General features: G+C 66.7%; 37 protein-coding genes and 1 pseudogene (1 of these 38 running past the window's edge). 8 read left to right on the top strand and 30 right to left on the bottom strand.

Annotated features, from left to right (window positions below; all coding sequences use genetic code 11):
- The 15 genes from BM436_RS25295 to BM436_RS25225 all read right to left on the bottom strand — a co-directional run.
- On the bottom strand, nucleotides 1-371 hold the 5' portion of the coding sequence (locus tag BM436_RS25295) for an arsenate reductase ArsC (protein WP_093558309.1). The gene continues 130 nt to the left of window position 1, outside the view; only the first 371 of its 501 coding nucleotides appear in the window; its start codon is at nucleotides 369-371; the stop codon falls past the left edge of the window.
- 13 nt (nucleotides 372-384) lie between these two features.
- Complete coding sequence (locus tag BM436_RS25290; protein ID WP_093558308.1) at nucleotides 385-864, bottom strand: arsenate reductase ArsC; 480 nt, start codon at nucleotides 862-864, stop codon at nucleotides 385-387.
- A gap of 27 nt (nucleotides 865-891) precedes the next feature.
- Complete coding sequence (locus tag BM436_RS25285; protein ID WP_093558307.1) at nucleotides 892-1,233, bottom strand: ArsR/SmtB family transcription factor; 342 nt, start codon at nucleotides 1,231-1,233, stop codon at nucleotides 892-894.
- 126 nt (nucleotides 1,234-1,359) lie between these two features.
- Complete coding sequence (locus tag BM436_RS25280; RefSeq protein WP_093558306.1) at nucleotides 1,360-3,552, bottom strand: 3-keto-alpha-glucoside-1,2-lyase-like domain-containing protein; 2,193 nt, start codon at nucleotides 3,550-3,552, stop codon at nucleotides 1,360-1,362.
- 196 nt (nucleotides 3,553-3,748) lie between these two features.
- Nucleotides 3,749-5,680, bottom strand: a complete 1,932-nt coding sequence (locus tag BM436_RS25275; protein ID WP_093558305.1) for a putative bifunctional diguanylate cyclase/phosphodiesterase — start codon at nucleotides 5,678-5,680, stop codon at nucleotides 3,749-3,751.
- 105 nt (nucleotides 5,681-5,785) lie between these two features.
- Nucleotides 5,786-7,312, bottom strand: a complete 1,527-nt coding sequence (locus BM436_RS25270; RefSeq protein ID WP_093558304.1) for a tryptophan halogenase family protein — start codon at nucleotides 7,310-7,312, stop codon at nucleotides 5,786-5,788.
- A gap of 13 nt (nucleotides 7,313-7,325) precedes the next feature.
- On the bottom strand, nucleotides 7,326-8,981 hold the full coding sequence (locus BM436_RS25265) for an alpha-L-fucosidase (protein WP_093558303.1): 1,656 nt from the start codon (nucleotides 8,979-8,981) through the stop codon (nucleotides 7,326-7,328).
- A complete protein-coding gene (locus BM436_RS25260; RefSeq protein ID WP_177307503.1) occupies nucleotides 8,978-10,468 on the bottom strand; it encodes a tryptophan halogenase family protein in 1,491 nt (496 codons plus the stop codon). Before BM436_RS25260 ends, BM436_RS25265 begins: the two co-directional genes overlap by 4 nt.
- Before the next feature lie 118 nt (nucleotides 10,469-10,586).
- Nucleotides 10,587-11,471 (bottom strand): aldose epimerase family protein, encoded by an 885-nt coding sequence (locus BM436_RS25255; RefSeq protein WP_143133306.1) that lies wholly within the window; start codon nucleotides 11,469-11,471, stop codon nucleotides 10,587-10,589.
- A 198-nt stretch (nucleotides 11,472-11,669) separates the two neighbouring features.
- Nucleotides 11,670-13,298 (bottom strand): alpha-L-fucosidase, encoded by a 1,629-nt coding sequence (locus BM436_RS25250; protein ID WP_229490696.1) that lies wholly within the window; start codon nucleotides 13,296-13,298, stop codon nucleotides 11,670-11,672.
- Between the two features lie 60 nt (nucleotides 13,299-13,358).
- Nucleotides 13,359-14,552, bottom strand: a complete 1,194-nt coding sequence (locus tag BM436_RS25245; protein WP_093558299.1) for a XylR family transcriptional regulator — start codon at nucleotides 14,550-14,552, stop codon at nucleotides 13,359-13,361.
- A gap of 140 nt (nucleotides 14,553-14,692) precedes the next feature.
- The gene (locus BM436_RS25240) at nucleotides 14,693-14,971 is read right to left on the bottom strand and encodes a hypothetical protein (protein ID WP_143133305.1); all 279 of its coding nucleotides are present in this window, start codon (nucleotides 14,969-14,971) and stop codon (nucleotides 14,693-14,695) included.
- A 356-nt stretch (nucleotides 14,972-15,327) separates the two neighbouring features.
- Entirely contained in the window at nucleotides 15,328-16,542 is a 1,215-nt protein-coding gene (locus BM436_RS25235; protein ID WP_093558297.1) for a helix-turn-helix domain-containing protein, read from the bottom strand.
- Nucleotides 16,543-16,756: 214 nt separating this feature from the next.
- Complete coding sequence (locus BM436_RS25230; RefSeq protein WP_177307501.1) at nucleotides 16,757-17,872, bottom strand: acyltransferase family protein; 1,116 nt, start codon at nucleotides 17,870-17,872, stop codon at nucleotides 16,757-16,759.
- A 631-nt stretch (nucleotides 17,873-18,503) separates the two neighbouring features.
- Nucleotides 18,504-20,693 (bottom strand): LamG-like jellyroll fold domain-containing protein, encoded by a 2,190-nt coding sequence (locus BM436_RS25225; protein ID WP_093558295.1) that lies wholly within the window; start codon nucleotides 20,691-20,693, stop codon nucleotides 18,504-18,506.
- Nucleotides 20,694-20,922: 229 nt separating this feature from the next.
- On the opposite strand from BM436_RS25225, the gene BM436_RS25220 reads away from it, so the two are divergent.
- Nucleotides 20,923-21,837, top strand: coding sequence for a GntR family transcriptional regulator (locus BM436_RS25220; protein WP_093558294.1), 915 nt, complete (start codon nucleotides 20,923-20,925; stop codon nucleotides 21,835-21,837).
- A 20-nt stretch (nucleotides 21,838-21,857) separates the two neighbouring features.
- Here the strand turns inward: BM436_RS25220 and BM436_RS25215 are convergent, their stop codons facing one another.
- From BM436_RS25215 to BM436_RS25185, 7 genes are all read right to left on the bottom strand, one after another.
- Nucleotides 21,858-23,777: a glycoside hydrolase family 97 protein gene (locus BM436_RS25215; RefSeq protein WP_218164926.1), complete on the bottom strand. Its 1,920-nt coding sequence runs from the start codon at nucleotides 23,775-23,777 to the stop codon at nucleotides 21,858-21,860.
- An 11-nt stretch (nucleotides 23,778-23,788) separates the two neighbouring features.
- Nucleotides 23,789-24,442: an NF038129 family PEP-CTERM protein gene (locus BM436_RS25210; protein WP_093558292.1), complete on the bottom strand. Its 654-nt coding sequence runs from the start codon at nucleotides 24,440-24,442 to the stop codon at nucleotides 23,789-23,791.
- Nucleotides 24,443-24,454: 12 nt separating this feature from the next.
- Entirely contained in the window at nucleotides 24,455-29,392 is a 4,938-nt protein-coding gene (locus BM436_RS25205) for an OmpL47-type beta-barrel domain-containing protein (RefSeq protein ID WP_177307499.1), read from the bottom strand.
- Nucleotides 29,393-29,576: 184 nt separating this feature from the next.
- The gene (locus BM436_RS25200) at nucleotides 29,577-31,127 is read right to left on the bottom strand and encodes an alpha-N-arabinofuranosidase (RefSeq protein WP_093558290.1); all 1,551 of its coding nucleotides are present in this window, start codon (nucleotides 31,125-31,127) and stop codon (nucleotides 29,577-29,579) included.
- A gap of 75 nt (nucleotides 31,128-31,202) precedes the next feature.
- Nucleotides 31,203-32,699, bottom strand: coding sequence for an alpha-N-arabinofuranosidase (locus BM436_RS25195; RefSeq protein ID WP_093558289.1), 1,497 nt, complete (start codon nucleotides 32,697-32,699; stop codon nucleotides 31,203-31,205).
- A 125-nt stretch (nucleotides 32,700-32,824) separates the two neighbouring features.
- Nucleotides 32,825-35,785, bottom strand: a complete 2,961-nt coding sequence (locus BM436_RS25190) for a TonB-dependent receptor (RefSeq protein WP_093558288.1) — start codon at nucleotides 35,783-35,785, stop codon at nucleotides 32,825-32,827.
- A 412-nt stretch (nucleotides 35,786-36,197) separates the two neighbouring features.
- Nucleotides 36,198-37,241 carry a LacI family DNA-binding transcriptional regulator gene (locus BM436_RS25185; RefSeq protein ID WP_093558287.1) on the bottom strand — a complete coding sequence of 348 codons (1,044 nt, stop codon included), beginning with the start codon at nucleotides 37,239-37,241 and terminating at the stop codon, nucleotides 36,198-36,200.
- 298 nt (nucleotides 37,242-37,539) lie between these two features.
- Between BM436_RS25185 and BM436_RS25180 the strand changes: the two genes are divergently transcribed.
- The gene (locus tag BM436_RS25180) at nucleotides 37,540-38,682 is read left to right on the top strand and encodes a LacI family DNA-binding transcriptional regulator (RefSeq protein ID WP_093558286.1); all 1,143 of its coding nucleotides are present in this window, start codon (nucleotides 37,540-37,542) and stop codon (nucleotides 38,680-38,682) included.
- On the opposite strand, the pseudogene BM436_RS38035 reads toward BM436_RS25180, so the two are convergent.
- Nucleotides 38,670-39,761 (bottom strand): annotated as a pseudogene (locus tag BM436_RS38035) (oligosaccharide MFS transporter); the annotation flags it as partial. The gene BM436_RS25180 and the pseudogene BM436_RS38035 overlap by 13 nt on opposite strands.
- An 87-nt stretch (nucleotides 39,762-39,848) precedes the next feature.
- Nucleotides 39,849-41,486, bottom strand: coding sequence for a glycoside hydrolase family 43 protein (locus BM436_RS25170; protein ID WP_093558284.1), 1,638 nt, complete (start codon nucleotides 41,484-41,486; stop codon nucleotides 39,849-39,851).
- A gap of 184 nt (nucleotides 41,487-41,670) precedes the next feature.
- Between BM436_RS25170 and BM436_RS25165 the strand changes: the two genes are divergently transcribed.
- The 3 genes from BM436_RS25165 (at nucleotide 41,671) to BM436_RS25155 (ending at nucleotide 48,043) form a co-directional block, all read left to right on the top strand.
- The gene (locus BM436_RS25165) at nucleotides 41,671-44,586 is read left to right on the top strand and encodes a TIM-barrel domain-containing protein (RefSeq protein WP_093558283.1); all 2,916 of its coding nucleotides are present in this window, start codon (nucleotides 41,671-41,673) and stop codon (nucleotides 44,584-44,586) included.
- A 141-nt stretch (nucleotides 44,587-44,727) separates the two neighbouring features.
- Entirely contained in the window at nucleotides 44,728-45,459 is a 732-nt protein-coding gene (locus tag BM436_RS25160; protein WP_093558358.1) for a FadR/GntR family transcriptional regulator, read from the top strand.
- A gap of 139 nt (nucleotides 45,460-45,598) precedes the next feature.
- The gene (locus BM436_RS25155; protein ID WP_093558282.1) at nucleotides 45,599-48,043 is read left to right on the top strand and encodes a glycoside hydrolase family 95 protein; all 2,445 of its coding nucleotides are present in this window, start codon (nucleotides 45,599-45,601) and stop codon (nucleotides 48,041-48,043) included.
- A 21-nt stretch (nucleotides 48,044-48,064) separates the two neighbouring features.
- Here BM436_RS25155 and BM436_RS25150 read toward each other — a convergent pair whose 3' ends face one another.
- From BM436_RS25150 to BM436_RS25125, 6 genes are read right to left on the bottom strand one after another with little or no spacing between them, the layout of a single operon-like run.
- Complete coding sequence (locus BM436_RS25150) at nucleotides 48,065-48,832, bottom strand: maleate cis-trans isomerase family protein (RefSeq protein WP_307666156.1); 768 nt, start codon at nucleotides 48,830-48,832, stop codon at nucleotides 48,065-48,067.
- A gap of 13 nt (nucleotides 48,833-48,845) precedes the next feature.
- Nucleotides 48,846-49,754 (bottom strand): fumarylacetoacetate hydrolase family protein, encoded by a 909-nt coding sequence (locus tag BM436_RS25145; RefSeq protein WP_093558281.1) that lies wholly within the window; start codon nucleotides 49,752-49,754, stop codon nucleotides 48,846-48,848.
- Between the two features lie 36 nt (nucleotides 49,755-49,790).
- Complete coding sequence (locus tag BM436_RS25140) at nucleotides 49,791-50,894, bottom strand: cupin domain-containing protein (protein ID WP_093558280.1); 1,104 nt, start codon at nucleotides 50,892-50,894, stop codon at nucleotides 49,791-49,793.
- A gap of 13 nt (nucleotides 50,895-50,907) precedes the next feature.
- Nucleotides 50,908-51,939 carry a carbon-nitrogen hydrolase family protein gene (locus BM436_RS25135; protein WP_093558279.1) on the bottom strand — a complete coding sequence of 344 codons (1,032 nt, stop codon included), beginning with the start codon at nucleotides 51,937-51,939 and terminating at the stop codon, nucleotides 50,908-50,910.
- Nucleotides 51,932-53,539, bottom strand: coding sequence for an indolepyruvate oxidoreductase subunit beta family protein (locus BM436_RS25130; protein WP_093558278.1), 1,608 nt, complete (start codon nucleotides 53,537-53,539; stop codon nucleotides 51,932-51,934). Before BM436_RS25130 ends, BM436_RS25135 begins: the two co-directional genes overlap by 8 nt.
- A complete protein-coding gene (locus tag BM436_RS25125; RefSeq protein WP_093558277.1) occupies nucleotides 53,532-55,823 on the bottom strand; it encodes a thiamine pyrophosphate-dependent enzyme in 2,292 nt (763 codons plus the stop codon). The genes BM436_RS25130 and BM436_RS25125 overlap by 8 nt, the downstream gene beginning before the upstream one ends.
- Before the next feature lie 145 nt (nucleotides 55,824-55,968).
- Here BM436_RS25125 and BM436_RS25120 point away from each other — a divergent pair, with 145 nt between their 5' ends.
- The 3 genes from BM436_RS25120 (at nucleotide 55,969) to BM436_RS37235 (ending at nucleotide 57,584) form a co-directional block, all read left to right on the top strand.
- Nucleotides 55,969-56,871, top strand: a complete 903-nt coding sequence (locus BM436_RS25120) for a LysR family transcriptional regulator (protein WP_093558276.1) — start codon at nucleotides 55,969-55,971, stop codon at nucleotides 56,869-56,871.
- A gap of 137 nt (nucleotides 56,872-57,008) precedes the next feature.
- Nucleotides 57,009-57,404 carry a transposase gene (locus tag BM436_RS25115; RefSeq protein ID WP_093558275.1) on the top strand — a complete coding sequence of 132 codons (396 nt, stop codon included), beginning with the start codon at nucleotides 57,009-57,011 and terminating at the stop codon, nucleotides 57,402-57,404.
- 30 nt (nucleotides 57,405-57,434) lie between these two features.
- Nucleotides 57,435-57,584, top strand: coding sequence for a hypothetical protein (locus BM436_RS37235; protein ID WP_177307497.1), 150 nt, complete (start codon nucleotides 57,435-57,437; stop codon nucleotides 57,582-57,584).
- Nucleotides 57,585-57,671 lie beyond the last annotated feature (87 nt).

Genomic DNA, 57,671 nt, shown 5'->3' with positions numbered 1-57,671 from the left:
CGGATCTCGTCGGCGCCGCCGGTGACGGCGGCCGGGTCTCGGAAACCCCAGTGCGCGGTGACCGGCTGGCCGGGCCAGAACGGGCAGACTTCACCGGCGGCCTTGTCGCACACGGTGATGACGAAATCCATCTCCGGCGCGTCGGCGGCGGCGAACTCGTCCCACGATTTGCTGCGCAGATCGGGTTGGGTGTGGCCGATCGCCTGGATCTGCTCCAGCGCGTACGGGTTGACGGCGCCGGCCGGGTGGCTGCCGGCGCTGTAGGCGCGGAAGCGCCCGGTGCCGTCGCCGTTCAGCAGGGCTTCGGCCATGATGCTGCGCGCCGAATTGCCGGTGCACAGGAACAGTACGTTGTAGGCTTTGTCGCTCATGGTGGGCTCCAGGTCAGGCTTGCAGGGTGCCGATGCGGTCCAGCTCGGCCTTCAGGCGCGCGCGGTCGTCCTTCAGCCCGGCCAGCGGCAGGGCGAAGAAGGCCTCGATGCGGGCGCGCAGCGTGCGGTAGGCGTGCACGAAGGCGGCGTCGATCTCCTCCTCGGTACCGGTCACGTGGGCCGGATCCTCCACGCCCCAGTGCGCGCGCAGCACCGGCCCCAGATAGGCCGGGCACTGTTCGCCGGCGGCGTTGCCGCACACGCTGATCACGATGTCCGGGGTGACCGGCAGATTGTCCCAGGACTTGCTGTGGTAACCCTCGGTGGAAATGCCCTCGCGTTCCAGCAGGGCCAGCGAGCGCGGATGCACATAGCCGGCCGGCTTGCTGCCGGCGCTGAGGGCGCGCCAGCCTTCCGGCGCCAGGTGGTTGAAGGTGGCTTCGCCCAGGATGGAGCGGCAGGAGTTTCCGGTGCAGAGGATCAGTACGTTCACGTCAGGTTCCCTTGGTGATGGTTGGTTTCAGGCGCGGCGGCCCGCCGGGGCGGGATCGCAGGCGACCGCCGGCACGGCGCACGGGGCGCCGCCGCAGCAGTTGTCGGTCAAGAAGGCGAGCAGGCCGTTCATGGTCTCGAAATGGGCGCTGTAGATGACGAAGCGGCCATCCTGCCGGGCCGTGATCAGGCCTGCATGAGTGAGCTCCCTCAGGTGGAACGACAACGACGAAGGCGCGACATCGAGGTGTTCCGCGATCTTGCTGGCCGCCAGCCCGGCCGGGCCGGTCCGCACCAGCAAGCGGAACGTGGCCAGCCGCGATTCCTGCGCCAGCGCCGACAGCGCGGCTATGACTTGTTTGGTTTCCATGTGCGAGGCGGTGAATGGTTGAATGCCGCGACAATACGACATTTCGAAGAATATCAAACCATCTTGACAGCTTGATGACATGGGCGTTGTGTAGCTGCCGCGCTACCTGGCGACCGACGGCGCCTGCTACTTCGGCAGCCTCGCCGACGCGCTGCCGCTGGCGCGGTAGATCGGCTCCTGGCCCGGCAGCGCGACCGAGGCCGCGGGCTCCGGCCCGTCGACCCGGTTGACCGTCACGTTGTCGAAGTACGGCATGCCGAGCTTTTGCCGGTCCGCGCCGGCCATCACGCCCGCCATGCCCTTGCCGTACAAGCCGTCCGTGGCGGTGAGCACCGGCTTGCCGTCCACGAAGCCGGTGATCGCGGCGCCCTTGAAGCGGAGCTTCAAGTTGTGCCAGCGCCGCGCGCCCACCCCCGCCACCCGCGCCGCCGCCAGCACTTTCTCGCCGCCTTCGCTGGCGTCGTTCTGCGCCTTGATCAGCGCCTGCTGCTCGGCGTCGCCCACCAGCGCCTTCTTGTCCGCCTTGCCGCGCACCACCACCAGCTCGGCCCGGCCGCCGTCGCTCAATTGCAGGTAGTAGCCCTTGGGGATGAATCCGTATCCGGTCCCGACATGGTTGACGCGGCCCATCACGCCGGCCTCCTCGCCGGGGTTCAGGTAGACATCGGCGCCGACCTCGTAGTCCGACCACTGCTCGTCGCCGATGATGGTGTAGGGCTTCCAGTCCGGCGCCCAGGAATGCGTGGGCACCGGCACCGCCTGCCGCATGCAGACGCCCTTCCCGCCCGGACAGGACGCCAGCTCGAACGCGCCCGCGATGTCGGCGAAATAGCGCGGCAGGTGGCCCCATTCCCTTGGCCGCGCGTACTGCTCGAAGGTCTCCCGGTAAGGGAATGGGAAGGCCTTCAACGGGGGCGCCTCGGCGAACGCGCCTTTTTGCTGGCCCCGGGTCGTGGTCAGCGAATAGATGGAATTCGGGTCCAGCGTCAGCGCGACCACGCCGTTTCGCGGGGCGACGTCGGCGAGGCGGACGAACTGCTCGCGCTCGTTGCTGCGCCAAACCGCCACGTCCCCGCTGGACAAGCCGCCGCCCACCTCCAGGCGCACCGGCTGCGGCGTCTTGGCCTCCCTGGTTTCGATGATGACGCTGTAGTCCTTGCCGGGAGACTTGAGCGTGACGAAGGTGCCGCCGCCGGCCAGCTCGCCGCTACCGCCGTTCAGGTAGGTCCAGCCGGCCTCGGTGAACTGGCCGTAGTGGGCATAGGCCCACACGTGCGGATTCAGGCTGTAGTGGCCGCTCCATGGCCAGTTGGCGCGGATCGCGGCCTCCTTGTCGCCGGCATAGGGTTCCGTGGTGTACACGCCCGCGATGCCGTACCAGTTGACGATCTTGGTGATGCCGTTGTGGACGTAGTTCTCGTTGAAGGCGCGCACCACGCCTATCGCCCCGTCGTAACCGGCGATGTACACATGCCCCTCGGTGTTCCACAGCGGCTTGCCCATTGCGGCGGCCGCCTCCCTCACCTCCGGCGGGACCCTGGATTTGTCGAGCACGTTGACGTGCGCGCTGATGATGTCGATGGCATCGCGCAGCGCCTTGTCCCCCGGCATGTCCTTGACGAAATCATACTTCGATTGATCCGGCCAGTTGTCGAAGCTGTGGATCTTCACCTTGCCGTAGCCATGCGCGTCGAGCCGGGCGCGCAGCGCCTTCACGAAGTCGTAGCTGACGCCCTTCTCGTTGCGGCTGCCGATGGCGTCGAACTCCAGGCCGTACACCTCGCGCAGCCCCTTGAGCCAGCTCACGTAGTAATCCGCCGCGTCCGTCGAGAAGAACTCCCCCTTGCCGCCGCCTTGGGGGAAGCCGTTGCCCTGGTCGCCGATCCAGCCCGGTCCGCTCCAGGCCGTGCCGTCCAGCGTCAGCGCGGGATTGCGCTTCTTCGCCTCCCGCATCACCCACCACATGTAGCCGCGCGTGTAGTCGAGGTCGTCCCGGGTGTGCATATGGCTGGGCATCGAGCCCTGGGTGGCGTTGCCGTCGCCGGGAATCTCCACCAGCAAGGCGCTGACCGAGGCGCCGAACTTCGGCTTGTACATCAGGTCCAGGATCTGGCTGCGCTGGGGTTCCGGGTAGTCCTTCAGCAGGACGGAGGTGGCGCCGCCGCCGTCCACGACGCCGATGCCGTCGAAGCGTTTGCCGCCGGCGTCCCCTTTCAATTCAATGCGTTGCACGCTGGATGGTGCGTCGGCGGCGGCGGACGGGCCGGCCAGGGCCGCGAAGGCCGCCAGAATCAGCGGCCCACAGATACGGTCGCGCATGGTGAAGTCCCTTGGAGTTTTTATAATGGACGGCGTGGGCGCGGGCGCCGATGAGGCACTAATATATGAGCTCACGCCACGAGGGCTGAGTGTGTCACGCGGGTTTTGCCTAAACAATTGACAAAATTCACTGGAGATATATCCAATTAATATACCGGGAGGGGCACTCCCCTTCGTCCCCCGTCGGCGTCCCGCGCTAGGCCTTGGCCCGCCGCCACCCGGCGTCCCAGGCGAGAAACTCGTCGGCCGGCATCGGCCGGCTGATGAGGAAGCCCTGCGCGACGTCGCATCCGGCCGCCGCCAGTTGCTCCCACACGTCCTGGCTCTCCACCCCCTCGGCGACGATTTTCAAGTCCAGGTTGTGGCCCAGCTCGATCGTGGAGTTCACGATCACGGCGGAGTTGTCCTTGGCCGTCATCGGCGTGACGAAGGAGCGGTCGATCTTCAGGGCGTCGACCGGCAGCGCCCGCAGGTAGCTGAGGCTGGAGTAGCCGGTGCCGTAGTCGTCGATGAACAACTGGACATCCAGGTTCTTCAGGTTGAACAGCGTGGCCAGCGCGATGTCGGGGTCCGCCATCAAGGTGCCCTCGGTCAGCTCGAACTGGATCAACTCGGGTCCCACGCCCCAGGTCGAGAACATGCCGCGGACGCGGTCCACCAGTCCCTGGTCGTACAGGTCGTGGGCCGACAGGTTGACCGCCAGCGCGCGCTCCAGGCCCGCCTCGTGCCAGGCGTGGCACTGGCTGAACGCGGCCTCCAGCATCCAGTTGGTCAGCGGCGTGATGGTGCCCGCCTGCTCGGCCAGCTGGATGAACTCGGTCGTGGAGATCATGCCGTGCCGCGGATGTATCCACCGCACCAGGGCCTCCGCGCCGCACACCGAGCCGGATGGGATGTCCACCTTGGGCTGGCAATACAGGCGCAGCTCGTTGTCCTTGATGGCCCGGTTCAAATCCCCCAGCAGCGCCAGGCGCCGGGTGCTCTCCTGCTCCTGGCCCGCGGTGTAGATCGCGTAGCCGCTGCGCCCGGGCCTGACCTGGTCCATCGCCGCGCTGGCGCGCCGGATCAGCACGTCCGCGTCGGCCGCGTGGCCGGGGAACAGGGCGATGCCGATGCCCACCTGCGCGTACAGCGTCAGGCCCGCGACCTCGACCGGACCGTCCAGCGCCTCCAGCAGTTGCTGCGCCACCTGGCGCGCATACTCGGCGTCGCCGCTGGGCAACAGCAAGGCGAACGCCGCCTCGCCCACCCGCGCCAGCGTCGCGCCGTCGGGCACGTCGCCCGGCAGGCGCAGCGCGAGCGAGCGCATCAGCTCATCGCCCGCGCGGTAGCCCAGCATCTTGTTGATCTCGTGGAAGTGGCCGACGTTCAGGTGCAGCAGGGCCAGCGAGCGGTGCTGCCGCCTGGCCTCGTGCATCGCGGCGTCCAGGATGTCCACCAGCAGCGTGCGGTTGGCCAGGCCGGTCAGCGTGTCCCGGTACGCCAGGCGCGCGATGGTCCGCTGCGCCTCGCCGTGCAGCGCGCGCGTGCGCAGGGTGGCGATGCCGAACGCCAGGTCGTCGGCCAGCTCGCCGAGCAGGGCGACTTCCTCCTGGTCGAAGGCGTCGGGCTCGGCCGCCAGGATCAGCAGCGCGCCCAGCACTTCCCCGTCCAGGCGCAAGGGAAAGGCGGTGGCGGCCCGCACGCCGCGCTGAACCATGTCCTCCAGCACCTCGGAGAACACGGCGCCCGCGTACTCGGCGTCGGTGATGTGCTTGTCGACCACGGCCTGGCCGCCGCGGATCGCGGCGCCGGCCAGGGAGCCGCCCCATTCGGTGTCGGCCCAGGTGAAGTGGAACGAGTCGAGGTAGTCGACGTCGATGCCGACGCCGGCGCGCCAGCGCACGCTCTTGGCCTCGTCGTGCACCGCATACGCGACGCACGCCATGAGGTAGCCGCCGGGCTCCACGATCACCCGGCACATCTCGTCGAGCAGTTGCTGCTCGTTCGACGCGCGCAGCAGAGTCCGGTTGCCGGCGTTCAGGGTCCGGTGGGCGCGGTTGACGCGCTCGAGTTCGCTCATCACGTGCTCGATCCGCAACTCGAGCGGCATGGCGCTCGCGGCCGTATCATCTGCAGGGTTCGCCATCGGCCCACCTCCAGCGATTGAATCAACCAATTATCCGGGGGCGGGCGCGCCAACGCAAGCGGCACGCGCCGAAACGGCGCGCCAAGGCCGCTGCGCTTCCGGGTGTCAGGCCGCCAAGCCCTCGGCGGGCGGCGCGCCCGTCAGGTGCGCGAGGTACTGGCCGTGCCCCGGCATCGCGTCGACGGTCCGCGCGATGGACTCGCGCACCTTGTGGAAGTGCGCGTGCAATTTGCGCTGGTCCATCAGGTCGATGAGCGGATCGTCGGCCTTGGGCACCACGCCCAGCCCGGCCAGGATAGAGACGTGCGAGGCCACCGAGAAGCCCTCCGGATCGTGGATGACGACGCGGCCCGTTTCACGGAACAGTTCGATCTGGTGCCGCAGCGTGTCTGGAATCGGCATGTCGGCGCAGTAGCGCCAGAACTCGGAATCGTCCCGCCTGGTGACCTTGTAGTGCAGGATGATGAAGTCGCGCACGAACTCGAAGCGCTGCGCCACCAGCCGGTTGAACTCGTCGGCCAACTCGGGGCGGCAATAGCGGTCGGGAAAATAGTCCAGCAGCCAGCCCACCGCGTTCTCAATGATGTTGATGCTGGTCGACTCCAGCGGCTCCAGAAAACCGCTCGACAAGCCGATGGCGACGCAGTTCTTGATCCAGGACTTGCGGCGGCGGCCAGTGGTGAAGCGCAGCTTGCGCGGCTCGTCGAGCGCGCGGCCGTCGAGGCCGGCGAGCAGCACGCGCGACGCCGCCTCGTCCGTGGTGAAGCCGTCGCAGTAGACATGGCCGTTGCCGGTGCGGTGTTGCAGCGGAATGCGCCAGGTCCAGCCGGCGCTCCTGGCGGTCGACAAGGTGTAGGGCGCCGGCTCGCCGGCTTTTTCGCAGGGCACGGCCAGCGCGCTGTTACACGGCAGCATGGCGCTCCAGTCGTCGTAGCCGGCCTGGTAGACCCCTTCGATCAGCAGGCCGCGGAAGCCGGAGCAATCGATGAACAGGTCGCCCTCCACCCTGCGCCCGTCGCGCAGTTTGACGGCCGTGATGAAGCCGGAATCGGGATGCTGCTCGACCCCGGTGATCATGCCTTCGATGCGCGCCACGCCGCGCCGCATCGCGTAGTCGCGCAGATAGGCGGCGTACAGTCCGGCGTCGAAATGGAAGGCGTAGGAATAGGCGTTGGACGCCGCCGGCTGGTCGCCGTGGGGCGGCGCGAAGCGGTGCTTGCGCGCCATCGCCGTCGCCATCGACCACTCCTCGTACGAGGGCATGTCCTTGAACTCGCGCGACAGCCGCAGCCAATACTGGTACGGCGAACGGTGCTCGATGGGCGGGCCGAAATCCCCGAAGCCGTGGAAGAAGCGGTTGCCGACGTGGCCCCAGTCCTTGAATTCGATGCCGAGCTTGAAGGTGGCCTGCGTTTTCCTGACGAAATCGGCGCCGTCCAGGCCGAGCGCGAGGTTGAAGTAGCGGATGGTGGGCAGCGTCGCCTCGCCCACGCCGACGGTGCCGATCTCCGGCGACTCGACCAGCACGATTTCGCGGGACTTGCCCAGCTTGAGCGCCAGCGGCGCCGCCGTCATCCAGCCGGCGGTGCCGCCGCCGACGATGACGATTTTCCGGATGGCCGAATCGGTCATGTCGTTCCCCCGCTTAAATGATCTTTAGCGCGTTGGCGTAGGCCAGCGCGGGCTTGTCGGCCGGCAGCGTCACCCGCAAGCCCTGCGCCGTCTGGCGGAACGCCAGCTTGCGGCCGGAACCCAGCAGCTCGACCCGCGCGACGCGTTTGGCCAGGTGCGGGCCGCCGCTGCGCATGGACTCGATCACCACCTCGCCGTTTTCCGGCCAGCCCATGAGGAAGGCGTAGACGGCCTTCCCCTTGGCGGTGAAGCGGATGTCGGCGGCGGTGAACGGCTTGGTCTTGCCCTCGTTGAAGCCCGCGCCGGACATCGCCGGCGCTTCCCGCATCGCCGGTCCCTCGCCGAACACGGCCCACGGGCGGGTGTCGTAAATACCCTCGCTGTTGCGCGCCATCCAGTGGCCGACCTCCTCGACGATCGCGTGTTCCTTCTCGTCGATGGTGCCGTCGCCGCGCACCGGCACGCTCAGCAGCAGGTTGCCGTTCTTGCTGACCACGTCGATCAGGATGTGCACCACCGTCCGCGCGCTCTTGTAGGCGTTGTTGTCATACACGCGCCGGTCGTAGTGCCAGCTGCCGATGCAGGTGCAGGTCTGCCACGGCAGCGGCTCGATCTGGTTGAGTTGCCCGCGTTCGACGTCCAGCACCAGGGCGCGGCGCTGCTGGGCGTTGAGGATCTTGCCGTTGACGACCGCCCCCAGCTTGCCCTTGGTGGCGATGCTGCGGTTGTACATGTGCGCCGCCAGGCGCAGGCCCACGTCGCTGAACGGCCACAGGGGCAGCACGGTGTCGTCGTAATACACCAGGTCCGGGTCGTGGGTGTCGATCAGCTCGCGCGTGCGCTTGTAGAACTTGTCGCAATAGGCCTGGTCGGGAATGGCGGCGCCGCCGCCCCAGTGCCACTGCTCGTGGTTCACGCCGCCGTCGCCGTCGGCCTTGCTCAAGGGGTGCCGTTGCGCGTACAGGCCCTGCGGATCGAGCCCGTCCCACCACAGGCCCTTGCCGTCGGCCCTGGTCAGGTTGCCATCGTAGGGCACGCCGGCCAGCGGGCCGTTCTTGTCCGCGCCCTGCGCCGTCTCGTACCAGGTCCAGGCGTGCGCCGCGTGCACGCTCACGCCGAAGCGCAGGCCGTTGGCGCGCGCGGCGCGGCTCCAGCCGGCGATCAAGTCCTTGCGCGGGCCCACCCTGGTGGAGTTCCACTCCGGCTGGTGGCGGCTGGCGTACAGGTCGAAATTGTCGTGGTGGTTGGCCAGCGCCACGAAGTACCGGGCCCCGGCCTTCTTGTAAAAAGCCACCAGCGCGTCCGGATCCCAGCGCTCCGCCTTCCACTGGTGGATCACGTCCTTGAAGCCGAACCTGGACGGGTGGCCGTACTTGCGCAGATGGTTGCGATAGGCGTCGCCGCCCTCCTCGTACATGGCGCGCCCGTACCAGTCGCCGGACTCGGGCTCGCATTGCGGGCCCCAGTGCGCCCAGATGCCGAATTTGGCGTCGCGGAACCAGTCCGGCGTCCGGTACTGCTCCAGCGAACTCCATTCCGGCGAAAACGGGCCGGCCGCGATCGGGCCCGGGCCCGCTTGCGCGATCGCGTCGGCGGCGCGCGCGACGCCGGACAACGCCACGGCCGGAATGGCCGCGCCCATTTGTTTCAACAATTGTCGTCGTTTCATCGTGTTCCTTGCTGTGTCATATCACGCAGGTAGGCGTCATGGGTGGGCATCGCCGCCACGACGGCGGCCAGGCTGTCGCGGCGGCGTTGCAGCGCCCGCAGCGCCGCGTCGGGGGCCAGGTCGCGCAGCGAGGGATCGGCGCGCTCGGGCCAGTGCCCCATGCCCGCGTGGATCGCCAGCCAGCTTGTGGCGTCGAAGCCCTCCTCGTCGTACTGGTACAGCGTGCCGGACTGGCGCCAGGCGTGGATCTTGAAGGCCAGCGTTTCGGGCAGCTCCATCGTCATCATCGCGCGCCACAGCTTGCCGTCGCGGCGCGCCGTGAGACAGTAGTGCAGGATGATGAAGTCGCGCACGCGCGCGAACTGGCGCACCATGCCGGCGTTGTAGGCCGCCACCTGGGACTCGCCGGGCGCCACGCCGGGCAGCAACAGGTCGATCATGCGGCCCAGGCCGCTCTGGACCAGGAAGATGCTGGTCGACTCCAGCGGCTCCAGGAAGCCCGACGACAGACCCAGCGAGACCACGTTGCGCACCCAGACGCGCCGCCGGTGCCCGGTGGCGAAGCGCAGCAGGCGCGGCTCGCCCAGCGCAGGGCCGTCCAGCTGTCGCAGCAATTGTTCGCGCGCGCAGTCCTCGTCGATGTAGCGGCTGGCGAAAACGTGGCCATGGCCGGTGCGGTTGCGCAGCGGAATACGCCACGCCCAGCCCGCCTCCAGCGCGGTGGCGCGCGTGTACGGCGCCAGCTCGGTTCCCACGCGCTCGGCGGGGCAGGCCCACGCCCGGTCCGCCGGCAGCCAGTGGCTGAAATCGACAAAGGGCTCGCCCAGCGCACGCCCCAGCAGCAGGGACGCGAAGCCGGAGCAGTCGATGTACAGGTCGCCCTCCACCACGCGGCCGTCGGCCAGCTTGAGCTGGTCCACGCCGCCGTCGGCGCGGCGCGTGACGTCCACGATGCGCCCCTCGGTGCGCCGCGCGCCCCGTCGCAGGGCCAGCTTGCGCAGGAACGGGGCGTACAGCGTGGCGTCGAAGTGGTAGGCGTAGTCGAACAGCTTGCCGTGCTCCGACGGCGCCTGGAAGCGCCCCTGGCCGGCCATCACGCTGGGCAGGCATTGCTCGTGCAGGGCGCCCAGGCCGGCGTCGTTGACCCGGCGGTGCTGGCCCCACAGGGCGTGGGGGCCGGTCAGGTCGCCGAAGTCGCCGAAGGTGTGGAAATAGCGTTCGCCCTGGGCGCGCCAGTCGCGGAACTCGATGCCCAGCTTGTAGGTGCCGTTGGTGGCGCGCAGGAACTCGGCCTCGTCAACGCCGAGGAGCTTGTGGAAGGCGCGGATGGACGGAAAGCTCGCCTCGCCCACGCCGACAATGCCGATCTCCTCCGATTCGACCAGCTCGACCGAGCCGCCGGGCAGCGCGGTGGCCAGCGCCGCGGCCGTCATCCAGCCGGCGGTGCCGCCTCCGACGACGACGATGCGTTTATATGCCGTGTTCATGGCGATCTCCTTCATGGCATTGCATTGTGCAAGCCAGGTGGTCCGGCGGCAATTATAAAAACCGCCAGGAGACGGAACAAAATCAGTCAGGCGCCCGGTGGCGAGCCAGCCGCGCCGGCTAATCCTGCAGCGAGATCCGGTAGACGGTGGTTTGGCGATACACCTCCCCCGGATTCAGCATGACCCGCGGCCATGCCACGCTTTGCAGGCTGGGGCGGGCGTTCGGTTCGAGCCCGAATCCATCCCGGTGCCGGTGCGGCCTGGCCGGCGCGCCCGCGTCGCGATCGCCGCTGAAGAATTGCAGCGCGGCCTCGGTGGAGTACAGCTGCAGGCGCCGTCCGGAGCCCGGATCGAACACACAGGCCACTTCGCGCAGCGCGCATTGCCCGCCGGTGTAGTGGCTGCGGACGAAGAAGCAGTGATCGAAGCCGCCCGCCAGGCGGATCTGGCTGTCCAGCCAGCGCAGCCGCGGACCGATGGGGGCCGGCTGGCGGAAGTCGAACGGCGTGCGTCCGACCGCCGCCACGCCGACCGGCGCGCCGTCGGCGTCCACCTCCACGTAGTAGTCGGCCTCGATCCGCAGCATGTGGTCGTCGACGCCGGCGATGCCGCCGTTCAGGTTGAAGCAAGGGTAGGCGTTCGCCTGCAGGGGAACGGGCGAGGCGGCCACGACCTGGTAGTTGATGATCAGGCTGCCATCGTCGTCGAGATGGTAATTGACCAGCATGTCGGCGTCGCCGCGCGCCGCCAGCAGCGACACGCCGCCCTCGGCCAGATGGCCCCGCCAGCGCACCGGCGCGGCCGCCGCGCCGGCATGGGCATCGATGCCGGCGTCGGCGAGCAGCACGTTGGCCATGCGGCCATAGCGGTCGGGCGCGCGCCACGAACGCAGGGACGCGTCGCGTTCGCTGATCGCCACCGTCATGCCGCTGGCGTTCTCGAGCACAAACAAGCGGTGTTCGTCCGGCTCCGCCGCAGTGTCGGGAATTGGATTAGTCATCATGGGGAAAACGGGGGGTCTCTGTTCCTCTGGAGTGGCCATCGCCACGCGGGGCTTCCCATGGTCGGGAAGCACCGTACCATTCTGCAACCCTCGGCGGGGTGGTTCAATTGCTAAAATCACCAACCCCGGGAACGATTCTTCCGAAGCCGCGCGGCCCCGGGCGGGCGCCGCCCCCCCAACGCGGCGGCGCCCGGGGGTTCAGGTGATCTTCAGCGCGTTGGCGTAGGCCAGCGCGGGCTTGTCGGCCGGCAGCGTCACTTGCAATCCCTGCGCGGTCTGGCGGAACGCCAGCTTGCGGCCGGAGCCCAGCAACTCCACCCGCGCGACGCGTTTGGCCAGGTGCGGGCCGCCGCTGCGCATGGACTCGATCACCACCTTGCCCGTTTCCGGCCAGCCCATGACGAAGGCGTAGACGGCCTCCCCCTTGGTGGTGAAGCGGATGTCGGCGGCGCTGAACGGCTTGGTCTTGCCCTCGTTGAAGCCCGCGCCGGACATCGCCGGCGCTTCCTTCATCACCGGCCCCTCGCCGAACACGGCCCAAGGGCGGGTGTCGTAAATCCCCTCGCTGTTGCGCGCCATCCAGTGGCCGATCTCCTCGACGATCGCCTGCTCCTTCTCGTCAATGGTGCCGTCGCCGCGCACCGGCACGCTCAGCAGCAGGTTGCCGTTCTTGCTGACCACGTCGATCAGGATGTGCACCACCGTCCGCGCGCTCTTGTAGGCGTTGTGGTCATACACGCGCCGGTCGTAGTGCCAGCTGCCGATGCAGGTGCAGGTCTGCCACGGCAGCGGCTCGATCTGGTTGAGTTGCCCGCGTTCGACGTCCAGCACCAGGGCGCGGCGCTGCTGGGCGTTGAGGATCTTGCCGTTGACGACCGCCTCGAGTTTGCCCTTGGTGGCGATGCTGCGGTTGTACATGTGCGCCGCCAGGCGCAGGCCGACGTCGCTGAACGGCCACAGCGGCAGCACGGTGTCGTCGTAATACACGATGTCCGGGTCGTAGGAATCGATCAGGTCGCGCGTGCGCGCATAGAAGTTGTCGCAATACGCCTGGTTGGGAATGGCGGCGCCGCCGCCCCAGTGCCACTGCTCGTGGTGCACGCCGCCGTCGCCGTCGGCCTTGCTCAGCGGGTGTCGTTGCGCATACAGCGCCTGCGGGTCGCGCCCCTCCCACCACTGGCCCTTGCCGTCGGCCCTGGTCAGGTTGCCATCGTAGGGAACGCCGGCGTGTGGACCGTTCTTGTCGGCGCGCTGCGCCGTCTCGAACCAGGTCCAGGCGTGCGCGGCGTGCACGCTGACGCCGAAGCGCAAGCCGTTGGCGCGCGCGGCGCGGCTCCAGCCGGCGATCAAATCCTTGCGCGGCCCCATGCTGGTGGCATTCCAGTCCGGCTGGTGGCGGCTGTTGTACAGGTCGAAGTTGTCGTGGTGGTTGGCCAGCGCCATGAAGTATTTGGCGCCGGCCCGCTTGTACAGCGCCATCAGGGCGTCCGGATTCCATTGCTCCGCCTTCCACTGGTGGATCACGTCCTTGAAGCCGAACTTGGACGGGTGGCCGTACTTTTGCACGTGGTGGCGGTAGGCGTCGCTGCCCTCCTCGTACATGAGGCGCCCGTACCAGTCGCCGAACTCCGGTTCGCACTGCGGGCCCCAGTGCGCCCAGATGCCGAATTTGGCGTCGCGGAACCAGTCCGGCGTCTGGTAGGCGGACAGCGAATTCCAGTCCGGCGTGAACGGGCCGCTGGCGATCGGCCCGGCGACCGGCCGCGTCATCGCCTCGGCCGCGCGGGCCATCCTGGACAGGGCCAGGGCCGGAATGGCCGCGCCCATGTGTTTCAGTAATCGTCTCCGCTTCATTGTCCTTTTATTCCTTCTTCAATATTCACGCCGTCACGCCGCCAGTCCCGCCTCGCCGCGCGCGCGGTCGCGGTAGACGCGCGGCGTGCAGCCCAGTTCGCGTTTGAACACGAAATGCATGTACTGGATGGAAGTGAAGCCGCAGCCCAGCGCCACGTCGGCGATACTGCTTTCACCGCTTTCCAGGCGGGCCTTGGCGGCGTCGAGCTTGAAGCGCAGGATCACGTCGTGCACGCTGCATTCGAGCTCCTGGCGGAAGCAGGCTTCCAGCGAGGAACGCGACACGCCCACGTACTCGGCCACCTGGTGGGTCTTGATGCCTTGGCAGGCGTACTGGCGGATGAAATGGTGGGCCCGCATCACATGCGGATGCCTGGTCGCCTCGTGCTTGCTGGACGCGAACACGTTGATGCCGGCCGGCGGCACCATGATGCGGGTGTTCGCCAGGCGCACGCCGTGCAACATCTGGTCCAGCAGATGGGCCGCCGTGCGCCCCATCTCCTGCGCGCCCTGCATCACGGAACTGAGCGGGATGCGGGTCAGCATGCGCACCATCGGGTCGTTGTCGATGCCGATCAGCGCCACCTGTTCCGGCACCGCGATGCCGCCGATGGCGCAGGCCTGCAGCAACTGGCGCGCGCGCGCGTCCGTGACGGCGATGATGCCGATCGGCTTGGGCAAGCTGCGCAACCAGGCGATCTGGCCCTCGACCGCCTCGTCCCACGAGGACGCGCTGGTTTCACAGCCGCGGAAGATCTCGGCGTCCATCCGGTCGTCCAGCATCAGGGCGCGGAAGGCGTTTTCGCGCTCCAGCGCCCAGCGGTTCTCGCTGGACCTGGGCAGGCTGAACATGGCGAAGCGCTGCAGGCCGACATCGATCAGGTGGTCGCGCGCCAGCTTGATGAGTTTGAAATTGTCGGTCGCCACGTAAGGCAGGCCGCGCGGATACGCGCCGTCGTCCGAATAGGAGCCGCCCACCGCCACCACCGGAACGGCGCAGCGCGACAGGGCCTTGGCCACGGCCGGGTCGTCGAAATCGGCGATGATGCCGTCGCCCTGCCAGCGCTCGATGCCGTCCAGGCGCAGACGGAAGTCCTCCTCCAGGAACAGGTCCCAGGCCGCGCGCGTGCTGCCCAGATAGCCGGCGATGCCGGAAATGACCTCGCGGTCGAAACTCTTGTTGCCGTTGAACAGCAGGGCAATCCGATGCGGTTTGGTCGTTTTCATGTCGACCTCAGATCGCCGGCACGGTGTTCAACACCGGCGGCACGCGATGGGTTTGGTAACGCTTCATGGTCCAGTCTCCGTTTTATATTTTTATGGTTGGGCGAGGGGCGCGCCCCGCCGCTGGCGCGGCGGCCAGCTTGTCACGCCAGGGTCTTGTCCTGCAATGCCATCCAGCGTTCCTGCTGCGCGTTCCAGCGGTAGGCGCCGCGCACGTCGGTGCGCATATAAACGACGCCGCGCTCCGATTTACTGGGAATCACACCGGTGACAAAACCGCCGCCGCCAAACGCGACGGTGTCCCATTTATAGTTTTCCGCCTGGGCCGCGGGCGCCATCAATAACGCGGCGGACAGCAGCGCGCGAATCGGTTTCAAAATCATCATCCCCTCCAGATTGCTTTTTTTAAGATTTTCGGGCAATAACCGGCCCGCTCCGGACGCGTCAAGGCAGCGCAAGCCAAAAGCCGCAAGGACACCACGCTGGAGCGCGGCGTCACACTTGAAATGAATTCGGTCGATTAATCGCAACTCCAGGAATGGAGCGCGTGGGGCGGGGGGCGGACTTGAAAAAGCGCGCACGTGCCGCGTGGACGGGGACACGCCGGCGGATACGGTCTGGCATCGGATGGCACTCCTTGTATAGTGAACCGGGATCGATAGCGGAAGCTACCCACGACTGAAGCATATGGCCTCAGTGGCGCGCGACGGTATCGCCTATACAGGAATTCCTGTCAAACCACAGAATTTGCAAGAATTTTTACCGGAAGTGTAAGAGCCTAGCCCAGCGCGCCCACAGAGGGGCCAGGCGGCTCCGGCGGGGGGGCCTCGGCGGGCTGGTCCTGCTGGGTGGAGATGGAGCGGAAGGACTTCGGCGTGCAGCCGTATTCTTCCTTGAACAGCTTGTTGAAATAGGGAGCACTGGCATAGCCGACCGAATAGGCGATTTCCGCCATCGTCGCTGTGCCTTTCTCGGCCAATAACCTGGCGGCCTCCGTCAGCCGCAATTTATTCAGGTAGCTGCTGAAAGTCATCCCGAGTTCCGCTTTCAGCACTTCATTGACTTTGTGACGGTTCGCCCCCGTCCCGGCCACCACTGCATCCAGGTCCAGATTGGCGTTTGTGTAATTCGTGGCGATAAACCGCAGGACCAAAGCCTTTTCCTTGTCCTTATAGGGCTCCAGGGTTAATTGACGGTACGCCACCAATGGCAAGTCTTTCTTCAGCTTGGATTCCAGGCTGGCGGCCAACGCGCGGGTATGGGCGCGGAAAAACCAGAGGGCGAACGCGCCACAGCTCGCCAATAGAATGGCAAGCAAAGCCGCGATATAGCGATAATCCCGGCCATGCAAAATCACGTCGCTGATTTCCACGTAAGAATCGACGTTGCGGGGCGTCGCCGAGCCGGTGCCGAACACGATTTTCGCCACCTTGTTTAATATATAGCCCTGCTGCGACAAGTCGAGCCGCATCGAGGAAAGCCACCACTCGGGGATAAACATCCGGGTAATATCCAGCGAGACCGGCACGCCATGCCTGTTACAGGAAAAGTACGTGCCGGGCGAAGGATAGGTTTCGAGTTTTCCAGGCTTGGAGATCTTGTCGTCAAACGTGGAGATGACCATGGTCATCGACCCGGAGGGCGCGCATTTGGCGAGGAAAGTGATGGTGGTGTATTTCGACCAGTCCAGGTGGGTCTGCCGTCCATTCTGATCGTCCAGCATCAGTTCGGTGGCAACGTAGGGATACCGCGCGGCGTCCGTCAGCTTGAAGTCGAATCGTATCCGGTCCCGGCCGGGATCGCTGAGGATGGTGGAACTGCCCCCCGTCGCGACATCCGTGTAAGTGCGGTAGTGCCAGCGGGCGCCATCTTTATCGGCCGGCAATAGAAAAAAGGTCAGAAAACTCTGATGGATGAAAAAAGACGCCAGCAGCAGGTCTGCAAGCACCAGGAAAATGAGCGCGACCAGCGCCTTCTTATAGAAATGTTGCATGTTGGTACATTATGATGAACGGTCTCCGCGCACCACCGCTTGGGGTCGCGCCATATGCATCATAACAGTTCAACCCGCCCCAGGCGACCGCCGGGAACCCGCTGTACGCTCCTGCCGGTCGGCCCGCGAGGGATCTCATGATTGTCCATTGCAAAAAAAAGGGGCGGCCGGAGCCGCCCCGAAAAGACTACCACAAAGGTGGCAGGGACGACCGTTACGAGGCGCTTTGAGGACTGAACCGCGTTGGCTCGGCCTCGCGCGCCAGGCAGACACGGGCCAGCCACGCGCGCAGAGGCCGGTCATACCATCTGGACAACGCCAGGGCGAACAGCGTCACGCCGCAATACATGCCGACGCCCGCCGCCGCCAACACCGGCCTGGACGGATGCGTGGACCAGTTCCAGTGGGCGAAAATATAAATAAAGGGGTAATGCACAATGTAGACGGGATAGGACAGCTCGCCCGCCAGGCGGGCCAGCCACCCCCGCCCGTCCTCGCCCTGGTCCGCTCCCGCGCCCGCCATCAGGATGCACGGGAACACCACGATCACGCACACCGCCTCGTACAGCCAGTTGTACGCCCTGAACACCGGCGCGGCAAAGACGGCGACCAGCGCCAGCGACAGCACGGCGTAGGGATGCGGCAGCGCGATCCGCAATTTCATCCGGTACACCAGCAATCCCAGCAGGAATGGACAGGCGAGGCGGACCGGCGCGACCCAGTAGTGGTCCCAGCCCCAGCCATAACCCAGATTGCCGAATCGCTTTGCCGTCCACAACAAGGCCAGCGCGCTGGCGCAGCACAGGACGATATGCGGCTTGCGCCCCAGCCGGGAAGCGAACAGCGCATACAGCACGTTGGCGATGTATTCCTGGAGCAGCGTCCACGACGGACCGTTGACCGGGTGCGTTTCGCCGAAATAATTGGGCAGCGTCGGCGCCGGCAACAGCAACAGACTCAGGCAGAACGTCAGCAGCAGCATGCCCGGCGACAGCGCGGGGCCGATGCGCTGGGCGTTGCCGGCGAAGGGATCGAACAGGTAGCCGAGCACGCCAACCACCATCGCCACCAGCACCATCGGGTGCAGCCGGATCAGCCTGCGCATGAAAAAGCCGGACGGCGCCAGACGGCCGCCATCGCACATGCGGGCGTCATACGCGTGACCGAGGATGAAACCGGACAGGGCGAAGAAGAAATCCACCGCGAGAAAGGTATGCGGCATGGGATTCAGCTCCAGGCTGGGCACCAGCATTTCCAGGATATGGAAGGTGAAGACGCTGAATGCGGCGGTTCCGCGCAAGCCATCCAGCACATGGTAATGCGACTTCACGATGACACTCCTCGCTCAATGGGACCCGCGCCGCGGATCGGTTGAACGCATTGTGCGAGTTGCGCCCCGGCGCCACAATTGCAAAAACCGCCAACGCGGCACATGAAATTACGCAGGCGGCGGCGCGCTGTTGGCGCTCCGCGAAAAAAAGGGGCGGCCCAAGCCGCCCCCGAAAAAACCGCCGGATCGGCGGTTGGAGAAACCTTCCCTTCCTTGTATGGATCATCACTGGTGAACGGGTTGGCGCCGTCGTCGAACAGCGCGTAGCCGTCGTGGTGGCGGGCCGTCATCACCATGCGCCGCGGCCGGGCACGGAATAGTTCATGTCCATCGTCTCGCTGAATGGTGGTGGACGATACAAGATGCGGCGTTGTCGCGCCGACGCGCCGCGCCGCGCCGCGCCGCCGATGCGATTGTGCGGGCGGCGCAGGGGCCGGGTCAATTCCGAAAATCGCGAGTGGGGGCAACGATATTCCCCACGCCCGGCCCGCGACGGCGCCGGGCCAACCGGGCTTCAACGGCCCGTCGGTGCATCCGAGCGCCGGGCGTAACGCGGGCCACGGCGCTGGGCTTCGGCAAGACGGCCACCGGCGGCGCGGCAAGCCGGTGGGCCGCCCGTAGGCATTCCGCGTCAGGCGGTCATCAGCGCCGCCACCTCGGCCGCGCTGAGCGCGCCGCGATAGATGCGGAACTCATCGATTTTGCCGTTGAAATACGGATCGGGATACTGCGAGCGGCCGATCCAGTTCCTGGTGGTGTTCTGCAGCCTGAACGGCGCCAGGAACATGCCGGTGTTGACGCCCGCCTGCACGCCGTTCACGTACAGCCTGCCGGTGCCGCCGGACAGCGTCACCGCCACGTGCACCCACTGCCCCGTGGGCAGCGCCGCGGTGCTGTTGATGTTCTGCTCGTTGCTCCAGCCGTTGACCGTGATGGCGAAGCGCGCCGGCCCGGTGTTCCCCGCACGCGGCGTCAGCATCATGTAGTGGCCGGTGCCGGAACCGAAGTCGAACACGCGCTCCCAAGCCCGGCTGGCGTTCCAGTACACCCAGCACGCGATGGTGGCGTCGCCCACGTCGGACATGATGCCCGCCGGCAGGCTGACGTAGCCGCTGCTGCCGTTGAGCGACACGGCGTTGTTCTTCTTGCCCGGCACCCAGATGGCGCCGCCCGCCAGCGTGCCGGCGTGGCCCTGGCCGCTGGCGTCGGCGGCGACCGTGCCGCCGCTCTCGTTGAAGGCCAGGAGGGTGTGCAGTTGCACGCCCACCACCGCCTTGGTCTCGTTGGAGTTGGCGGTGGTGCCGGTCGACGTGGTGGCGCTCACCACATAGTAGTAGGTGCCCGCCGCCAGGCCGCTGTCACTATAGGTGAGCGGGTCGGTGATGCCGCTGGCCACCGTCGTGTACGGTCCGCCCGGCGTGGTGGCGCGCTTCAGCGTGTAGCCGGTGGCGTAGGCGCTGCCCCACCACGACAGGACCACCGCGCCGCCCATCGTGTGGGCGGTCAGCCCGCTGGGCGCGGCGCCGCTGGCGATGGGATCGCGCGTGCAGGTCAAGGTGCCGTAGCCCAGCTGGTCGTAGCCGCCACTGCCGGACCCGGAGCCGCCCCCCTCGGGCTGGATCTGCAGCGCGAACCGTTTCGAGTGCGGCGCGGCCAGCCCCTTGCGGTTGACGTAATGGTTGTAGACCAGCGCCCAGCAAGGCCTCACGTGCCCCTGGGCGGATGTGCTGAAGACGGTTTGGTTGACATTGTCGATGTTGTTGTAGCGGACGTAGGGCACGGTGTAATAGGTGCCGCCGGACTCGATCAGATTGCTCTTGGCGACATATTCCGCGCCCGCCAGGAAGCGGTTGTTGTCGTGGCCGTACAGGTCCTCGCCCTGGTTCCACGCCATTTCGCAGATCGCGCCCAGCAGCGCGATGCCGAGCGTGGCGTGGCCCTGGTCGCGCCCCGATTCCTGCCACTGGCCCAGATGGCCGGGATGCAGGAAGTACACGGCCTGGCCTATGCCGCCGTTGCCGCTCTCGCCCTTGAGGTAGTTGATGGCCTCGTCCCATTTGGCCTGGTCGTCGCACAACACGCTGATGGCCAGGATGGAGGCCAGGTTGCACAGGTCCCAGTTGGCCCAATAATGGGTGATCTCGGTGCCGTTGTGGCGTATCAGGAAGTCGTGGTTGATCGGATAGAAGACGTTGAGCATCATGTTGCGGAAGCGGGTGAAATCGGCCGCCGCCCAGCCGCTGTAGCCGCGCATGATCTCGGCGGCGTTGGCGAACTCGTAGCCTTGGAGGCCGGCCGCCAGCGCCGCTTCGGTGCTGCCCTGGATGGAGGTCAGGACCGCCGACCAGGCGTTCATGATCTCCACCGCCTTGTTGGCGTAGTCGGGGTTGCCCGAGACCTTCCAGCGCAGCGCGCAGGCGTAGGCCGCCGCCACGTCGCTAAACAACAGCCCGAAGTTCTGGGCATGAACGCCGTCGCTGCCGCGGTAGACGATGGGAACGGGACGCGCCGTGTAACCCAGGCTGGCGTGGCTGTTGTTGATCAGCAGGTTCCAGCTGCCGCTCCATGGGCTGGTGGTGTACTTCGCCGCCATGCGCGTGAAATCGGCGTCCGTGTGCAGCAGGCCGGGATGGATGAACGCGCCCGGCGGCTTGCCGCCCTGCCGGGCCGCGGCGAGCGCGCCGGGGGCTCCGCCCTGCCCGTCCCCACCCAGTCCGCCGCCGCAACCGGCCAGCGCGAGGGCTCCGAGGCTATACAGGAAGGTGCGGCGCGAAATCTCCGCGTTTTTGTTTTCGATAACATCTTCCACCGTGTTAATCATATTTCTTCACTCCGGGGTTGAACTGCTGTCTGGGAACAACTTGATCCGGCGGGTGCCGGGGCGGGATGGGCGCGCCGGTTTCGCCGGCGCCGCCAAGAAATTGCATTCAATACATTAAGAACTTTCACGACATTGGTATGGCGACGCCGGCCCGGGCGGGTGGCGCGGGCTTGGAGGTAAAATAGCGTTCCTTCGCTTCCACGCCGCAACGGCGCCCCGCTACAAGAAAATGGCCAAGCCCCCCACCACCACCCGGCGCAGCATCAATCTGCTTCTCGACCACGCCGCCAACCATCTGGACATCGGCGCCCCCTTGCCCAGCGAAACGCGGATGGCCGAGATCGCCGAGAGCAGCCGCACCGCCGTGCGCGGCGCGCTGCGCCACCTGGCCGAGCATGGACTGGTCGCGAGCATGAAGGAGCGCTATCTGCTGCGCAAACCCAGGCCGGACGATTACTTCGACGTGTCGGAACTGCACAGCGCCACGGAACAGCTGCAGCAAGTGCTGATGGAGCGCATCTACGAGCGCGACCTGCCGCCGGGGGCCGAATTCACCGAGGCCGAGCTGTCGCGCGCGGCCGGCGTGAGCACGATCGCGGTGCGCGAATTCCTGATCGGCTTCTCGCGCAACGGCCTGATCTCGAAGAACCCGCGCGGCGGCTGGCGCCTGTGCGCGTTCGACACCAAGTACGCGCAGGAGCTGGGGGAGGCGCGCGAAATGTTCGAATTGAAGTCGATCGAACGCATCGCCGCCCTGCCCCCGGGCGACCCGGTGTTCGCCCGGCTGGACGAACTGCTGGCGCGCCACGAGGCGCTGGCCGGGGAACCGGCCGAGGGCCGCGCCGAATTTCCCGCCCTCGACCGGGAGTTCCACACCTTTTTGATCGGCCTGTTGGACAACCGCTTCGCGGAAAACCTGAACGAGGTGGTGTCCATGGTGTACCACTACCACTACCAGTGGGACAAGCGCGACGAGATCCCGCGCAACCGGCACGCGCTGCAAGAGCATCTGGCCATCTTGCGCCCGCTCGCCAGCGGCGACGTTCCGGCCGCGCTGGCGGCCATGCGGATCCACCTGCGCTCGTCCCGCTCCACCATGCTCAACTCCCTGCGCAACAGGGAGGGCAGGACGCACGCGCAGTGACGCCATGCCGTGCCCGCGCGTCACGGCAGCGGGTCCAGGATCACCGCCGCGCCGCCCGCCGCGGCGAGGCGCAGCGATAGCGCGTCCTTGGCCGTCACCTCGCGCTCCACGCGCCGGACCTCGTTGGGCGTGCCGCCGTCGTCCCACACCGTGGCGCGGTAGCGGCCGGCGGGAAGGAAGTCCAGCGGCACCCGCTCGACGCGGCCGTCCCCGGCCTCCTCCGCCGTCATCGCGCCGAGGTACCAGCTGCCGCCATGGCGCCGCGCCAGCACGATGTCGCGCCCCGGCTCGCCGGACAGGAAGCGCGTCTCGTCCCACGCGGTCGGCACGCGCTTGATGAAATCGAATCCGGCGGCGTCACGGTAGGCGTCCGGGCTGTCGGACACCATCTGCAGCGGGCTGTCGTACACCACATACATCGCCAACGCCTGGCCCCGCGTGGTCTGCGTCTCGGGCATCGCCTCGCGCACGGCGAAGCTGGCCGGCGTGCCATTGCGGAAGCCGCCCGGCGTGTAGTCGATCGGGCCGGCCAGCATGCGCGTGTAGGGCAGCATCAGGTTGTGTTGCGGCGTGACCTTCCTGCCCATCTTGTTCCATTCCGCGCCCAGCACGCCTTCCTGGGTGATGAAGTTCGGATAGGTGCGCTGCAGTCCGGCGGGAACGTAGGCGCCGTGCAGATCGAGCAGCAGCCGGCGCTTCGCCGTGGCGTCGGCGACGCGCTGGTAGAACTCGACGATCTCCTGGTCGTCGCGGTCCATGAAATCGATCTTGACGCCCTTGATGCCCCACCGTGCGTAGGTGTCGAGCACCTCGTCCATGCGCGGCGCGACATGCTCCCAGTGCGCCCACAGCAGCAGTCCCACGCCCTTGCCGGCCGCGTAGCGCGCCAGCGCGGGCATGTCGATGCCGTCGGCCGCGCGGCCGATGTCGGTGGTCGGCAGCGCCTTCCAGCCCGGGGCGGCGGAACCCTTGGCCCAGCCCGCGTCGATCAGGTAGTACGGCAATCCGGCGGCGGCGGCGAAATCGATGAACCGCTTGTAGCTGTCCATGTCGGCCGCCATGCCGGCCAGCGGGCTCGAATACCAGTCCCACGCCGCCTTGCCCGGCCGGACCCAGCTGAAGTCGCCCCGCGGCGCCGGATTCAGGTTGCCGACCAGGTGCGAGCCGATCAGGTCGCCGGCGCGGTCGCCCAACATGACCACGCGCCAGGCCGTCGTCAGCCCCGTCCTGGACACGAACGCAGGCGCCGGCCGCTTCGGCGGCGCCGACAGCCGCACCCGCAGCGCGCCGCCCTCGCGCCACAGCGACGCCCCGGTGTAATCCGCCAGATGGGCCTGGGTGATGGCGTACGCGGTGCGCCCGGAAGGCGTCTTGCACGCCACCGGCACATCGTAGGCCACGCCTTCGCGCAACTGCGACACCCTCCTGCGCTCGAAGGGTTCCTCGTGCGCCCCCTTGGCGAGCGACACCAGGCATTCGGGATCGCCGGCCGGGACGAACGCGGTCAGTTCGCCGCGCAGGCGCACCGGCTCGGCGCCATCGAGGCGGTAGCGGAACGCGACCCCGTCGTCATAGGCGCGCACGTCGACGAACAGCCGGCGGCCGGCCGGCGCGCGTTCCCGGAACGCCAGCGTGGCGCCGCGATAGCGGTCGCGCGCCTCGGCGGCCTTGGTGGCCACCAGCGGAATGGTCCGGTCGACCTCGACGTCGTCGCGCCGTTCCAGCGCGAGGGCGCCGAAAGCCGGCGCGCCGTCGAGTTCGAGGCCCAGCGGCGACGACGCGATGACGGCGTCGCCGCCGCGCGAGATCGAGAACCGGCTGCCGTCCTCCTCGATCCGGATGGCGACGCGCCCATCCGGGGACGAGACGATCGCCGGCGCGGCGCAAGCCCAAGCCGCCGGCAACAGAACCGACGCGACCGCCGCCGCCGTCGAAGTCAAACGCGGTTTCCTCATGACGCGGCCAGGTGTCGAATGGAACGCCCGCGTCCGGCGGTCCGGCGCCGCCTCAGCGCCAGGGCGGCGCAGCCGATGCCGATCAGCAGGAACGGCGCCGGTTCGGGGACCGCCGTGACGTGCGGATCCGAGAGGTTGGCGAAGATGTGGCCATCCGCGCCGGCGGCGAGGCCGGGGGTCCAGGCGAATTCCGCCAGGGCCCCGGTCACCGGATCGTAGTGGCCGAGCGGCGTGAAGCCGTCACTGCCGAACGCCGACACGACGAATTTCGAGATGTAATTCGTCATCGGATCGACCGCGCCCGCGAAGGTGAGGTCGAACGACAGCACGCCGCCGAAATCCACGGACTGGAACAGGTCGTTCGACGTGTCGTTGCGGAAGCGCCAGCCGCCGGCGACCGCGGTCACGCCCCAGGAGTCGATATAGGGCGAGCTCTGGAAGCCGACCAGGTTGGTCACCGTCGCCGTCGCCAGCGGCATGTCGCCGCTGGCGCCGAGGTTCATGTCCAGGAAGCCGCTGGCGGCGCCGAAGGACGCGGTGTCGATCGTCACGTGGACGACGCCGGCCGAGGCCAGGCCGCAGCCCGCCGCCAGCGCCAGGGCCAGCGCCGCGCGGCGCAGGAGGGATGCGGTCTTGTGTTTGATGTGCATGGTGAATCCTCCTTAAGGTTGGCCGCGGAACAGCTGCGCCGAGTAGGTGACGGGGGCGCGGTTGGGGTTCGAGAACGTGAGGTTCACGGTGACCGACGAGCCGGGGGCGAGCGGGTTGGCCAGGGCGACGTACGGCGCGCCGGCGGCGTCCATGCCGGTGGCGTTGTCGAGCACCAAGCCGTTGCCCAGGCCGTTCAGCCTGAGCGTCAGCGGACCGGTCAAGGTCGAGCCCGTCGTGTTGGTGAGCGTCATGCCGCCGACATACTTGCCGGTGGCGCGGTTCAGGGTCGCGCCCTGCTGCGTCATCTTCACGCTGGCGCCCAGGTCGATCGGGCCGATGTTCACCGTCAGCGAGCGGGCTTGCTCGGTGTTGCCGGCCTGGTCCACGCTCCAGTAGCTCACGGTGTGGGTGCCCTTGGCGCTCAGCGCGACCGTGTTGCCGGTCTGCTGCGCGCCGCCGTCCACGGTGTAGTGGGTCGCCGCGGCCGGCGAGCCGCCGTCCGCCGCCACCGACAGCGCCAGCGACACGTCGCCCGAGTACCAGCCGCTGGCCGGCGCGGCCTGGCTGGCCGTCGCGGTGGTGACGGGAGCCGTCTTGTCGATCCTCACGGACGCGCTGCGCTGGGGCTCGATGTTGCCGGCCCAGTCCACGCTCCAGTACACCAGCGAGTGGTTGCCTTCTGTGTTGAACAGGATGGCGTTGCCGGTCCGCTGGGCGCCGCCGTCGACGGCATAGTAGGTAGCTTGCACGCCCGAGCCCGTATCGGTGGCGCTCAGGGTCACGGTCGTGTCCTTGTTGACGGCGCCGCCGGGGGCGTCGGCCTGCGTGGCAGGCGCTGTGGTGTCCGCGCCGTGCAGCGAGCCGTGCAGCCGCACTTCCGCCAGGTTGCCGACCCAGTTGGTCGGGTTGTAGATGCGAATGTAGCGATACGGTACCGCGCTGCCCACCGCGAACGTCTGCCAGTCCTGTGCTTGCGCGGCGGCGTTCGTGATCGCGGTCCAGGTAGAGCCGTCGTTGGAACCCTGGAACACGGTGCTTTTCGCGCGGAGGGTCTGGTCCTGGCGCGCCAGCAGTTCGACACTCGTCAGGTTGACCTGGTTGCCGGCCTTGAAGTCGAAGATGATGTAACTGCCAATACCGCTGTTGTTACTACCGATGCGGAAATCCGAGGCGGAGAAGATATTGCCGTCGAACAGCGCATCAACATTGGACTTGGTCACCGCGGCGCTACGGTTCACCGTCGAATCGATCAAGGTGGCCACGGTCGAGATGTTGCGGATCAGGTCCGATTCATCCACCACGTAGGCTCCACTGCCGTCCGTCGTGGCCGTGGCCGGGTAGCCGGCCGAACCATCCGCCATCTTGTAATTGACGGCGAAGTTGACCTTGCCCGCAGCCACGCTTTGGGCCAGGACCGCGGTCGCCGTGAAGTTGACGTTGTCCGTGGTGGTGACCGTCGCCGCCTGGCCATGGATCGTGGCCGTGACGTCGGTGATGGCCGCCTTCGCCGTGAACGTCAGCTTGACGGTGTTCCCGGCGACAACACGCTTGTTCAGCGCAGACGCGGGGCTGAGCGATTGCGCCGACGAGATCGACGCCGTCGCTATCTGCGCGCTCGACTTGACGATGCCGTACAGGCGCAGTTCCGACATATTGCCCACCCAATTGTTGCCGTTGGTGACGCGCACATAGCGGTACGGCGTGGCGCTGTTGGCCCACAGCGTCTGCCAATCGGCCGTGTTGCCAGCATTGTTGGTGATCGTGTCCCAGGTCGTCCTGTCGTTCGAGCCTTGCACGAAGGCGCCGTTGATGCGGGCCACCTGGTCCGGACGGGCGATGATCTCGACGCGCGACAGGCTCACGGTGCCGCCGCCGCGGAAGTCGAACTCCACCCAGGCGCCCCAGCCGGCGCCATTGAGGCGGTAATCGGTGGACGTGTTCAGGTTGCTGTCTAACAGCAGGTTGGCGGTGTTGACCGCGTCGACCGCGTTGCGGCCGCTCGAATCGCTCACGGTGGTGATCGTCGTGAGGTTGCCGATGAAATTGGTCTGGTCGGCGATGTACACCCCGCTGCCGTCCGTCGTGAAGATGGTCGGTTCGGCGTCGAGGCCGGCGGCCGTCTTGTAGTTCAGCAGAAAGCCCACGTTGCCGGGCGCCGCCGTGGCGTTGATCACCGCGCTCGCGGTCCAGTTCAGGTTGTCCGCCGTCGTCACCGTCGCGGCTTGTCCCTGGATGGTGACGTTGACGTTGTTGATCGGCTCGGTCGAGACGAAGTTCACCTTGACCGTGTTGCCCGGGATTACGCGCCTGCGCAGCGCCTGATCCGAGCTCATGGTCACGGACGCGATCGCGTTCACCGTCTCGTAGCGGGTGCCGAAGATGTGGAACTCGGCCAGTTCGAGGATGGAATTCGCGGACATCGCGATCTTGATGAAGCGGAAGCGCTGGTTGTGCAGCTCACCGGAGACCGGCAGGTGCTGCAAGTCTTCCGTCACCACGGTCTGGCCCGGCGTCAGTCGCGTCCAGTTCGCGTTGTCGTTGGAGCCGTACACCGTCGTGTCGCCGACACGCTCGGGGAAGCTCTGACGCGCTTGCAAGGCAAAGGCGGTTGCCGAAATCTTGAAGCTCGGTCCGAAGTCGAGGGTATGGACCCGATTGCCCGCCGCCCAGCCGAAATACACGAAGCTGTCGGAATCGTCGTCGAGCGCCTTGAACGCCTCATTCTTGAAGGTGGAGGCGGGGAGCAGCATCTTGGCGTAATTCATGCTGCCGTCGGCGATCACCGGCGTCAGCAGTTGCAAGTCTTCCAAGGCCGACCTCAGGGTTGCCAGCTTCTGGAAGAACACCTCATCGGTCGCACTCGAGATCACGCTCGCGATGTCGTTGTTGGCGGCATTGTAAGTGGCCAGGGTCGAGCTGACGTACAAGGAATTCGGGGCATAAACGCCATTCAGGAGATTGACCGTCGCTTGGCGATCGGCGCCCACGATCACAGAGAAGCGCTTGCTCGTGATGGTCGTGCCGTCGCTGGCCTGGACCACGAAGGAGTGGGTGCCGGCCTGGTTTGGCAGCCACGAGAACGCGCCGGTGCTGGTGTTGAAACTGGCGCCGGGCGGCAGGTGGTCGATCTGGTAGGTCAGCGTCGCCGCCGGGTTCGAATCGGTCGCCGCGAAGCTGGTGCTCACCGTTTGGCTGGTGCCGACGTAGCTGTAAATGCTCAGCTCGGCGTTCCCGGCGTTGAAGGTGGGCAGGCTGAGACTGCCGCCGTTGACATTGATGTGGTCGAAGTCCACCGTGGTGCCGGCACCCTTGATCGTGACCTCCAGGAAGTCAATCAGCGAGCCCGGGAAGTTGACGTACATCCACTGGCCATTGGTGTTCGGCAGCTGGATCGTTGAGTAGAAGGCTTCCATGGTGGCGACGCCGTTGGTGCGGATCCTGAGGGAAAGGCTGCCCGTGCCGTAGCCGTAACCATAGACAACGTACTTGCTGCCCGCCTCGGTGGCCGTGGTGCGGATGTAGGAAGCGGTCGTGTCCGTCATGACCTGGGAATGGGCGTCGCGCGGCGTGAAGTGCCAATCGACTTCGCGATAGGGATCGACGGGGCTCATCGCCAGGTACTTGCTGCCCTCGCTGGCCGCGGCGGCCGGGATGAACAACCAGAAATCGCCGCCGCCGTCGACGGCATCCCAGTTATAACCGTTGCGGGTGCTGAAAAAACGGGTGAAACCGGGCGAGGCCTGCTCCATGTTCATGTTGCGGACGTACTTGTAGTAGTAGAACGATTCCCATGTGTTCTGGCCTATCCGCCCGCGGTAGTAGCCGGACAGATCGCGGTAGACGACGGTCGGGTTGCCGTCGGCGTCGGTGTGCGACGCGGTTGGCACCCAGGGGATGTCGTAGCCCTGCATAAAGGTGCCGAATAGCTCCGCGGCCTTGAAAATGCGGTCATCCAGGAATTCATAGGGGCCAACGGCATCCGGGGCCGTCGACGGGGTGCCAAGGACCGGATCGACCTTGGTGCCCTGGCCCATCATGAGGCGCGACAGGATTTGCGCGTTCGTGATGTCGCCGGCGCCGTGGGCCTGGTCGCGGCCCATCTCGACGTGCTGCACGGCGGGCGTGACAGCCTCGCCGGTCAGGTCGTTCTTGGTCACCAGGCGGAACAATTGCTTGATGGAGCCTGTCTGCCCCTGGTCCACCGCGTCCTTGTTGACGGTGAACCACTCGACGGCCCGGTCATACTCTTCCCGGTTGCCGGTGAAGATGGCGCCCGACATCTTGGCGAGGGTCGTGTAGAGATGCTGGTTCATGAAGCGGCAATTGCAGGAGTTGTAGGTCTGCATGACCGGGATGACCAGGTTGTTCGTGAAATTGAGGGTGTCGTCGTCCGTCCACGCCAGCGCGGGCGTCTGCGTGCTGGTGTAGCGCAGGATTTCCGCCGCCGCCGTCATGCGGCTCAGTGGAATGCCGGTGTGAATGTGCGCATCGGTGTAGTACGAGTAGCGTGTCGGGTCCATCTGCGCGTACAGGCGGATGATGCGCATCGCGTTGCCGCGATAGGTCTCGTCGCCGGTCACGTAGTACAAGATGGCCTGGGTGTAGGCCACCAGCGCATCGGCAATGAACAGGGTTTGATCCCCTTGCGACGTGAGGCCGTAGAGGCGCGGCTTGGTGGGATCGCCGCTGACGTTCTTGATCGTCGGCGTCTTCGAGGCGGAGCCGGACCCAAGCATGCTATTGAAATAGGTATTCCAGGGTTCTTGCTGCGCCCGAACCTGGGTCCTCACGTTTTCAAGGGTTTCCTTGGTAAATCCCATGCCGGGATGCTTGAAGCCGCTGGCATCGATCGCTTCGTTGATCGTCGGCTGATAACTGGTGGCCAAGGTTTGAATGGTGTCCGCGGCCTGCGCGACGCCCCCCGGCAATGGTACGAGTGTCGCGACCATGCTTGCCGAAATGACCATTGAGGCAAGACGCCTGAATGAAACGTCAAATCTAAGTATTCTCATTTTTATGCTCCTTCAATTGGAACTCCCCGAGTGTTAACGCCGACGCCCTTCTTCTATCTTCAAGAGACCGTCGCGCTTAAAAAAGCGCACTGTTGACCTGCGCCTTGCCCTTCTAAGTTTTTCATTCGTGCACCGCGACTACCGCGACCGACTTTGGCGGTAAGGTGATGGGCAGCTTGCCGCGGTCGGCTCGCGCCTGGAACGGCGTGGGCATCACGGCCTTGGGCGATGCGAAGCTGTTGTGCGCGTCCATGGCGGCGGCCGTCAGCACGCTGCCGCTGGCGGACTTGCCCACTGCGCCAGCCAGTGCGACAGAGACCGCGACCGCGTCCTTCGGACTGCTGTTGACCAGCGACAAATACAGCTTGCCGTCCTTTCCGCGCGCGGCCGACGCGCTCAGCAACGGAATGCCCGCGCCGCCCAGGGTGTATTGCGGATTGTTGTCGAGCTTGACCGGCAGCGAGACCGCGTCCTGGAACGGCACGTGCATCCTGAACGCGTGATACGTCGGCGTCAGCACCATCGCGTTCCCGTCGGTCAGTATCATCGCCTGCAGCACATTGACCATCTGGGCGATGTTGGCCATGCTCACCCGGTCCGCATGGGCGTGGAAGATGTGGAAGTGCAGCGCCGCCACCAGCGCGTCCCTCAGCGAGTTCTGCTGCTGCAGGAAGCGCGGCGGGGTGCCGGGCGTCGGCTCGTACCAGGTGCCCCATTCGTCGACGGCGAGCGTGAATTTTTTCTGGGGATCGTTCTGCTCGAGCTTGGCCACGTTGCGGGCCAGCAGTTCGCCCATGTGCAAGGCGTCCTTCAAAGCCGAGATCCACTGGTCTTCGCCGAAACCGGTGGCGGGGCCCTTGCCGCTGCCGCCGCGGCCTGGCACTGTGTAGTAGTGCAGGCTGATGGCGCTCGCGGGGGCGCGGATGTTGCGGCTCAAGTAGTCGGTCCAGTCGACGTCGCCGTCCAGGCCGCCACCGGCGATGAGCTTGGTCGCCTGCGCGCCATGTGAATGCGCGAAGGTCGCGTGATGGTTGTACAGATTGGTGAAATAGGCTGCCGTCATGTTGCCGCCGCAGCCCCAGTTCTCGTTGCCGATGCCGAAGAAGGCGACCTTGAACGGCTTGGCCCGTCCGTTCCGCGCCCGCAGCCGCGCCAGCGCCGACTGGCCGTCGCCCGTCATGTATTCAAGCCATTGCGCCGTTTCGCGCGGCGAGCCGGTACCGACATTGCCATTCACGTAAGCGTCGGCGCCGATCAGCTCGATGAGGTCGAAGAATTCGTGCGTGCCCACGGCATTGTTGTCCACCACGCCGCCCCAGTTGGTGTTCACCATGACCGGACGCTTACCGCGTGGGCCGATGCCGTCGCGCCAGTCGTATTCGTCGGCGAAGCAGCCGCCCGGCCAGCGCACCACCGGCACCCGCAGGTCCTTCAGCGCATCCAGGACGTCCTTGCGCCAGCCTTTGATATTGGGGGTCTTCGACTCGGGACCGACCCACATGCCGCCATAGATCCCGGTGCCGAGGTGTTCGGCGAACTGGCCGTAGACGTTCTTGTTAATGACAGCGCCCGGCCTGGCCACGTCGACAGTGACAGCCACTTCCGGGCCCGCATAGACCGCCTGGGCCGCGAGCATGCCGACGCAGCACAGCGCACGCTTGATCAATTTCATTTCTTTTGCTTCCTCTAATGAATAGCGGTGGGGAGGCATGCCGCCGCATGCCCACGCGGCTGTCGTTTCCCCGGTTTATTCGTCGATCGCCAGTACGGTGACCGACTTTGCCTTGAGCGTCAGGAGCAACTTGCCTTGCCCGCCGCGCGCCGTGAACGGCGCGGGCGCAACCGAACCGGGCGATGCGACGCTGTTGTGGGCATCCATGGCGCTGGCCGTCAGCACGCTGCCGTTGGCCGCTTTCGCCACCACACCCGCCACGCTGACGGCGACCGCCACGGCTTCCTTCGGATTGGCGTTGACGAGCGACAGATACAGCTTGCCGTCCATGGCGCGCGCGGCCGAGGCGCTGACAGTGGGAAGCGCAATGCCGCCCAGGCCATACGTCGGGTTGTTGTCGAGCTTGACCGGAAGCGAGACCGCATCCTGGAACGGCACGTGCATCCTGAACGCGTGATACGTCGGCGTCAGCACCATCGTGCTCCTTTCGGCCTGGATCATGTCCTGGCGTGGGGCCTGCTGAGCAATGTTGGCCATGCTCAGGCGGCCCGCATGGGCATGGAAGGCGTGGAAATGCAGGGCCGCCACGAGCGCGTCGCCCAGTGCGTTCGGCTGCGGCCGCTGCCGCGCCGCGGCGCCGCCCCCGTCCCATTCGCCTATCGCGAGGGAGGTTTTTTTCGTCGCATCGTTCTTGTCGAGCATGGCGACATTGCTGTCGATGAACTCGTTGATCTGCCAGGCCCGGTTCAAGGCGGCGATCCACCGCGCCTCGCCCAAGTCGGGCGCCGCGCTCCCGCTGTCGTTGGCTACAGTCGCAGTTGGTGGACGGTGCGCGCTGATGCCGTCGCGGTAATCGCGGATACGTTTTTTGGTACTGAGTTCATCGGTCCATTCCGCGCCGCCGCCGCTGGCGATGAGCTTGGGCGGCTCGTTGCTCTTTCCCCGGATGAAGACCGCGTATTGGTTGTACAGGTCCGCATAGTATTGCGGCGTCATGTTGCCGCCGCAGCCCCAAGGCGCGCGGCCAACGCCGAAGTAGGCCACTTTGAATGGCTTGGCGCGGCCGTTTTTCGTCCGCAATCGGGCCAGCGTCGAACCGCTCGGCGCGGCCATGTATTCGACCCAATCGGCCGCTTCGCGAGGCGAACCGGTGCCGACATTGCCGTTCACGTAAGCGTCGGCGCCGAGCAGCTCGACCAAGTCGAAGAACTCGTGCGTGCCGACCGCGTTGCCGTCCGTGGCCTTGCCGCGCGGTCCAATAGCGTCGCGCCAGTTGTACTCGTCCGCGGAGCAGCCGCCCGGCCAGCGCAGCACCGGCACGCGCAACTCCTTCAGCGCGGCCACCACATCCTTGCGCCAGCCCTTGATGTTGGGAATTTTCGACCGGGGACCGACCCACATGCCGCCGAAATTGCCGGCATGGCCATCCGCGGCCGCATGGCCGTACAGATTCTTGCTGATGACCGGTCCCGGGTGTCCCGCATCGATTTCGATGTCCACGGTTTGCGCGGCCCAGGCCGACGCGGCCACCAACAGGCCCGCGGCCATGATGGGGAATTGGAGGTGCTTCACGGGCAGTCCTTGTGTTGTTGAATGCAGGCGAGCCGGCCCCCGACTGCGGGCCGGCTCGGGCGTCTGCGATTTATGGGCACCTCGAATAGCCACCAGGTATTTCGAGGTAACCTTATGCTCGCGTCTTAGAACTTGTAGCGCAAGCCAGCGGCGAACATGCGGCCGTTGGCCATGAGTTGGGCCCCCATGCCCGTCTCATGGGTTTGCGCTTCGCCAATCATGCGCTGCGGCGTGACGTTGGTGAGGTTCGAGGCGCTCACGGACAGGGTCAGATGATCGTCGATCGCGTAGTTGAGAGAGGCGTCGAGAATGCCATACGGATTGACATAGGAACCGCCGATCGGACCCTGTCCAATGTTTCCCAGTTGCTGGGACGAACGCCAGGTGTACACGACGCGCCCCGACAGCTTCTTGCCCTCGTACAGGCCGGAGAGGCTGTAGCTGTGCTTGGACACGAACGGCTGTATCGTATCGACGATGCGCTTGTTCACGGAGTCGCCAATGTTGATCGGGTTGGAGGTGTCGACAAACGTATAGGACGCGGCCACGCCGAAGTCGCGCAGCCAATTGTCCTTGGCATCGAAGAACCACTGGCCCGCCAGCTCGACGCCGCGCGCCCAGCCCTTCTCGGCGTTGATGTCTTGCGAAATGAGGTACTGACCTGGCGCGCAGCCGTTGTTCTCGATGCCCGCATACGCCGGATAAACGTCGACCGTCCTGCAATTCGACACTTTATTGAAGAATCCATCAATGTTCTTTGCGAACACCGCGGCAGACACATAGTTCGTCCCGCTGAAGTAGCGCTCGAGCGACAAATCGAAGCTGTCGGCGACCTGCGGACGCAGTGCCGTGTTGCCCATGCTACCGGTGCCGTTCACCGTGTTGACCGAGATGGCTGGATTGAGCAGATCCGGGTTAGGACGGGTCATGCCGCGGCCATAGGCGAACCGTGCCAGGAAATCCGGCGCGATGGTGTAGGTGGCGTTGAACGTCGGCAGGACGTTGTTGTAGGAACTGGTCTCGGTGTGGTCGACGAAGGTGTTGGCAATCGTCGGGCTGGCGACGCGCGCCGTCGCCGACGTCTCGGTACGGACGACGCGAACGCCGACGCTACCCTTGACGCGCTCGTCGAGCGCGCTGAATTCGCCGGTCAGATAGCCTGCCAGCGTGTCTTCGGTCATGAAGCGGCGACCCCACGCGTTTTCAACATAGGCGCCCTCGGCCGGAATGCCTGCGTTCGGGAATTGTTGCGCGACCTGGTTGCCCAGCAAGGCGTCGGGCGAGTACACGACATAGCCGCCCGAAAAGCCGGCTCTGCCGTCCATGTAGTTGGTCGGCGCGTTTTGCAGTACGCCCGGCTTGGTCGAGACCAGGATGCCGTTCGACCGGTCGGCGGCGAGGTCCTTGCCGTTGGTCGTCAGCCGTCTGCCGCCGAAGCCAAAGTTCTTGAACATGCTTTCCTGGGTCGCAAAGCGGGTGCCGAACTTCAGGTGGCTGAACGGCCCATTATCCAGGGAATAGACGCCGCTGAGCGAGGCCGCGTGGCCCTTGTCGTCCCAGGTATTGTAGGCGGCGCTTTCGTAGTTGGAGAAGACGAAGTTGGCCGGATCGGACAGGCTCGGGCCGCTGAAACCGATCCGATTCGTCTCGCCCTCGGCGAAGCGCGACACGTCCCAGAGCTTGCCGGCCGCGCCAGCCATCTCGACCCTGCGGTTGTCCTGTTTTTTATCCGATCGGATGATATTGAAATCGCCCTTGAGCGACAGATCGCTGGTCGGGCTCCACTCGGCACCCGCCACCGCGATCCCGGTCCTGTAGGGGGTGTGTTCGTCGCCCCCCCATGGCCTGAGCGACGAGTTGAGGAAGGTGCCGCTCATGACGCGATTGGCGCTCAGCACGTCGTCGCTGCCGCCATTCCAGTTGCGGTTGGCCCGGCCCTCGGTCATTGGGAACGGCGCGGTCTGCAGATTTTGCACGTGGGTGCCGTTGTCAATGAAGTTGAAGCGATAATTCTGGTGGTACAGGTAGTAGGTGTAGTTGAATTCCGTAAAGAAGCGCAAGGTGTTGCTGACGCGATAGTCGGCCGCCAGGTTCAAGCCCCTGCGCTCGCGCATGATGGTTTCCTGGAACACGTTGGCGAGCATCCCGGGCTGGGCGACGATATTGCTGATCTGATCGGCGCTCAGCCCTGCCGTGTTCGGCATGTTCCGGCCAACCGTGGACGAGGTCGGGAAGGTCGGCACGCCAGCCAGATAGCTGACGTCCTTGCGGCCGGCATACGTCGACGATGGCAGGTTCGGGTTGTTGCCCGTGTTCGCGGCCGCCAGGGACGCGTATTCGGCGCTATCGGCGCGCACGACGCGGCGGTAGTCCGGGCCGCGGTTGCCCGCGGTGCTGTCGGATCGGCCGGCGCTCTTCTGGTAAGCCACCGCGGCCATCACGCCGATGCGCGAGCCGCCGCCCAGATCGAAGCGGTTGGCGATCAGACCGAACAGTTCCGGGTCTTTTTGCTTTTCAAGATCGTTGTAGCGGAGGTTGGCGTTCAGCGCGGCGGTGAAACCCTTGAAGTCGCTCGGATTGCGGGTGCGGATATTGATGAGGCCGCCGATTGCGCCTTCGATGTGCTCGGCCGAAGGATTCTTGTAGACGTCGACGCCGGCGATCATGCCCGGGATCGCGCCTTCGATGTTGTATTCGCGGCTGCCGGCGGTGAAGAACTTCCGGCCGTTCATGACCGACGCCGTCTGTCCCGTCAAGCCGCGAATGCCCAGGCCGGAACCGTTGCCGGACGGCGAAGCGCCTTCGCCGCCGAAGCGGTAACCCTGCACGCCGGGAATACGGGTCAGCGTTTCGGCCACGTTCGGGTCGGGCAGCTTGCCGATATCGTCCGCGGTGATCGAATCGACCACTTCCATCGTGTCGCGCTTGATCGCCACCGACGAGCGCGCGCTGGCGCGGATACCCTTCACGACGATGACCGCCGATTCATCCGCGGCTGCCTGCGCCATTGCGTTCGGCGCGAATGCCTGGCTTACCGCAAGTGCGATGCCGGTGGCCTTAAGGGACAACTTGAGTTTCGTATTCATCTACTTCGTCTCTCTCTAAATTTGGATATATATGGACAGCTTTTCGGCTTTCCTTATCATATTTATTGCAAAGGCAACTTTCGGTATCGATACCAATCGCGCATCCATCGCGCCGCATTTGGATGCGAAATAGCGTCTTTTCCGCCGCAATTACCATACCACACTGACAAAGTCAATTTTTCGGTATCGATACCAATTTCAAGCGAATTTGGTATCGATAACAGAACGTGTCCATTATATGTAATAAACAGAGTATGTCTAGTAAAATCTTGGCGCGAAGAACGAGAGCCCGGCCGATGTCGCTTGCGCGCGACGCCCGCCGGCCGCGGGAATCAGGGAAACGAAGGGCGGGCGCGGGCGCCGCGGGGCGCCATCCCGCGGGCTTGGCGCCCCGCCTTGCCAGGTCGCGGGATCAGCGGCGTACGATGCACGGCGCCGTCGAGGCGCGAATCACGACCTCGCTCGGCAGCTCGATGCAGGAGTGTTGTTGTGATGAATTCTCAATCCGCGCGATCAATTCCTGCACGGCCGCTTCGGCCAGGCGTTGCAGCGGCGGGCGAATGCTGGTCAGGGGCGGATCGGCGAGCGCGGCCGCATCGGTGTCGTCGTATCCGACTATGGACAGGTCCTGCGGCAGGCGCAGGCCCGCGGCGCGGGCCGCCTCCATGACGCCGAAGGCCACCATGTCGCTGGCGGCGAAGATGGCGGTTGGCCGTTCCCGTAAATTCAACAGGCGCTTCCCCGCCTCCAGGCCGGACAGGTGGCTGAAGTTGCCGGTTTCCAGCCATTGCGGCGGCGGCTGGATGCCTTGCTCGGCCAGGGCGGCCATGTAGCCTTGCTGGCGCTGGCTGCTCTGGCCCGAGTTCTGCGTGCCGCCGATGAAGGCGATGCGCTTGTGGCCCAGTTCGAGGAGGTGGCGGACGGCGTCGCGGGCGCTGATGAAATTATCGGCCCGCACCACGGGCAGACTGGTGGGCGTGCGCCAGAAGTTGACGAGGACGATAGGTTTCGGGCTCTTCTCCAGCACGCGCAGCAGATTATCGGTGATGCCTTGCAGGACCAGGAAACCATCGCATACGCCGCCGAGCAGGTTCACGCTGGATCCCTCGCGAGGGGCCTCGTTGGTGTAGAACATGTTGTAGATCACCAGATCGCGGTTGTGACTGCGCACCGCCTTGCTGATCTCCATCACGCTGGCGCTGAGGTGCGCCGACGTCAGGTCGTTGAGCATGATGCCAAGCACGTTGGAACGCGCGCCACGCATCACCCGGGCCGAGACGTTCGGGACGTAGTCCAGGGCGACGGCCGCCGCCATGACCTTGCTTTTGCTGCGGCGGGAAACGGCGCCCTCTCCGCTGAGCGCGCGCGAGGCGGTCATCGCCGACACGCCCGCGCGGGCGGCGACGTCGTGCAAGGTGATGCTGGAAGGGGCGTGAGGCGGCTTGGATTTGGTCATTGAAAAGTCGAGGGGTGCCAGGAGAATTGCGAAACGCACCAACTTTAGCACGGATGTAACCCGCTCTCAACGGGCACGCCCGGCGGGGAAGATTGGTACCGATACCAATCCAAATTCCGTCCGATACCCGCCAGGACCTCCCGGCGCCGCATGGGGCGCGCAACGAACCGCAGGCGTGGCGGCAATGGAAATCCCGCCAGGATGCCGATCCGGTCTGTGATATGGCCCAAAAAAGTGGTATCGTTAACGAAAATCCACCCCCACCCTCCCCTCTGGCCTCGAGAACCCCGTGCAAACGATGACTGAACAACAAAAAACACTCCAGGGCGACGCCACCCTGTATGACGTGGCCCGCCTGGCCGGGGTGTCGGCGATGACTGTCTCGCGGGTCATCAACGGCACCAAACGCGTCAGCGACGAGACGCGCCAACGCGTGGCCACCGCCGTCGCGCAACTGAGGTATGAAGTCAACGTGGCCGCGCGCGCGGCGCGCGTCGGCAGCCTGCGCATCGGCCTGCTGTACAGCAATCCGAGCGCGGCGTTCCTGAGCGCCTTCCTGGTCGGCGCGCTGGACCGGTGCAGTTCAAGCGGGACCCAGTTGATACTGGAGAAATGCGCGGGCCAGCTCGGATGGCGCGCCGCCATCGACCACCTCATCGCGAGCGGCGTGCACGGGATCCTGCTGACGCCGCCGCTGTGCGACTCCCGTCCCGTGCTGAAGCTGCTGGCTGAACTGGACATACCCGCGGTGGCGGTGGCGACCGCACGGCCCAGCAAGTCGACATCGGCGGTACGCATCGACGACTATGACGGCGCGTTGTCGATGGTCCGCCACCTGATCTCGCTCGGGCACCGGGACATCGCCTTCATCAAGGGGGATCCGAGGCACACGCCCGCCCAGCTGCGCCACCGGGCGTTTCTGGACGCGATGGGGGAAGCCCGCTTGCCAGTGGCGCCGGACCGGGTCGCGGACGGCATGTTCACGTACCGGTCGGGGCTGGCCGCGGCGCGTGGCCTGCTGGAGCAAAGCGATCGGCCGAGCGCCATATTCGCCTGTAACGACGACATGGCGGCCGCGGTGGTGGCGGTGGCCCACGGCATGCGGCTCGACGTACCCGGGGACCTGGCGGTGTGCGGATTCGACGATACGCCATTGGCCACCACGGTATGGCCGAACCTGACCACGGTGCACCAGCCGATCAGCGAGATGGGGCAGGTTGCGGTCGAACTTATTTGCGAACAGATCCGTTGCCAGCGCAAGCGGCAGCCGAGCGTCGTGGAGCACAGGCTGCTGCCCTACAAGCTCGTGTCACGCCTGTCCTCGACGCAGGGGTGGGAGGCAAGCGGCGCGCCGGCGTCGGAACGCTCCGCGGGGGTGTCTTCCAGCCCCCAGGCGGACAGGATCAGGAATACCAGGCCGAGGGCCGCCAGCAGCAGGTAGACCCGCTGAAAACCGAACAGATCGTAGCATTTGCCGACCATCGGCGACAGCAGGGCCAGGCCGATCGAGTGGCCGAAGCTCCAGCCCACCATGTACACGGTCGAGGCCAGGCGATGGTCGAAATGGCAGGCGATATAGCGGAACACGGAGACCAGGATGATCGGCACCTCGACCGAATGCAGCAATCTCATGCAGGATATGGACAGAGGGCCCACCGCCAGGCTGGATCCCGCGATCCGGATCAGCATGATGGCGCCGGCCAGCAGCAGGCCGTTCTTGGCGCCGATGCGCCTGACCAGCAGCGGCGCCAGGAACAGGCCGCCCGCCTCGAGGAAGATCTGCACCGAGTTCAGGTAGCCGTACATCGCCGCGCCCTCCTCCCTGGTCGGGAACAGCGAAGCGAAATAACTGGGAAATTGCTGGTCGAATACCAGATAGACATTGGTGACCGACAGCACAAACAGCATGAAGCGCCAGAAGTGCCTGTCGCGCAGGACGCCGAGCGCGTCCGCAATGCCCACGCGCGCGGCCGGACCAAGGGCCGCCGCCGGCGCCGGGATGCGCCACATCAGCATCAGCGCCACCAGCGCCAGGCCGGCCGCCGAGCCCAGGTAGAAGTTGATGTTTGGATCGATACTGAACAGGCGCCCGCTGAAGCAAACGGCGCTGGCAAAGCCGAGCGAACCGAACATGCGCACGCGGCTGTATTCAAAGCCGCAGGCGCGGCCGACCCGGTCGACGTAGGACTCGACCGCGTAGCCGCCCGCGATGAAGGTGATGCCCAGGTAGACGCCGCCCAGCGCCGCGCCCGGCAAGAGGTGGGTCTTCAGCAGGGGGCTGTAGACATGCACCAGGAACGGGCCGGACAGCATGACCAGGATCGCCACCACCCACAGGATATGCTTGCGCATGCCGGCCTTGTCGGACAGGTAGCCGTACACCGGTTGCGAGCACATGGCGGCGGTGAAGTTGGCGGAAAACACGATTCCGGTCTCGGTCCCGTTCAACTGCAGCGTGGAGCGCAGCCAAAGGGCAAGCAGCGATACGCTCATCGCCTGGGCGAAGAAATACCCGAACATGTAAGTGCACAGGAAAGCGTATTGGGACTGCCTGCTGGTCATATCGACATCCTTTGCCGCGCGAGCGGCCTGAATCGTGGCCCTAGGCTAGCGATTTCCGATGGTATAGTCCACCCCGTCGATGTCCACGTACCCCCGCTCCGCGACGGGGTTGAACGAGAACAAGCCGGCGCGGCTCCCGCGGTAGGCGCCCCAGGTCAACGGGAAGCCGGCCAGCACCGGCTCGAACCGCTTGCCGTCGGCACTGACGGCCAGGGTGGCTTTGCCATCCATGCCCCAGCTCGATCGCAGCCAGATGGTGTCCCGCGTCCAGGGCCGCAGGCGGGTGTAGCCGCCGTCGCGCGAGATTTCCACATAGCGCTTGCCGTCCACCATCACTATCCCCGCCGACGCCGTGGATTCGGCCGGATTGCCGCTACGTGGCTGCGCCGTGAAGTGCGCCAGGCCGGCATGCTGGCCGTCGGCCATCCCCTTCAGTTCAAGCCGCGCGGTGAAGGACTGGCCGCCGGCGCGCACCACCCGCTGGGTCAGCACGTTGCCGACCTTGAGCAGGTTGCCGCCATCCAGGCCGGCAAAGCCCTGCAGCCTCAGGAAGCCGGGCCGGGCCGACAAGGACCACTTGTCCATCCGTGGCTGGTAGTTCCATTCCCAGACGGGCGCGAGCGCCCCGGCGTCGAAGCCGTCACTGCCCTGGGGGAACAGCCGCGGCGAACCCTGGGCCGGCATCTTGCCCTCCCATACCATCGTGCCGAGTCCGGCCTGGTCCGGCTGGCCGATCACCGGCCAGCCATCGACCCAGTGCACCGGCAGCAGGCTGGCCGCCCGGCCCGCCCAATCGCCGTCGCCATGGTGGGTGAAGAAATACCAGTTATTGTCGGGCCCCTGGACGATCCCGCCCTGGTTGGGCTGCCTGGCGGCGATGTCGCCATGCATGAGCTGGCGCTTGTCGGACCAGGGGCCGTGTATCGAGCCGGCGCGCCGCATCATCATCACGCGCGCGTCGCCCTGCACTTCGCTGAAGAAGTGGTAGTAGGTGCCGTTGAACTTGTACAGCTTGTTGGCTTCGCTGCCCTTGGACTGGTAGATCACCCGGTTCGAGCCGGGAACGAGCGACTTGTTGTCGGGACCCATTTCCCACAAGTGGATCTTGTAGCCGTCGCTGAAGTTGGTGCCGATGAAATAGCCCTTGCCGTCATCGTCCCAGAACGGCGCGCAATCGTCCCATCCGGCGGAGCCCAGCAATTGATGCAAGGGCGTCCACGGGCCCTCGGGGCGTTCCGCGCTGGTCATGAAGTAGCCCTCGTCCGGGGTGCCGAAGTAGATCCAGTAGCGGCCCGCGTGGTGACGGATGGCGCCGGCCCAGATACCCCGGCCGTAGCGGTTCATCCGGGTCCAGTCCAGTTCAGGCGAGATTTGGGTCAGGTCCGGCACAGCGTGGCCGACGGTGCTCCAGTTGACCAGGTCGCGGGAACGCAGGATCGCCATCCCCGGCGAGAACTGGAAGGTCGACGAAATCGCATAGTAGTCGTCGCCGACGCGGATCGCGTCCAGGTCGCTGTAATCGGCCGGGAGGACGGGATTGCGGTAGCCGCCGTTGCCAAGATCGCCCCAGCGCGCCGAGCCGCCCCAGGCGCCCTGCTGCTCCGCCCGGCAGTGGCTGGCCGGCGCGACGGCGGCGGCCAGGAAAACGGAAAGTACACACGGGTATCGCCAGCCTAGGATCATATCAATTGCCTCACAAACATTCAAAGTCCCATGGTACGATATATATCATAAACAATCCACCAGGCCAGGCGCTTCCGGGCGACATTTTTGTTATCGAAAACAATTGCACCATAATTTGCACCGCTGCAATGCCCCATGGCCGGAGAGCCCCCGCCCCCCCGCCCCCAACAAACCAAGGAGACAGATGGAAAACCCTACCGCGCTATCGACATTCGCGCTCCTCGCCATACTAGCCGGAAGCGCCGACGCGAAACCGCCCGCCGGCCTCGACACCAACGGCCACCTGACGCCGGTCGCCGCCGCCACGGCCGCGCCCTTTTCGTATACGCTGATCGAGCACGGCGTGCAGGTCCGCGTGGGCGGCGCGACCAAGAACGTGATCTTCTACGGCCCGAACACGGTCCGCGTGAACACCACGCTGGACGGGAATTTCTGGCGGCATCCCAGCATCGTGGTGACGGGCAAGCCCGCCGCCATCCCTTTCAAAACACGCGACAACGCCGACAGCCTGACGCTCGAAAGCAAACTGCTACACATCGTCATCGACAAGGCGACCGGCGCCCTCACCTTCAAGGACGCGAAGGGCAAGGTCTACACGCGGGAAAACCAGGCCGCGCCGCAGACCCTGAGGAAAATCGAAGTGGCCGGCGCGCCGACCTACGAGGCGCGGAACACCTTCACGCTCAAACCCGAGGAGGCCATCTACGGCTTCGGCTTCACGGGCGAAGGCGAGGTCAATCGCCGAAACAAGGAGCTGCTGCTGGTGCAGACCAATATCGGCATCGTCATTCCGGTCATGGTGTCGTCGGAACGCTACGGCATCCTGTGGGACAGCTACTCGAAGATGCGCTTCAAGGACGGCCCCGAGGGCGCCTCGCTGTGGGCCGAAAGCGCGCCGGGCGGCGTCGATTACTACTTCATGGCCGGTGCCACGCTGGACGGGGTGGTGGCCGGCTACCGCGACCTCACCGGCGCCGCGCCCATGTATCCGAAGCAGGCCTTCGGTCTGTTCATGAGCAAGGAACGCTACGAAACGCAGGACCGCCTGCTCGAGGTGGCGCAAACCTTCCGCAAGGAGCGGTTCCCGCTCGACTATATCGTGCAGGACTGGCAGTATTGGGGCAGCGACAAGGACGGCAGCTGGAGCGGCATGACCTGGAACCGCGAGCGCTTTCCCGATCCCAAGGGCATGACCAAGGCCATCCACGACATGAACCTCAAACTCATGGTGTCGATCTGGCCCTCGATCGGCAACGACACGGCGCTGGGCAAGGAGCTCGACCAGCACGGCCTGCGTTTCGAGCCGCTGCACTGGATTTCGAAGAAGGCCCGCATCTACGACGCCTTCAGCCCCGAGGGGCGCAAGATCTACTTCAAGCACGTCAAGCAAGGCCTGCTCGATGCCGGCGTGGACGCGCTGTGGATGGACGGCACCGAAGTGGAGGTCGGCACGGCGGTCCACGACGCCGCCGAAACCGAACGGGACATCAAGCTGCTCGGCACCAACGCCCTGGGCGATTTCACCCGCTACCTCAATCCCTACTCCCTGATGACCACCCTGGGCACTTACGAGGGACAACGGGCCACCAGCAACCAGCGCGTGTTCACCCTGACGCGCTCGGCCTGGGCCGGCGCGCAGAGGACGGCGGCCGCCTCCTGGTCCGGCGACACGCGGGCCAGCTGGAAAACCCTGCAGGAGCAGATCAACGGCGGGGTCAACGTCACCGTCACCGGCACCCCGTACTGGACCCAGGACACCGCCGGCTTCTTCGTCTCGAGCGATTTCCCGGGCGGCGAAAAGAACGCCTCATACCGCGAGCTTTACGCCCGCTGGCTGCAATACGCCGCCTTCAATCCGCTGATGCGCATCCACGGCACCAACGTCGAGCGCGAGCCCTACATCTTCAAGCAATCCGATCCCGAGATGTACAAGGCGCTGCGGGACGCCGTCCACCTGCGCTACCGGCTGCTGCCCTATATCTACAGCCTGAGCTGGAAGGTCACCCGCGACGGGTATACGATGATGCGTCCCCTGCCGATGGATTTCCCGGACGACCGCGGCGTCCACAACATCAACGACGCCTTCCAGTTCGGGCCATCGTTCCTGGTCCATCCGGTCACGCGCCAGATGTACCGCATCCCCCCGCCGCCCGCCGCCACCATCCCGGCCACCGCGCTGCGCACGCCGGACGGCAAGCCGGGGCTGGCCGGGCAGTACTTCGAAGGCCGCGGTTTCGAATCGCCGAAGGGCCGGACCGTCGACGCCACCATCGACTTCCAGTGGCCGGGCCCGCCGCTGGCGGACATTCCGGCTGGCTTGGCGAGCCTGGACAGTTTCTCCGCGCGCTGGACCGGCTCCATCGTGGCGCCGGAGGACGGCGAGTACGAGTTGGGCGTGGAGGGCGACGACGGCTTCCGCCTGCACATCGACGGCAAGCTCGCCGTCGACGACTGGAGGAACGGCGGCAAGCGCTATGCCAACACCAAAGTCACCCTGAAGCAGGGCCAAAGCGTGGCGGTCACCCTGGAGTATTACCAGGCCACCTCCGACCGCAACCTGCGGCTTGCGTGGCGCACGCCGTCGCAAATCGCCGACGCGGCGAAGAATGCCGGCGTGCCGGACACCACCATGCGGACCTACCTGCCAGCGGGGGCCGACTGGTACGACTTCTGGACGCATGAGCGCTTTGGCGGAGGCAAGACCGTGAGCAAGGACGTGCCGCTCGACATCTTCCCCCTGTACGTGCGCGCCGGCGCCATCGTGCCGATGGGGCCCGTGGTCCAGTATGCGACCGAGCGGCCCGACGCGCCGCACGAGATCCGCGTCTATCCCGGCGCCGACGGCAAATTCACCGTCTACGAGGACGACAACGAGACCTACGACTACGAAAAGGGGCGCTACGCCACCTACGACCTGGTCTGGAACGACGCCGCCAGGACCTTGACCGTCGGCGCCCGCAAAGGGTCCTATCCGGGCCTGGTCAAGGCGCGCAAGCTGAATCTCGTCCTGGTCGGCCCCGCGAACGCCAGCGCGATCGAACCGGCGGCCGCCACCAAGGCCATCACCTATTCGGGCAAGCCGGTATCGGTGAAGTTCTAAGCCCGCGACCGGAGGGGGCCTCGGCATCCTCCGGTCCGTTCGACGATCAAAACCATCATTGAACAGGCCACTCCGCACTCGATTGTCCTAAATATATACAGTACAATTGAGGCCATGTTCAATTCCCACTCGAAAAACCCCATGATGAAAACCGATGCGTACGGGAGCGGCGCGGGCGGCGGCCGGACGCGGGCCGCGCGCCCGGCCGAGCCCCGCATGTACCGGGTGGTGGCCGGGCGGATACAGGAACTGATACGGGACCGGCGAATCGAGCCCGGCGCGCGCCTGCCCGCCGAGCGCGAACTGGCCGCGTCGCTGGGCGTCAGCCGCGCTTCGCTGCGCGAGGGGCTGATCGCGCTGGAACTGGAAGGCGTGGTCGAGGTGCGCGGCGGCTCCGGCGTGTACGTCGGCAAGGATCCGGCATCCCTGGCCGATGCGCCGGAAGGCGGGCCGGGACCGTTCGAGGTGCTGTCCGCCCGCGGCATGATCGAGACCGAGGTGGCGGCGATGGCCGCGAAGAACGCCACCAGCGCCGAGGTGAGCGCCATCCTGGCGGCCCTGCTGGAAATGGAGCGCACACACGAGGACCGGTCCAGCAACGAGGCGGCGGACCGCGATTTTCATCTCGCGATCGCGCGCGCGACCGGCAACACGGCGCTGGTCGGCGTGATCGACTACCTGTGGCGTCAGCGCAGCGGCCTGTGGCACCGGCTGAAGGAGCACTACCGGACCGAGGAGCTGCGCAAGGCGACCCTGCTGGACCACCGCGCTATTCTCGACGCCATCGCCGCGCGGGACGGGACCGGCGCCCGCAAGGCCATGCGCATACACTTGGATCGTGTCACCCGCACGTTAGCCGGCGGTGGCGCCTGAACGGCGGCCTGGCCGCGCCCCTCCCCACTCACCAAGGAATAAAAGAATGACCGAGGATCCATTTCCCGCGCCGCGAGTTGGCTCCGCCCCCCTTTCCCGGCGGCGCTCGCGGACGGGCGCGTCGCTGCTGCGGACGTGCATGCTACTGGGCTTGCTGGGCGCCGCCGCGGCCGTCCGCGCGGACGGCCAGGACAGGCTGACCCTGCACTACGACAAACCGGCGGCCGAGTGGACCGACGCCCTCCCCATCGGCAACGGCCGGCTGGGCGCCATGGTGTTCGGCCGTCCGGAGCAGGAGCTGCTGCAGTTGAACGAAGCCACGCTGTGGAGCGGAGGGCCGGTCGACACCGCGGTCAATCCTGGCGCGTTCGACGCGCTGGGCCAGGTGCGCAAGGCGCTCGACGGCGGCGACTACGCCTCCGCCTACGCGCTCACGCGCAAGATGCAGGGCCGCTACACGGAAAGCTATATGCCGCTCGGCGATTTGCTGATCCAGCAAGACCTGAACGGCGCCGGCGCGGCCGATTACAGGCGCGCGCTGGACATCCGCGACGGCGTCGCCACCACCACCTTCACCGCCAACGGCGTGCGCTACCGGCGCGAGGTGTTCGCCTCCGCGCCGGACCAGGTGATCGTGGTGCGCCTGTCGGCGGACCGGCCGGGCGCGCTCAATCTCGCGCTGGAAACCCGCAGCCAGCTGCGCGCCGACACCACGGCCGCCGACGACACGCTGACGCTGCGCGGCAAGGCGCCGGCCCACGTCGATCCCAACTATGTGAAATACAACCCGGAACCCGTGATCCAGGACGATCCGTCCGGCTGCAAGGGCATGCGCTATGAACTGATCGTCAAGCCCCTCGTCACGGACGGCACGCTGACGGCGCAAGGCAAGCGCCTCCAGGTCGACGGCGCCTCGGAAGTGGTGCTGCTGCTGTCGGCCGCGACCAGCTTCGCCGGCTACGACCGGTGTCCGGACAGCGCCGGCAAGGACCAGCACGCGCTGGCCGCCGGCCACCTGGAGCGCGCGGCGCGGCGCGGCTACGCGGCCCTGCGCGCCGCCCACCTCGCGGACTTCCACCGCTATTTCGACCGCGTGTCGCTGGACCTGGGCCGGGGCCGGCCGGACCGGGGCGCCATCCCCACCGACCGCCGCCTCGCCGAGTACACCGCCGGCCAGGCCGATCCCGGCCTGGAGGTGCTGTACGTCCAGTTCGGCCGCTACCTGCTGATCTCCTCGTCCCGCACCAAGGACGCGCCCGCCAACCTGCAGGGGATCTGGAACCAGCTGCTGCGCCCGCCATGGAGCAGCAACTACACCACCAACATCAACCTGCAGATGAATTACTGGCCGGTGGAAAGCGCCAACCTGGGCGAGCTGTTCTCGCCCATGAACGACTTCATCCGCAACGTGGCCGTCACCGGCAAGGAAACGGCGGCGTCGTTCTACCACGCCCCGGGCTGGGTGGTGCACCACAATTCGGACATCTGGGCCGCCAGCAATCCGGTGGGCGATTTCGGCAAGGGCGACCCCAAATGGGCCAACTGGTCGATGGGCAGCGCGTGGCTCGCCCGCCACCTGTGGGAACACTACCAGTTCACCGGCGACCGCGACTTCCTCAAGGAAGCCTATCCGGTCATGAAGGACGCGGCCCGCTTCCTGCTCGCCTGGCTGCAACCGGACGCGCAAGGCCGCCTGGTCACCGCGCCATCCACCTCCCCCGAGAACGCGTTCCACTACGGCGACCGGCAAGCCGGCATCGTCAGCGTGGCCTCCACCATGGACATGGCGATCGCCCGCGACCTGTTCACCAACCTGGAGGCGGCCGGGCGGACGCTGGACACCGACCACGCGTTCCGCCGGGAAGTGGCGGCCGCCGAACAAAAGCTGTTCCCCTTCCAGATCGGCGCCAAGGGCCAGTTGCAGGAGTGGTACAAGGACTTCGACGAGGCTGAGCCCGGCCACCGCCACGTGTCCCACCTGTACGCGCTGCACCCGGCGCGCGTCATTTCACCGCTGGCCACCCCGGAACTGGCCAAGGCCGCGCGCCGCACGCTGGAACTGCGCGGCGACGAGGGCACCGGCTGGAGCCTGGCGTGGAAGGTCAACTTCTGGGCGCGCCTGCTCGACGGCGACCGCGCCTACAAGCTGTTCCGCAACCTGCTGCGGCTGACCAGGCCGGGCGACTCGCACGGCGGCGCCTACGCCAACCTGTTCGACGCCCACCCGCCCTTCCAGATCGACGGCAACTTCGCCGGCACGGCGGGGGTGATCGAGATGCTGCTGCAAAGCCAGAACGACGAACTGCACCTGCTGCCCGCGCTGCCGGCGGCGTGGCGGGACGGCGAAGTGAAAGGCCTGGTCGGGCGCGGCAATTTCGTGGTGGACCTGGCCTGGAAGGACGGCGGACTGCGCGGCGCCAGCATCGAGGCTCGCCAGGGCGGCCGCTGCGTGATCCGCACGGCGGTGCCGGTGACGGTGGATGGCGTGAAGGCGCGCGGCCGGCGCGGCGCGATCGGCTACACCCTGGCGTTCAACGCGGCCAAAGGAAAAACCTACCGCGTGCGGCCCGCCGTCCGGCGCTGACAGGCCGCGCGCCCGCTCGGCTCAATAGCGGCCCGACAGCAGCGCCCCCGCGTCCGGCACCCGGGCCGGCAAGCCCAGGTGATTGAGCATCTGCCAGGTGGTGCACACTGCCGCGGACACCACCGGCAGGCCGGCCTCGGCCTCGACCACCGGCACGGCGGCCAGCGACGGCATCTGCACGCAGGCGGACAGCACCAGCGCGTCGACACCGTGCAGGGACACGCGCTTGTAAATGTCCAGCAGCGCCATCGGGTCGCGCGCGCCCACTTCCAGGTTGTCCGGAATCTCCAGCGCGCAGTAGTCGTGCACCTGGATGTCCTCGTTCTCGATGTAGTCGACCACCAGCCTGGTGAGCGGCTTCATGTAGGGGCAGACGATGGACACCTTCTTCGCCCCCAGCGCCTTCAGGCCCTCGATCAAGGCGCCGGCGCTGCTGACCACCGGCGCCGCGCCGCCGTTGCGCAGCGTGCGTTCGTGCAGGCGCGCCTCCGACTGGCGGTGGTAGCCCTGGCCCATGCTCATGATCGCCACCAGGCAGGCGTAGCCCATCACGTCCACCCGCGCGTCCGACAATTCGTCGGCGCAGCGGTCGGAGTCGCGGTCCATGGCCTCCAGCTCCTCCTTGGTCACCTTCTTCATCCGCATGCGGCTGGAATGGAAGCTGAAGCGCTCCGGCAGCATCAGCTCGCGCGCGCGCAGCATGGCCGGGATTTCCGTTTCCATCGTGGTGTTCGAGCTCGGCACGATCTGGCCGATGCGATAGCGTTTCGCTTGCCGGTTCATGTTCATGTTCGCCTCCATCTCACACCGCCACAACCGGGTTGCGCAGTTCGCCGATCGACTCGACGCCCAGCTCCACCACGTCGCCGGGCCACAGCCATTCCTGCGGATCCATGCCGGCGCCCACGCCGGCGGGGGTGCCGGTGGCGATGATGTCGCCCGGCTCCAGCGTGATGGCCGAACTGATGTCGGCGATCAGCGCCGGGATCTTGAACAACAGGTGGCGCGTGTTGGAGTTCTGCTTGACCTGGCCGTTCACCTTCAGCCACAGGTTCAGGTTGTGCGGATCCGGCACCTCGTCGGCGGTGACGATGCACGGCCCCATGGGCGCGTAGGTGTCCTGCCCCTTGGAGAAGATCCACTGGCCCGCGCGCCGGCAGTCGCGCGCGCTGATGTCGTTCAGGACGGTGTAGCCGAACACCTTGTCCATCGCCTCCTCCTGGCCGGTGCGGCGGCAAGTGGAACCGATCACCACCGCCAGTTCCACTTCCCAGTCCAGCTGCTGGGTGACCTGGGCGTTGTGCCCGATCGCGTCGCCCGGGCCGATCACCGCGGTGGGCGGCTTGGAGAACACCACCGGCTGCTTGGGCAGGTCCTTGGCGGTGTCCAGGTTGCGCGCCGATTCGGCCACGTGTTCGACATAATTGAGGCCGATGCCGAAGATGTTCTTGCGCGGCCGCGGGATCGGCGCCAGCAGGCGGACATTGGCCACCGGCGTGGCGACGTTCAGCGGCCATTTGCCGGCGTGCCGGTCCAGCAGCTCCCGGGTGCGCTGCAGCGCCACCGGCGAGGCGTCGATGAAGTCCAGCATGTTGTCGGGCAGGCCGACGCCGGCGGCCGCGCCCAGGCGCTCGATATCGACGGCGTAGCCGTCCACCAGGGCGCCCAGGCGGGTCTGCAGGTTGCGGGTTTGGTAGGTGATCAGTTTCATGGTCTTCTCTTGTTGTGGTGGTGAACGGGAGGGTTGCTAGGCGGCGACGATCTGATGGCCGCCGTTGTCGTCCCACGCCTCCTCGCGGTACAGGCCGAGGGCGCGCATGACGGGAAAATCGTTGAAGGAGAACAGGCAGGCGTCCTCGGTGGCGGACAGGTTGGCGTGCTCGTGCACCTCCCAGGACGGCACGCAGAAGATGTCCTTCTCCCGCCAGTCGAAGCGCTTGCCGCCGATGACCGAATAGCCGCTGCCCTTGGCCACCTGGTACATCACGCTGCCGGTGTGGCGGTGCGCCTTCGTCCGCTCGGCGGGACGCAGCATCTGCATGGCGGCGCCCATGGTCTGCATCACCGGCCCGCCCGTCATGGGATTGACGAACTGCTGGATGATGCCGTCGTATGGCGAGCCGTCCGTCACGCGCGCGTAGTTGCGCAGCGCCTCGTAGGTGGCGTCCCACTGGTACTTGAACAGCGGCGAGTAGGGCTTGTCCCACTTGAAGTTCACCGGCAGCAGGCCCGGCCCGCCGAAGGTCAGCGTGGAGTCGTCGACCGGGTAGGTGGGGGACTGCGCCAGATCGGGGTGCACCGCGTAGAAGTTCGCTTCCAGCGCGTTCACCAGCGGGATGTCCAGGCCGTCCTGCCATACGCACCAGGCGCCATCCTCCTCCACCCCGTGCTGGTGCCAGGTGCCGTTGGGCGTGAGCACGAAGTCGCGCGCGTTGAGCGTCATCTTGTGGCCGTCGACCACCGTGTAGGCGCCGGAGCCCTCCATGATGAAGCGTAGCGCCGACGCGGAGTGGCAGTGCGCGCTGGCCTCCTCGCCCGGCCGCATCACCTGCAGGCCGGAATAGAGCCAGCCCACGCTGGCGCTGACGTCCCTGCGCCGCGGATTGGTCAGCATGACCACGCGCCGCCCGGCCTTCTCGGGCGTGACCAGGTCCACCGAGCGCAGCACCAGTTCGCGCAGGTCGCGGTAGCGCCACAGCGTGGCCACCGAGCTCGATTTCGGGAACCAGGGCTCGATGGTGTTGGCCACGGTCCACAGCGCGCCGGCCTCGTGCCGCGCCAGTTCCCGGTAGTACTCCTCCAGTTCCGGCGTGTCCTCCACGTTGGCCCGGCCTATCATGTCTTCACGCATGCTGTCCTCCTTCTTAACGGGTGTTGGCCGATTCGGCGCCGCTGTCGGCTTGCTCGGCGCGGGCGGGCGGCTCGGCCGCCTCCGCGCCATGCAGCGTCACCGCCCGCTGGGGCGCGGTGTTGACTTTCAGGTCGAAGATGTCGAAGCGGTTGTAATGGCCGACGATGTCGTGCATCTGCTTGGGCTGGATGCAGCGCGCCAGGTCGATCTCGGCGTAGACGATGCCCTCCTCGTCCACCAGCGGCTCGCCGACCACCCGGCCGTCCGGTCCGATGATGGCGGAGAAGGCGCTGTTGCCGCGTTCCAGCAGCGCGCGCGCGCCCGGCTTTTCACGCTCCATGGCGCGGATGATCTCCTCCGACACCGTGGAGCAGGACACCACCGTGAACACCTTGCCCTCGAAGCTGTGCGCCATGGCGCGCACCTTGATCGCCTCGGCCATGTCGTAGTCGGGCGGCGCCACCGGCAGCGCGATGTAGTTGGCCACGTGCACCAGCTCGCCCTGCGCCAGCAGCGCGAAGCGCGCCAGCGTGTTGGTGTTCTCGCCGCAGGCCAGCGCGCCCAGCGGACCGATGTCGGTCTGGTGCACCTTCAGCCCGCTGGCGTCGCCCGGCGCCCAGGTCAGCTTTTCGGCCCAGGTGGGCACCAGCTTGCGGTGGCGGCCCAGCAGGCGTCCGTCCGAGCCGATGGTGAGCACCGTGTTGTAGATCGTACCCAGGCTGTGGGGCGCCCGCTCGTTGACGCCGATGACGACGTTGACCTTGGCCTGGCGCGCCGCGCCGCACAGCGCGTCCACCTCGGGCCCCGGCACCAAGATCGCGCCGCGGTACAGCTTCTCGAACCACGCGCCGCCTTCCAGCGGCGTCATGATCCAGTTCCAGTACGGATAGCCGGCCACGAACACCTCGGGGAAGGCGACCAGGCGCGCGCCGCCGGCCGCCGCCTCGTGGATCAGGGACACGGCCTTGTCGATGGTGGCGCCGGTGTTCAGGAATTCCGGCGCCGCCTGCACCGCAGCGGCGATGAACTTCGGTAGTTCAAGCATGATGTTTCTCCATGAAAGTCTGTGGGGCCGGCGCCGGCCATTGCCATTCGCGCAGCAGGGCGGCGAGTTGGGCGCCCTCCTCGTCCTTGAGCGCCGCCTCGCGCAACTGGCGCATGCGCTCCGGGCCATCGGCGCTGGCGGCCATCCTGGGCAACAGCGCCTCGATCAGCTTGAAGTTGCGCATGCCGCGCGCATGGGTGTCGCCATAGCCCTTCACCAGGCGCTGGCACGCCGCGATCTCGAGCGCCAGCGGGTAACGTTGGGCGGCATGGGCGCCGATGTGGCCCAGCCAGTTCTCCATTTCGGCGTGCTCGCGCCGGTAGCGCAGCGACACGGGCCGCCAGCCGCGCAGGCCCGCCACGCCGTACAGCAGCAGGAAACCGGCCAGCGAGGTGGTGCGCACCACCCGCCCCTTGGCGGTCATGCGTTCCAGGGTGTCGCGCAAACGGCCCGGGCGCATCAGCAGCTTGCCCAGCCAGGCCGGCAGCGTGTCGGCGATCTCGTCCACGCGCGGGTGGAAATACTCGTTGATGTGCAGCAGTTGGTCGTCCTTGACCTTGACCTCCTTGCCCACCCGCTGGAAGCGGGTCGCGCGTATCTTCAGGTCCGCCACGCGCACCGTGTCCTCGTAGGACATCCACAGGGCCAGGTGGCGCGCGGTCTCGACCAGCAGCGGCGAGGCGCCGTCGCCCGCGCGCCGGTCCACGTCGCGGATGGGCAGCAGGCGCGCGAGGTATTGCTCGGCGTAGGCCAGGTGCTGGTAGTCCGCCAGGCGCCGCACGCCGGCGCGCAGCACCGTGCCGGCCGCCGCCGGGAACTCGGCGTCGATGCGCGCGTCCAGCGCCTTCAGCTTGCGCCGCGTGCGCTCGACGGCGGCGGGATGGGCCGCGGCCGCGCCGATCTTGCCGGCCGGCGGCCCCTTTTGCGCCAGCTCGAAGCCGGCGCCGAAGGCCTTCAGGCTGCCCTCCACGCCGACGCCGGCGCGGCGGATGGCGGCCTCGAACTGCTCGCGCGAGAACGGCAGCGCGCCGGTGCCCGCCAGCGCGCCCAGCAGGGCGGCGCTGATCACGCTGCCGCTGCGCTCGGCCAGCGCGGCGAAGTCGCCGCAAACGAAGCGCTTGGCGGCGCCGCGGGCCGCTTCGATGAACGGCGCCGGATCGACCCGGCCGTCGCCCATCGCGCTTTTTTCGGTCATCGAATAGACGCGGTTGGTGGACGCGATCAGCGTGGTCTTGTCGGCGGTGACCAGGCCGCGCTGCACCGCGCGTCCCATCTCCATCAGCTCCGAGGCGATGACGATGTCGACGTCGCCGGCGGCCGGCATCAGCGACAGCACCGGCGCGACCGGCGGCTGGTCCGACCGCGCCCGCGGCAGGAACTCAACGTAATAGATGGTGGTGCCGGTGCGCTGCGCCACGCCCGGCACCGAGGTGCTCTGCGCCGGGTAGCCCTCGTGCTCGGCCAGGTCGACGATCCAGTCGGCCAGCACGCCGCCGCCCTCGCCGCCCATGGCCAGGATGGCTATGCCGATGGGCTTGGCCGGCGCCGGTTTCACCGGCGTCCGCTGGCGGATGGTGGTGGTGAATGTGGTGTCATGCATAGCTCAGCTCCCGGGTGGCCAGACGTTTTTGCAAACGGCCGATGATGGCCGTGGCGATCCTCGCGGCCCACTTGTCCATACGGGTGGGATTGCTGATGATCTGGGCGCGGTAGAACGAGGGGCACAGTACCGCGGCGTGGGCGACTTCGCCGCAGACGCCGCAGCCCACGCAGCTGTCGAGCACCGTCGCGACGGGATCGCGGCGCAGCGGGTCCGGGTTGTCCTTGACCGACAGCGACGGGCAGCCGGACAGGCGGATGCAGGAATGGTCGCCGGTGCAGGTGTCGGAATCGACGCCGAAGCGCTCGCGCACCACGCGCTTGCCCTCGCTGGCCCATTTGCGCATCAGCGGCTTCACGCGGCGCTGCTTGTTCAGCATGCATTCGGACTGCGCGATGATGACCTTCGGGCCGCGCGTCTTGGTGGTGAGCGCCTCGCGCAGGGTGTCGCGCATATTGCCGATGCCGTAGGTGTTGGTGATGGTGCGCACCCATTCCACCCCCACGCCGCGCACCGCCTTCTCGATCGGCAGGTTGGTCACGCGGTCGGCGTTCCGGGCCTTGGAGGAGAGGATGTCCTGGCCCCCGGTCGCGGCGGAATAGCCGTTGTCGATGATGACCAGCACGTTGTCGCTCTTGTTGAACACGGCGTTGCCGACACCGCTGGTCAGGCCGTTGTGCCAGAAGCCGCCGTCGCCCATCACGCTGATGGTGCGGCGCGCGGGTTCGGTGGTGTTGAAGGCGGACGCGCCGGCCCAGCCCAGGCCGTAACCCATGGTGGTCGCCCCCAGGCTGAACGGCGGCAGGATGGCGAACAGGTGGCAGCCGATGTCGCAGCTGATGTGGTGGGGGCCGAGTTCGCGCTCGACCAGCTTCATCGCCGTGAAAATCGGCCGCTCGGGACAGCCGGTGCAAAACGAGGGTGGCCGCGGATGCACGTCCAGTGCCGGGGCGTTCAGCGTCACCACGGCCGGAGCCGGGGCGGTCATGACCGCCGGCGCCTTGAAATCCGGCGCCTTCGCGGTCGCGATCGCGGCCGCCGCGGTGGCGGCCTCGGCCATCTCGGCGGCGCTGGCTTTGCGCACGGGAATGGTCACCTGGCGCGGCGCCAGCGCCGCGCGCACGCCCCGCGGCAGCCGTTCGGACGCCGACAGCTCGGGACGATACAGGTCGAAGAACTTCACCAGCGCCTTCAAGACCACGCTGGTGCTGTATTCGCCGGCGCGCGGCAGCATGTCCTTGCCGTGCACGCGGGTCTGCATGTCCACCCGCCGCAGGCTGGTGTTGACCTCCTGCTCGATGAACTCGGGCTGGCCCTCCTCCAGCATCAGCACGGCGCGCTTGTCCTGGCAGAAGCCGCGCAGTTCGTCGTCGATCAAGGGATAGGCCACGTTCATCACGTACAGCGGCACCTCGGTGTTGCCCTCCACGTCCGCCAGGTCCAGCAGCTGCAGGGCGCGGATCACCGTGTTGTACATGCCGCCCTGGATCACCAGGCCATTGTCGGCGCCGCTGTCGCCGAAGAATTCGTTGAGCTTCTCGCGGCGGATGAAGTCCACCGCCGCCGGCCAGCGCTGATTGATCTTTTCATCCTCGTGCACAAAGCTCGCCGGCGGCAGCACGATGCGGCTGATGTCGCGCGAGGGACGGTTCATCGCGTCGGCCAGCGTGAACGATGGACGCACATTGTCCTTGGCCACGAAGTGCCCGTGCATGTGGCAGGCGCGGATGCGCATCTGCAGCATCACCGGCGTGTTGCTGGCCTCGGACAATTCGAAGCTCTTCTCGACGGCCCGCACGATGGACGGCAGGTTGGGCCGAGGGTCCAGCAGCCAGATCTGCGACTTCATGGCGAAGGCGTGCGAGCGTTCCTGCATGATGCTGGAACCCTCGCCATAGTCCTCGCCGACGATGATCAGCGCGCCCCCGGTGACCCCGCCGGAGGCCAGGTTGGACAAGGGATCGGACGCCACGTTGGTGCCGGCCGTGGCCTTGAACGTGATGGCGCCGCGCAGCGGATAGTTGACCGAGGCGGCCAAGGTCGCCGCCGCCGTGGCCTCGCTGGCGCTGCTCTCGAAATGCACACCCAACTCCCGCATGATGTCGCTGGCGTCGGCCAGCACGTCCATCAGGTGCGAAATCGGCGAGCCCTGATACCCCGCCACGTAAGACACGCCCGACTGCAGCAGCGCCTTCGTCACCGCCAGGATGCCCTCGCCGGCGAACACCTCGCCGGCGCCGGCACGCAGCTTCTCCACTTCCTTTTTAAACGACCTCTCAGCCATGCTTATCCCCTCCTTACTCGTCAAATCGCTCCCCGTGCGCGCCATCGCTGTGGCGCTGTCACGGCCTCTGAAACCTTGCGATCGAGTGTAGGTGGGCTGTAGAATATCGGTCAAATAGATCAATATATGGGGCGGAATAAACACCATGGATATCCTTGACGCCGATCTGAACCTGTTGCGCGTGTTTCACGCGATCGCCGAGGAAAACAGCCTGACCCAGGCCGGCGCCCGGCTCGGACTGTCGCAGCCCGCCGTCAGCTACGCGCTGGGGCGCCTGCGCGCGATGTTCAACGACCCGCTGTTCGTCCGTTCCGGCAACGCCATGCAGCCCACCTCGGCCGCGCTGGCCTTGCGCGAGCCGATCCGGCGCGTGATGTCCGTGGTGCAGGACGCGCTGCGCCACGGCGAGCCGTTCGACCCGGCGCTCAGCAAGCGCACCTTCCACATCGCGATGTCGGACATCGGTGAAATGGTGTTCCTGCCGCCCCTGTGCGAACGGCTGCGCGCCGCCGCGCCGCACGTGATGCTGGAGGTGTGCCAGGTGCCGCTGGGGCAGATCGAGGAGGCGCTGCGCAGCGGCAGGCTGGACCTGGCGGTCGGCAACCTGCCGTCGCTGAAACCGAACACCCGCAGCCAGGCCCTGTTCCGCGAACCCTATGTGTGCATGGCGCTCAAGCGCCCGGGAGAGACCCGCCGCAAGCTATCGGTGGAGGACTACCTGGCGATGGCGCACGTGCACGTGGCCTCGGCCGACAACAGCCACCGGCTGATCGAGGACTTCCTGCGCGAGCGCAAGCTGCACCGCACCGTCGCGCTGCAGTTGCCGCACTTCAGCGTGCTTCCGCAGATCCTGCAACGCACCGACCTCGCGGTGACGCTGCCGCGCAGCGCCGCCCGCAGCATGAACGGCGGACGCCATTTCTCGACCTTTGAATTGCCGGTGGAATTGCCCGAGGTCGAAGTGACCGTGCACTGGCACGCCGATTTCGAGGAAAGCGACGCCAACCGCTGGCTGCGCACCCTGCTGGTGGAGACGCTGGCGGGCTAGCGCGGGGACGCCCCATCCCCGCCCCGCCGCACATTGCTGCGTTTTCCGGATACGCGTTGCCGATATCGGATAGTGCCCAGGCCCCATGCTGGCGATACTGAATCCATGCCCCGCACGAGGGACAGGAGGAGAACGCCATGAATACCTTAACAGCCGGCCACCCGGCCCGGACACCTGGACAGTTCGATGAACTGGACGACCAAGAATGGGAACTGATCGCCGCGCTGCACGGGCCCTCCCCCGCCGGCGGCGGGGCGGGCGCGCCGCGGCGCGGCCGGCCCGCCGCCGATCCGCGCGCCATGGTCAACGCCGCGCTGTGGCGGCTGTGCACGGGCGCCGGCTGGCTGACGCTGCCCGCCCGCTACCCCTCGCCCACCACCTGCCGCCGCCGTTACGAGCAATGGCTGGCCGACGGCACCTGGCAAGCGATGGCCGAGCGCCTCGGGCGCGCCGGCCGCGCCGTGCCGGGCGCCGGCCCCGCGCCGGTCCAGGCCAGGAAGCAAGCCACCTTCTGCAGCGCATTGATGGGCTGATCCGGCGACGGCGCCCCGAGGAGAACGGAAATGAACACCACCACAAAACCCAGCAAGGAACAGCTCCGCCAGTTCATGCGGCAGCGCAGGCAGGCCGCGGAGCCGCCGCCATCCATGGCCGAGATCCGCCGCCAGCTAGGCTGGTATCTGCTGCCCCCCGGCGTGCGGCAGGCGCGCTAGCCCGGATATTTCATGAGAAGAGGTCGGCGGCCACGCCATGAAGCGCGTTGTTATTGGTTCTCACGCCTAACAACAACCGAGGACCGC

Source organism: Pseudoduganella namucuonensis (assembly GCF_900116645.1).
GTDB lineage: Bacteria > Pseudomonadota > Gammaproteobacteria > Burkholderiales > Burkholderiaceae_D > Rugamonas > Rugamonas namucuonensis.
This window is presented reverse-complemented; position numbering and strand designations above follow the sequence as displayed.

Bases quoted from the DNA above. Each gene is read 5' to 3' on its own strand.
- BM436_RS25285 (WP_093558307.1), bottom strand. From the start codon at position 1,233: ATGGAAACCAAACAAGTCATAGCCGCGCTGTCGGCGCTGGCGCAGGAA.
- BM436_RS25280 (WP_093558306.1), bottom strand. From the start codon at position 3,552: ATGCGCGACCGTATCTGTGGGCCGCTGATTCTGGCGGCCTTCGCGGCC.
- BM436_RS25275 (WP_093558305.1), bottom strand. From the start codon at position 5,680: ATGGCGAACCCTGCAGATGATACGGCCGCGAGCGCCATGCCGCTCGAG.
- BM436_RS25270 (WP_093558304.1), bottom strand. From the start codon at position 7,312: ATGACCGATTCGGCCATCCGGAAAATCGTCATCGTCGGCGGCGGCACC.
- BM436_RS25265 (WP_093558303.1), bottom strand. From the start codon at position 8,981: ATGAAACGACGACAATTGTTGAAACAAATGGGCGCGGCCATTCCGGCC.
- BM436_RS25260 (WP_177307503.1), bottom strand. From the start codon at position 10,468: ATGAACACGGCATATAAACGCATCGTCGTCGTCGGAGGCGGCACCGCC.
- BM436_RS25255 (WP_143133306.1), bottom strand. From the start codon at position 11,471: ATGATGACTAATCCAATTCCCGACACTGCGGCGGAGCCGGACGAACAC.
- BM436_RS25250 (WP_229490696.1), bottom strand. From the start codon at position 13,298: ATGGGCGCGGCCATTCCGGCCCTGGCCCTGTCCAGGATGGCCCGCGCG.
- BM436_RS25245 (WP_093558299.1), bottom strand. From the start codon at position 14,552: ATGAAAACGACCAAACCGCATCGGATTGCCCTGCTGTTCAACGGCAAC.
- BM436_RS25235 (WP_093558297.1), bottom strand. From the start codon at position 16,542: ATGCAACATTTCTATAAGAAGGCGCTGGTCGCGCTCATTTTCCTGGTG.
- BM436_RS25225 (WP_093558295.1), bottom strand. From the start codon at position 20,693: ATGATTAACACGGTGGAAGATGTTATCGAAAACAAAAACGCGGAGATT.
- BM436_RS25220 (WP_093558294.1), top strand. From the start codon at position 20,923: ATGGCCAAGCCCCCCACCACCACCCGGCGCAGCATCAATCTGCTTCTC.
- BM436_RS25210 (WP_093558292.1), bottom strand. From the start codon at position 24,442: ATGCACATCAAACACAAGACCGCATCCCTCCTGCGCCGCGCGGCGCTG.
- BM436_RS25205 (WP_177307499.1), bottom strand. From the start codon at position 29,392: ATGGTCGCGACACTCGTACCATTGCCGGGGGGCGTCGCGCAGGCCGCG.
- BM436_RS25200 (WP_093558290.1), bottom strand. From the start codon at position 31,127: ATGAAATTGATCAAGCGTGCGCTGTGCTGCGTCGGCATGCTCGCGGCC.
- BM436_RS25190 (WP_093558288.1), bottom strand. From the start codon at position 35,785: ATGAATACGAAACTCAAGTTGTCCCTTAAGGCCACCGGCATCGCACTT.
- BM436_RS25185 (WP_093558287.1), bottom strand. From the start codon at position 37,241: ATGACCAAATCCAAGCCGCCTCACGCCCCTTCCAGCATCACCTTGCAC.
- BM436_RS25180 (WP_093558286.1), top strand. From the start codon at position 37,540: ATGACTGAACAACAAAAAACACTCCAGGGCGACGCCACCCTGTATGAC.
- BM436_RS25170 (WP_093558284.1), bottom strand. From the start codon at position 41,486: ATGATCCTAGGCTGGCGATACCCGTGTGTACTTTCCGTTTTCCTGGCC.
- BM436_RS25165 (WP_093558283.1), top strand. From the start codon at position 41,671: ATGGAAAACCCTACCGCGCTATCGACATTCGCGCTCCTCGCCATACTA.
- BM436_RS25160 (WP_093558358.1), top strand. From the start codon at position 44,728: ATGATGAAAACCGATGCGTACGGGAGCGGCGCGGGCGGCGGCCGGACG.
- BM436_RS25155 (WP_093558282.1), top strand. From the start codon at position 45,599: ATGCTACTGGGCTTGCTGGGCGCCGCCGCGGCCGTCCGCGCGGACGGC.
- BM436_RS25150 (WP_307666156.1), bottom strand. From the start codon at position 48,832: ATGAACATGAACCGGCAAGCGAAACGCTATCGCATCGGCCAGATCGTG.
- BM436_RS25145 (WP_093558281.1), bottom strand. From the start codon at position 49,754: ATGAAACTGATCACCTACCAAACCCGCAACCTGCAGACCCGCCTGGGC.
- BM436_RS25140 (WP_093558280.1), bottom strand. From the start codon at position 50,894: ATGCGTGAAGACATGATAGGCCGGGCCAACGTGGAGGACACGCCGGAA.
- BM436_RS25135 (WP_093558279.1), bottom strand. From the start codon at position 51,939: ATGCTTGAACTACCGAAGTTCATCGCCGCTGCGGTGCAGGCGGCGCCG.
- BM436_RS25130 (WP_093558278.1), bottom strand. From the start codon at position 53,539: ATGCATGACACCACATTCACCACCACCATCCGCCAGCGGACGCCGGTG.
- BM436_RS25125 (WP_093558277.1), bottom strand. From the start codon at position 55,823: ATGGCTGAGAGGTCGTTTAAAAAGGAAGTGGAGAAGCTGCGTGCCGGC.
- BM436_RS25120 (WP_093558276.1), top strand. From the start codon at position 55,969: ATGGATATCCTTGACGCCGATCTGAACCTGTTGCGCGTGTTTCACGCG.
- BM436_RS25115 (WP_093558275.1), top strand. From the start codon at position 57,009: ATGAATACCTTAACAGCCGGCCACCCGGCCCGGACACCTGGACAGTTC.
- BM436_RS37235 (WP_177307497.1), top strand. From the start codon at position 57,435: ATGAACACCACCACAAAACCCAGCAAGGAACAGCTCCGCCAGTTCATG.